The 54,362-nt window shown below is 65.0% G+C and carries 62 protein-coding genes and 1 pseudogene (1 of these 63 running past the window's edge); 46 read left to right on the forward strand and 17 right to left on the reverse strand.

Going from position 1 to position 54,362, the window contains the following annotated elements; genetic code table 11:
- The 5 genes and pseudogenes from ACREBX_RS08335 to hemE form a co-directional block, all read right to left on the reverse strand.
- Positions 1-161 (reverse strand): annotated as a pseudogene (locus tag ACREBX_RS08335) (TerC family protein); the annotation flags it as partial.
- A 59-nt stretch (positions 162-220) separates the two neighbouring features.
- Complete coding sequence (locus tag ACREBX_RS08340) at positions 221-514, reverse strand: antibiotic biosynthesis monooxygenase family protein (protein WP_431561290.1); 294 nt, start codon at positions 512-514, stop codon at positions 221-223.
- 9 nt (positions 515-523) lie between these two features.
- Positions 524-1,780 (reverse strand): transcription termination factor Rho, encoded by a 1,257-nt coding sequence (gene rho, locus ACREBX_RS08345; RefSeq protein WP_058539276.1) that lies wholly within the window; start codon positions 1,778-1,780, stop codon positions 524-526.
- 195 nt (positions 1,781-1,975) lie between these two features.
- Entirely contained in the window at positions 1,976-2,422 is a 447-nt protein-coding gene (locus tag ACREBX_RS08350; protein WP_431561291.1) for a CopD family protein, read from the reverse strand.
- A gap of 3 nt (positions 2,423-2,425) precedes the next feature.
- Positions 2,426-3,454, reverse strand: a complete 1,029-nt coding sequence (gene hemE / locus ACREBX_RS08355; protein ID WP_431561292.1) for a uroporphyrinogen decarboxylase — start codon at positions 3,452-3,454, stop codon at positions 2,426-2,428.
- 349 nt (positions 3,455-3,803) lie between these two features.
- On the opposite strand from hemE, the gene ACREBX_RS08360 reads away from it, so the two are divergent.
- From ACREBX_RS08360 to ACREBX_RS08415, 12 genes are all read left to right on the forward strand, one after another.
- Positions 3,804-4,616 carry a pyruvate, water dikinase regulatory protein gene (locus ACREBX_RS08360; RefSeq protein WP_431561293.1) on the forward strand — a complete coding sequence of 271 codons (813 nt, stop codon included), beginning with the start codon at positions 3,804-3,806 and terminating at the stop codon, positions 4,614-4,616.
- Positions 4,613-5,209 carry a Maf family protein gene (locus ACREBX_RS08365; RefSeq protein WP_431561294.1) on the forward strand — a complete coding sequence of 199 codons (597 nt, stop codon included), beginning with the start codon at positions 4,613-4,615 and terminating at the stop codon, positions 5,207-5,209. Before ACREBX_RS08360 ends, ACREBX_RS08365 begins: the two co-directional genes overlap by 4 nt.
- An 11-nt stretch (positions 5,210-5,220) precedes the next feature.
- Entirely contained in the window at positions 5,221-6,033 is an 813-nt protein-coding gene (gene aroE / locus ACREBX_RS08370; protein WP_431561295.1) for a shikimate dehydrogenase, read from the forward strand.
- A complete protein-coding gene (gene coaE / locus ACREBX_RS08375; RefSeq protein ID WP_431561296.1) occupies positions 6,030-6,653 on the forward strand; it encodes a dephospho-CoA kinase in 624 nt (207 codons plus the stop codon). The genes aroE and coaE overlap by 4 nt, the downstream gene beginning before the upstream one ends.
- A 19-nt stretch (positions 6,654-6,672) precedes the next feature.
- Entirely contained in the window at positions 6,673-7,374 is a 702-nt protein-coding gene (dnaQ, locus tag ACREBX_RS08380; RefSeq protein ID WP_431561297.1) for a DNA polymerase III subunit epsilon, read from the forward strand.
- Between the two features lie 46 nt (positions 7,375-7,420).
- Positions 7,421-7,993 (forward strand): ribosome hibernation-promoting factor, HPF/YfiA family, encoded by a 573-nt coding sequence (gene hpf, locus ACREBX_RS08385; protein ID WP_431561298.1) that lies wholly within the window; start codon positions 7,421-7,423, stop codon positions 7,991-7,993.
- 152 nt (positions 7,994-8,145) lie between these two features.
- Positions 8,146-8,610, forward strand: coding sequence for a PTS sugar transporter subunit IIA (locus ACREBX_RS08390; protein ID WP_431561299.1), 465 nt, complete (start codon positions 8,146-8,148; stop codon positions 8,608-8,610).
- Between the two features lie 24 nt (positions 8,611-8,634).
- Positions 8,635-8,970 (forward strand): DUF1491 family protein, encoded by a 336-nt coding sequence (locus ACREBX_RS08395; RefSeq protein WP_431561338.1) that lies wholly within the window; start codon positions 8,635-8,637, stop codon positions 8,968-8,970.
- 192 nt (positions 8,971-9,162) lie between these two features.
- On the forward strand, positions 9,163-9,828 hold the full coding sequence (locus ACREBX_RS08400; protein ID WP_431561300.1) for a cell wall hydrolase: 666 nt from the start codon (positions 9,163-9,165) through the stop codon (positions 9,826-9,828).
- 198 nt (positions 9,829-10,026) lie between these two features.
- Positions 10,027-10,647, forward strand: coding sequence for a DUF4136 domain-containing protein (locus ACREBX_RS08405; RefSeq protein ID WP_431561301.1), 621 nt, complete (start codon positions 10,027-10,029; stop codon positions 10,645-10,647).
- Positions 10,644-11,753, forward strand: a complete 1,110-nt coding sequence (locus ACREBX_RS08410) for a M14 family metallopeptidase (RefSeq protein WP_431561302.1) — start codon at positions 10,644-10,646, stop codon at positions 11,751-11,753. The genes ACREBX_RS08405 and ACREBX_RS08410 overlap by 4 nt, the downstream gene beginning before the upstream one ends.
- On the forward strand, positions 11,753-12,226 hold the full coding sequence (locus tag ACREBX_RS08415) for a GNAT family N-acetyltransferase (protein ID WP_431561303.1): 474 nt from the start codon (positions 11,753-11,755) through the stop codon (positions 12,224-12,226). Before ACREBX_RS08410 ends, ACREBX_RS08415 begins: the two co-directional genes overlap by 1 nt.
- Before the next feature lie 64 nt (positions 12,227-12,290).
- Here the strand turns inward: ACREBX_RS08415 and ACREBX_RS08420 are convergent, their stop codons facing one another.
- Positions 12,291-12,752: an Hsp20 family protein gene (locus ACREBX_RS08420; protein WP_431561304.1), complete on the reverse strand. Its 462-nt coding sequence runs from the start codon at positions 12,750-12,752 to the stop codon at positions 12,291-12,293.
- 187 nt (positions 12,753-12,939) lie between these two features.
- Between ACREBX_RS08420 and gpmA the strand changes: the two genes are divergently transcribed.
- Positions 12,940-13,626 carry a 2,3-diphosphoglycerate-dependent phosphoglycerate mutase gene (gpmA, locus tag ACREBX_RS08425; protein WP_431561305.1) on the forward strand — a complete coding sequence of 229 codons (687 nt, stop codon included), beginning with the start codon at positions 12,940-12,942 and terminating at the stop codon, positions 13,624-13,626.
- 159 nt (positions 13,627-13,785) lie between these two features.
- Here gpmA and ACREBX_RS08430 read toward each other — a convergent pair whose 3' ends face one another.
- The 3 genes from ACREBX_RS08430 to ACREBX_RS08440 all read right to left on the reverse strand — a co-directional run bounded on the left by ACREBX_RS08430 (position 13,786) and on the right by ACREBX_RS08440 (position 17,648).
- On the reverse strand, positions 13,786-15,873 hold the full coding sequence (locus ACREBX_RS08430) for a hypothetical protein (protein ID WP_431561306.1): 2,088 nt from the start codon (positions 15,871-15,873) through the stop codon (positions 13,786-13,788).
- A gap of 261 nt (positions 15,874-16,134) precedes the next feature.
- Positions 16,135-16,977: a 2,3,4,5-tetrahydropyridine-2,6-dicarboxylate N-succinyltransferase gene (gene dapD, locus ACREBX_RS08435; RefSeq protein WP_431561307.1), complete on the reverse strand. Its 843-nt coding sequence runs from the start codon at positions 16,975-16,977 to the stop codon at positions 16,135-16,137.
- Positions 16,974-17,648 carry a pyrimidine 5'-nucleotidase gene (locus ACREBX_RS08440; RefSeq protein WP_431561308.1) on the reverse strand — a complete coding sequence of 225 codons (675 nt, stop codon included), beginning with the start codon at positions 17,646-17,648 and terminating at the stop codon, positions 16,974-16,976. Before ACREBX_RS08440 ends, dapD begins: the two co-directional genes overlap by 4 nt.
- Positions 17,649-17,910: 262 nt before the next feature.
- Here ACREBX_RS08440 and ACREBX_RS08445 point away from each other — a divergent pair, with 262 nt between their 5' ends.
- Together ACREBX_RS08445 and ACREBX_RS08450 are read left to right on the forward strand one after the other, a co-directional pair.
- The gene (locus ACREBX_RS08445; protein ID WP_431561309.1) at positions 17,911-20,295 is read left to right on the forward strand and encodes a S8 family serine peptidase; all 2,385 of its coding nucleotides are present in this window, start codon (positions 17,911-17,913) and stop codon (positions 20,293-20,295) included.
- Positions 20,296-20,337: 42 nt separating this feature from the next.
- A complete protein-coding gene (locus ACREBX_RS08450) occupies positions 20,338-21,639 on the forward strand; it encodes an amidohydrolase family protein (protein ID WP_431561310.1) in 1,302 nt (433 codons plus the stop codon).
- A gap of 137 nt (positions 21,640-21,776) precedes the next feature.
- Here ACREBX_RS08450 and ACREBX_RS08455 read toward each other — a convergent pair whose 3' ends face one another.
- Positions 21,777-22,280 (reverse strand): DNA-deoxyinosine glycosylase, encoded by a 504-nt coding sequence (locus ACREBX_RS08455; protein WP_431561311.1) that lies wholly within the window; start codon positions 22,278-22,280, stop codon positions 21,777-21,779.
- 320 nt (positions 22,281-22,600) lie between these two features.
- Between ACREBX_RS08455 and rpsL the strand changes: the two genes are divergently transcribed.
- From rpsL to ACREBX_RS08595, 28 genes are all read left to right on the forward strand, one after another.
- Positions 22,601-22,972: a 30S ribosomal protein S12 gene (gene rpsL, locus ACREBX_RS08460; protein ID WP_037515637.1), complete on the forward strand. Its 372-nt coding sequence runs from the start codon at positions 22,601-22,603 to the stop codon at positions 22,970-22,972.
- 73 nt (positions 22,973-23,045) lie between these two features.
- A complete protein-coding gene (gene rpsG / locus ACREBX_RS08465) occupies positions 23,046-23,516 on the forward strand; it encodes a 30S ribosomal protein S7 (protein WP_039578261.1) in 471 nt (156 codons plus the stop codon).
- Between the two features lie 109 nt (positions 23,517-23,625).
- Positions 23,626-25,719: an elongation factor G gene (gene fusA, locus ACREBX_RS08470; RefSeq protein ID WP_431561312.1), complete on the forward strand. Its 2,094-nt coding sequence runs from the start codon at positions 23,626-23,628 to the stop codon at positions 25,717-25,719.
- A gap of 116 nt (positions 25,720-25,835) precedes the next feature.
- Complete coding sequence (tuf, locus tag ACREBX_RS08475; protein WP_431561313.1) at positions 25,836-27,026, forward strand: elongation factor Tu; 1,191 nt, start codon at positions 25,836-25,838, stop codon at positions 27,024-27,026.
- A 148-nt stretch (positions 27,027-27,174) separates the two neighbouring features.
- Positions 27,175-27,486, forward strand: coding sequence for a 30S ribosomal protein S10 (gene rpsJ / locus ACREBX_RS08480; RefSeq protein WP_003042199.1), 312 nt, complete (start codon positions 27,175-27,177; stop codon positions 27,484-27,486).
- Between the two features lie 301 nt (positions 27,487-27,787).
- Complete coding sequence (gene rplC, locus ACREBX_RS08485) at positions 27,788-28,567, forward strand: 50S ribosomal protein L3 (protein WP_431561314.1); 780 nt, start codon at positions 27,788-27,790, stop codon at positions 28,565-28,567.
- Between the two features lie 2 nt (positions 28,568-28,569).
- Positions 28,570-29,196: a 50S ribosomal protein L4 gene (gene rplD / locus ACREBX_RS08490; protein WP_039578275.1), complete on the forward strand. Its 627-nt coding sequence runs from the start codon at positions 28,570-28,572 to the stop codon at positions 29,194-29,196.
- Entirely contained in the window at positions 29,189-29,497 is a 309-nt protein-coding gene (locus ACREBX_RS08495; protein WP_037515644.1) for a 50S ribosomal protein L23, read from the forward strand. The genes rplD and ACREBX_RS08495 overlap by 8 nt, the downstream gene beginning before the upstream one ends.
- A gap of 21 nt (positions 29,498-29,518) precedes the next feature.
- A complete protein-coding gene (gene rplB / locus ACREBX_RS08500; protein ID WP_431561315.1) occupies positions 29,519-30,355 on the forward strand; it encodes a 50S ribosomal protein L2 in 837 nt (278 codons plus the stop codon).
- A gap of 3 nt (positions 30,356-30,358) precedes the next feature.
- Positions 30,359-30,634 carry a 30S ribosomal protein S19 gene (rpsS, locus tag ACREBX_RS08505; RefSeq protein WP_166945010.1) on the forward strand — a complete coding sequence of 92 codons (276 nt, stop codon included), beginning with the start codon at positions 30,359-30,361 and terminating at the stop codon, positions 30,632-30,634.
- Entirely contained in the window at positions 30,634-31,014 is a 381-nt protein-coding gene (gene rplV / locus ACREBX_RS08510; protein WP_088439838.1) for a 50S ribosomal protein L22, read from the forward strand. The genes rpsS and rplV overlap by 1 nt, the downstream gene beginning before the upstream one ends.
- Position 31,015: 1 nt before the next feature.
- Positions 31,016-31,723 carry a 30S ribosomal protein S3 gene (gene rpsC, locus ACREBX_RS08515; RefSeq protein ID WP_431561316.1) on the forward strand — a complete coding sequence of 236 codons (708 nt, stop codon included), beginning with the start codon at positions 31,016-31,018 and terminating at the stop codon, positions 31,721-31,723.
- A gap of 11 nt (positions 31,724-31,734) precedes the next feature.
- Positions 31,735-32,166: a 50S ribosomal protein L16 gene (gene rplP / locus ACREBX_RS08520; protein WP_037515653.1), complete on the forward strand. Its 432-nt coding sequence runs from the start codon at positions 31,735-31,737 to the stop codon at positions 32,164-32,166.
- A gap of 5 nt (positions 32,167-32,171) precedes the next feature.
- Complete coding sequence (rpmC, locus tag ACREBX_RS08525; protein WP_088439832.1) at positions 32,172-32,375, forward strand: 50S ribosomal protein L29; 204 nt, start codon at positions 32,172-32,174, stop codon at positions 32,373-32,375.
- 11 nt (positions 32,376-32,386) lie between these two features.
- Positions 32,387-32,680, forward strand: a complete 294-nt coding sequence (rpsQ, locus tag ACREBX_RS08530; RefSeq protein WP_431561317.1) for a 30S ribosomal protein S17 — start codon at positions 32,387-32,389, stop codon at positions 32,678-32,680.
- A gap of 58 nt (positions 32,681-32,738) precedes the next feature.
- Positions 32,739-33,107, forward strand: coding sequence for a large ribosomal subunit protein uL14 (gene rplN / locus ACREBX_RS08535; RefSeq protein ID WP_431561318.1), 369 nt, complete (start codon positions 32,739-32,741; stop codon positions 33,105-33,107).
- A 2-nt stretch (positions 33,108-33,109) separates the two neighbouring features.
- Positions 33,110-33,430 (forward strand): 50S ribosomal protein L24, encoded by a 321-nt coding sequence (rplX, locus tag ACREBX_RS08540; RefSeq protein WP_431561319.1) that lies wholly within the window; start codon positions 33,110-33,112, stop codon positions 33,428-33,430.
- Positions 33,423-34,001: a 50S ribosomal protein L5 gene (gene rplE, locus ACREBX_RS08545; protein WP_431561320.1), complete on the forward strand. Its 579-nt coding sequence runs from the start codon at positions 33,423-33,425 to the stop codon at positions 33,999-34,001. Before rplX ends, rplE begins: the two co-directional genes overlap by 8 nt.
- 50 nt (positions 34,002-34,051) lie before the next feature.
- Positions 34,052-34,357 carry a 30S ribosomal protein S14 gene (gene rpsN / locus ACREBX_RS08550; RefSeq protein WP_056373117.1) on the forward strand — a complete coding sequence of 102 codons (306 nt, stop codon included), beginning with the start codon at positions 34,052-34,054 and terminating at the stop codon, positions 34,355-34,357.
- A gap of 11 nt (positions 34,358-34,368) precedes the next feature.
- Positions 34,369-34,773 (forward strand): 30S ribosomal protein S8, encoded by a 405-nt coding sequence (rpsH, locus tag ACREBX_RS08555; protein ID WP_037515661.1) that lies wholly within the window; start codon positions 34,369-34,371, stop codon positions 34,771-34,773.
- Positions 34,773-35,306: a 50S ribosomal protein L6 gene (gene rplF / locus ACREBX_RS08560; RefSeq protein WP_431561321.1), complete on the forward strand. Its 534-nt coding sequence runs from the start codon at positions 34,773-34,775 to the stop codon at positions 35,304-35,306. Before rpsH ends, rplF begins: the two co-directional genes overlap by 1 nt.
- A gap of 3 nt (positions 35,307-35,309) precedes the next feature.
- Positions 35,310-35,663: a 50S ribosomal protein L18 gene (rplR, locus tag ACREBX_RS08565; protein ID WP_431561322.1), complete on the forward strand. Its 354-nt coding sequence runs from the start codon at positions 35,310-35,312 to the stop codon at positions 35,661-35,663.
- A 1-nt stretch (position 35,664) separates the two neighbouring features.
- The gene (rpsE, locus tag ACREBX_RS08570; protein ID WP_431561323.1) at positions 35,665-36,378 is read left to right on the forward strand and encodes a 30S ribosomal protein S5; all 714 of its coding nucleotides are present in this window, start codon (positions 35,665-35,667) and stop codon (positions 36,376-36,378) included.
- 4 nt (positions 36,379-36,382) lie between these two features.
- Positions 36,383-36,565 (forward strand): 50S ribosomal protein L30, encoded by a 183-nt coding sequence (rpmD, locus tag ACREBX_RS08575; RefSeq protein ID WP_431561324.1) that lies wholly within the window; start codon positions 36,383-36,385, stop codon positions 36,563-36,565.
- Positions 36,566-36,751: 186 nt separating this feature from the next.
- Positions 36,752-37,276, forward strand: a complete 525-nt coding sequence (gene rplO, locus ACREBX_RS08580) for a 50S ribosomal protein L15 (protein ID WP_082521560.1) — start codon at positions 36,752-36,754, stop codon at positions 37,274-37,276.
- 143 nt (positions 37,277-37,419) lie between these two features.
- Entirely contained in the window at positions 37,420-38,793 is a 1,374-nt protein-coding gene (gene secY, locus ACREBX_RS08585) for a preprotein translocase subunit SecY (RefSeq protein WP_431561325.1), read from the forward strand.
- A 62-nt stretch (positions 38,794-38,855) separates the two neighbouring features.
- Positions 38,856-39,515, forward strand: a complete 660-nt coding sequence (locus ACREBX_RS08590; protein ID WP_431561326.1) for an adenylate kinase — start codon at positions 38,856-38,858, stop codon at positions 39,513-39,515.
- Between the two features lie 47 nt (positions 39,516-39,562).
- Positions 39,563-40,258, forward strand: coding sequence for a hypothetical protein (locus ACREBX_RS08595; protein WP_431561327.1), 696 nt, complete (start codon positions 39,563-39,565; stop codon positions 40,256-40,258).
- Here the strand turns inward: ACREBX_RS08595 and ACREBX_RS08600 are convergent.
- Positions 40,255-40,782, reverse strand: a complete 528-nt coding sequence (locus ACREBX_RS08600; protein ID WP_431561328.1) for a YceD family protein — start codon at positions 40,780-40,782, stop codon at positions 40,255-40,257. The two genes, ACREBX_RS08595 and ACREBX_RS08600, sit on opposite strands and share 4 nt — an antisense overlap.
- Positions 40,779-41,309 (reverse strand): ubiquinol-cytochrome C chaperone family protein, encoded by a 531-nt coding sequence (locus ACREBX_RS08605; RefSeq protein ID WP_431561329.1) that lies wholly within the window; start codon positions 41,307-41,309, stop codon positions 40,779-40,781. Before ACREBX_RS08605 ends, ACREBX_RS08600 begins: the two co-directional genes overlap by 4 nt.
- A gap of 196 nt (positions 41,310-41,505) precedes the next feature.
- Here ACREBX_RS08605 and ACREBX_RS08610 point away from each other — a divergent pair, with 196 nt between their 5' ends.
- A complete protein-coding gene (locus ACREBX_RS08610) occupies positions 41,506-41,988 on the forward strand; it encodes an outer membrane protein assembly factor BamE (RefSeq protein WP_431561330.1) in 483 nt (160 codons plus the stop codon).
- Between the two features lie 61 nt (positions 41,989-42,049).
- On the opposite strand, the gene ACREBX_RS08615 is transcribed toward ACREBX_RS08610, so the two are convergent.
- Entirely contained in the window at positions 42,050-44,314 is a 2,265-nt protein-coding gene (locus ACREBX_RS08615; RefSeq protein ID WP_431561339.1) for an NADP-dependent malic enzyme, read from the reverse strand.
- A 130-nt stretch (positions 44,315-44,444) separates the two neighbouring features.
- Between ACREBX_RS08615 and mutS the strand changes: the two genes are divergently transcribed.
- Both mutS and ACREBX_RS08625 read left to right on the forward strand, forming a co-directional pair.
- Entirely contained in the window at positions 44,445-47,108 is a 2,664-nt protein-coding gene (mutS, locus tag ACREBX_RS08620; protein WP_431561331.1) for a DNA mismatch repair protein MutS, read from the forward strand.
- A complete protein-coding gene (locus ACREBX_RS08625) occupies positions 47,105-49,864 on the forward strand; it encodes a [protein-PII] uridylyltransferase (protein ID WP_431561332.1) in 2,760 nt (919 codons plus the stop codon). The genes mutS and ACREBX_RS08625 overlap by 4 nt, the downstream gene beginning before the upstream one ends.
- Here ACREBX_RS08625 and ACREBX_RS08630 read toward each other — a convergent pair.
- The 4 genes from ACREBX_RS08630 to pheS form a co-directional block, all read right to left on the reverse strand.
- The gene (locus tag ACREBX_RS08630) at positions 49,861-50,418 is read right to left on the reverse strand and encodes a methylated-DNA--[protein]-cysteine S-methyltransferase (protein WP_431561333.1); all 558 of its coding nucleotides are present in this window, start codon (positions 50,416-50,418) and stop codon (positions 49,861-49,863) included. The two genes, ACREBX_RS08625 and ACREBX_RS08630, sit on opposite strands and share 4 nt — an antisense overlap.
- An 80-nt stretch (positions 50,419-50,498) precedes the next feature.
- Positions 50,499-51,458 carry an alpha/beta hydrolase gene (locus ACREBX_RS08635; protein ID WP_431561334.1) on the reverse strand — a complete coding sequence of 320 codons (960 nt, stop codon included), beginning with the start codon at positions 51,456-51,458 and terminating at the stop codon, positions 50,499-50,501.
- A 38-nt stretch (positions 51,459-51,496) separates the two neighbouring features.
- A complete protein-coding gene (gene pheT, locus ACREBX_RS08640; RefSeq protein ID WP_431561335.1) occupies positions 51,497-53,884 on the reverse strand; it encodes a phenylalanine--tRNA ligase subunit beta in 2,388 nt (795 codons plus the stop codon).
- Positions 53,881-54,362, reverse strand: the final stretch of a protein-coding gene (pheS, locus tag ACREBX_RS08645; RefSeq protein WP_431561336.1) for a phenylalanine--tRNA ligase subunit alpha. Its footprint extends 619 nt past the window's final position; the window shows 482 of its 1,101 coding nt (coding positions 620-1,101); its start codon lies beyond the right edge, outside the window; it ends in the stop codon at positions 53,881-53,883. The genes pheT and pheS overlap by 4 nt, the downstream gene beginning before the upstream one ends.

A 54,362-nucleotide genomic window follows, 5' to 3' on the forward strand; every position in this document is an offset into this window, starting at 1 on the left:
ACCTTCTTGCGCTGATCGGCAGGAAGCCCAGCGGCCAACGCGCCGACAACGATCGCATTGTCGCCCGCGAGGACGAGGTCGATCATCAGCACCTGCAGGAAGGCGGCCAAAGCTGCCGGCTCGGTGATGTTCGAGAAATCCTTGACGATCGCTTCCCACATCCCCGCGGGTCCACCAAATCCGGCAGCATGCGCGCCGGCCTGGGTCAAAATTTCCAAAATCACAGCGGCTCTCCAAAATAGCTGACCTCTGGCATAGGGTCATAAAAGTGATGCAGCAACGCCCGCCATTGCTGATAGCGGTCCGATTGCCGGAAGCCGTCGCGATGATCGTCGATCGACCTCCACTTCACCAAAAGCAGATAAGCCTGTCCGGTTGCTGTCGGGCGGCGAATTTCGAGCGAAATGAAACCGGGCGATGCCTCGATCAGCGGGCGTGCCCGAGCGACGGCCGCTTCGAACTCGGCTTCGCTGCCCGAACGAACGGGAAGCAGGGCGTGCTCGATCACGGCCATCGCGGCGGCTTACTGGTTCATGCTGTCGAAGAAATCTTCGTTGGTCTTCGAATCCTTGATCTTGTCGAGCAGGAATTCCATCGCGTCGATCGTGCCCATCTGCATGAGGATGCGGCGCAGCACCCACATTTTCGACAGCTTGTCCTTCTCGACGAGCAACTCTTCCTTGCGGGTGCCCGACTTGCCGACGTCGAGCGACGGGAAGATCCGCTTGTCGGCGACCTTGCGGTCGAGCACGATTTCCGAGTTACCGGTGCCCTTGAATTCTTCGAAGATAACCTCGTCCATGCGGCTGCCAGTATCGATCAGCGCGGTGGCGATGATCGACAGCGAACCGCCTTCCTCGATGTTACGCGCGGCGCCGAAGAAGCGCTTCGGACGCTGGAGCGCATTGGCGTCGACACCGCCGGTCAGCACCTTGCCCGACGAGGGAACGACGGTGTTGTAGGCGCGGCCGAGGCGCGTGATCGAGTCGAGCAGGATGACGACATCCTTCTTGTGCTCGACCAGGCGCTTGGCCTTTTCGATCACCATTTCGGCGACCTGGACGTGGCGCGTTGCGGGTTCGTCGAAGGTCGAGGACACAACCTCGCCCTTCACGCTGCGCTGCATGTCGGTGACTTCCTCGGGACGTTCGTCGACCAGCAGGACGATCAGGTAAACCTCGGGATGGTTGTCGGTGATCGCCTTGGCGATATTCTGCAGCAGCACCGTTTTACCCGTGCGCGGCGGCGCGACGATCAGGGCGCGCTGGCCCTTGCCCTGCGGGCTGACGAGGTCGATCACGCGCGCCGACTTGTCCTTGACCGTCGGATCGACGGTGTCGAGCGACAGCTTCTGGTTCGGATAGAGCGGTGTGAGATTGTCGAAATTGACGCGGTGGCGCACGACATCGGGATCGTCGAAATTGACGCTGATCAGCTTGGTCAGGGCAAAATAGCGCTCGCCGTCGCGCGGGGCGCGGATCTCGCCTTCGACGGTGTCGCCGGTGCGCAGGCCATATTTGCGGACCTGATTCGGCGAGACATAGATGTCGTCGGGCCCGGCGAGATAATTGGCTTCGGACGAGCGCAGAAAACCGAACGAGTCGGGGAGGACCTCGATCGTCCCCGACCCGATGATTTCTTCGCCCTCTTCGGCGAGTTCTTTCAGGATCGAGAACATCAGGTCCTGCTTGCGCAGCGTCGAGGCACCCTCAACCCCCAGTTCTTCTGCCATTTCGACAAGCTGGGCGGGGGCTTTGGTCTTGAGTTCTTTAAGATGCATGGATGGATTCCAGGATAGGTTTTGGGAGAAAAATACAGTCGATTTCAGTGCACCGCCGGGGTGCCTATCCGGCCGTGGGACGACCGTTAGAGATAGTTTCGGCGCGCAAAGCGCCGCCCGCACGGAGCGGGGTTGATCGGCCCCTATAACCGGGCCGGGTTCAAGTCAATCGGGCACCGCCCGAAGGACAAGGTTTCAGGGGCGAACCACGACGAGGATGACGATGATCGCCGCGGCGATCCCGGGGACTTCATTGAGCATTCGCAGCCGCTTTTCGGTGAGCGGCCGAAGCCCGCGGGCGAGCTTTTTCGAATAGCCGATCATCCAGCCATGATAGCCCGACAGCGCGATCACGAGCAGGAATTTGGCGATGAACCAGCCCTCGTGCCAATAGTCGCCGTTAAAGGCGAGCATCAGCCCGAAGACCCAGACGATGATCAGCGCGGGATTCAAAATGATCCGCCGCAGCCGGTCCTCGCGCTCGATCCATTTCCTGTCCTCGTCGGATCCGATAGGCGTCTGATGGTGATAGACGAAAAAGCGCGGCATCATGAACAGGCCGGCCATCAGGAAAATCACGAAAATGATATGCGCCGCTTTGACCCAAAGCATCGTCGCCCCCAGAAAACCTGCCAGTTCCATATTTTATCCGCCGCGAACGCGTCTGATCAGATGTTCGACATGGGCGATCGGCGTGTCGGGCACGATCCCATGGCCGAGATTGAAGATATGGGGACGCGACGGGAAAGCTGCAAGGATGCTGTCGATCGCCGCATCGAGCGCTTCGCCGCCCGCGACGAGTGCGAGCGGATCGAGATTGCCCTGCACGGGCAGATGGGGCGGCAAGATAGCGTCCGCCCACACCGGATCGACCGTCTCGTCGAGCCCGATCGCATCGACCCCCGTCTCGTCGGCATAAGCGCGGAGTTTCCCGCCCGCACCCTTTGGAAAGCCGATGACCGGCGTATCGGGGTGCAACGCCTTCAGCCGGCGCACGATCTCGGCGTTGGGCGCAACCACCCATCGTTCAAACTGCGCCGGCGACAGGCTCCCCGCCCAGCTGTCGAACAATTGCACCGCGTCGACACCATTTTCGATCTGGCCCGAGAGATAGGTGACGGTCAGCTCGACGATCGCATCGACGATCGTTTGGAACGCCGCTGGATCGCCGAACGCGAGCCGCCTCGCCGCCGCCTGGTCTTTCGACCCCTGCCCCGCCACCATATAGGTGGCGACCGTCCACGGGCTCCCTGCAAAGCCGAGGAAGGTCGTTTCGGAGGGGAGCGAGGCCGCGACGCGCGTGACGGTCGCATAAATGGGGTCGAGCCGCTGATGCGCCGTTTCGAGCGACGCCAGCGCGCTATCGACAAGCGGCGGTGCGAGCCGCGGTCCCTCGCCCGCCTCGAACCACAAATGCTGGCCGAGCGCGTGCGGGATGACGAGAATGTCGGAAAAGAGGATCGACCCGTCGAAACCGAAGCGGCGGATTGGCTGCAACGTCACCTCGGCCGCGGCCTCGGGATCGTAGCAAAGCTCGAGGAATCCGCCCTTGGTTTCGCGCAAGGCACGATATTCGGGCAGATAGCGCCCGGCCTGACGCATCAACCAGAGGGGTCGGCGCTCCTGCCGCACCCCGCGCAGCGTTGCTAGCAGGTTCTTCGGTGACGCCTTCACGTGGGTTTCTTTCTCTTCGCAATATAATATTAAATGAAATTGTGGTGGTTTGTTGGTCGGCGGACAAGCGCGGCTTTAGGCCGGGGCGTCCTTTTTGCCAACAGCTTGACTCCACCGCCGTCGCGGCCCGCCGCAGAGTCGTTCCTCGCTTCTCCCGCTATTCACAGCCTGTGGATAAGATTCATCCCTTGTGGACAAGTGGTGGAGCGGAATCGGCAGCGCCGGGGATGAATCGATCGTCCCCATTTCCTCCCCGCGCTTCTCCAAAACTTATCCACAGGGGGCTTTTCGTCATCGCGGACCTGATCCGGGATTGCCTTTTTCTGGGGTTTCCCGGCATGGTGCCGCGATGGGCCGGCTCCACTTACATCTCATATCCGACTCCACGGGCGAGACACTCGAAAATATCGCCAAGGCGGCGATCGCGCAGTTCGACGATGTCGAGGTCGTGCGTCACTTCTGGCCGATGGTGCGATCGGAATCGCATCTCGACCGGATCATGGCCGAGGTGCAGGCAAGCCCCGGCATGATCCTCTTCACGTTGGTGAACGGCGAGTTGCGCGTCAGCCTCGAACGCCGCGCGAGCGCGCTCAACCTCCCGACCGTCGCGGCGCTCGACGCGGTCACCGATGCCCTGTCGCGGATGCTCGGACAGGAAGCGAAGGCGCGCCCCGGACGGCAACACGCACTCGACGCCGCCTATTTCGCGCGCGTCGATGCGATCCAGTTCACCGTCGCGCACGACGACGGCATCGGCTGGGAAAATTGGGAACAGGCCGACATCGTGCTCGCGGGCGTGTCGCGCACGTCGAAGACCCCGACGAGCATCTATCTCGCGAACCGCGGTTTCAAGACCGCGAACATCCCGATCGTTCCCGAATCGCCGCCGCCGAATGCGTTGTTCACCCTCAAGCGGCCGATGATTGTCGGGCTCACCACCGGACTCGACCGGCTCGTGCAGGTCCGCCGCAACCGCCTGCTGTCGCTGAACCAGGCGCCGGAAACCTCCTATGTCGACGACGAGCGCGTCAAGGCCGAGCTCGCCTATGCGCGGCGGATGTTCGCCGACAATGGCTGGCCGGTGATCGACGTCACGCGCCGCTCGATCGAGGAAACCGCCGCTGCGGTGATCAAGCTCGTCGAAGACCGCAGCGCCGCATGACCCTGCTCCTCGCCTCGCAAAGCAGCGGCCGCGCCGCGATGCTCCGCGCCGCCGGGCTCGACTTCGAAACGAGCGCGGCGCATGTCGACGAGGAGGCGCTGACCGCCTCGTTGCTCGCCGCCGGGCAGACCCCGCGCAACATTGCCGATGCCCTCGCCGAGGCGAAGGCGGTCAAAATCTCGTCGCGCCTTCCCGGCGTCACGGTGATCGGTGCCGATTCCACGCTGGCGCTCGACGACGGGTCGATGCTCGCAAAGCCCGAAAGCCCCGAAGACGCCGCCGAGCACCTCCGCCGCATGGCGGGCACGCGCCACCGCCTGTTCAGCGCCGCGGTCGCCGCGCGCGACGGCGTCCCGGTGTGGCGCGCGATCGGCGAGGCGAAACTCTGGTTGCGCCCCTTGTCCGACGCCTTCATCGCCGACTATGTCGCGCGCGAATGGGACAGCATCCGCTGGACCGTCGGCTGTTACGAAATCGAGGGGGCAGGCGTGCAATTGTTCGAACGGGTCGAGGGCGACCCCTGGACCATCATCGGCATGCCGATGCTCCCCTTGCTCGCGTGGCTGCGCACCACCGGATTGGCCCAAAAATGAATGAAAACGCCATGAGCAAACCCTATGCCGAAGTCATCGGCGATCCGATCGCCCAGTCGAAATCGCCGCTGATCCACGGCTTCTGGCTCGAAGCGCTCGGGCTGACGGGCGACTACCGCCGCGCGCATGTGAAGCCCGACGACCTCGCCGCTTATATCGCCGAGCGCCGCGCCGATCCCGACTGGCGCGGCTGCAACGTTACCATGCCGCACAAGGCGGCCGTGATGGATCTCGTCGACGATCCCGGCGACATTCGCGGCACGATCGGCGCGATGAACACGATCGTCCGGCAAAAGGACGGTTCGCTGATCGGCACCAACACCGACGCCGCAGGCTTTTATTCGCCGCTCGCCGAACTCGATCTGGAGGGCGCCCCCGTTGCGGTTGTCGGCGCCGGCGGCGCGGCACGCGCGGTGCTGTTCGCGCTCGCCCGAACGGGCGTCGGCCCGGTGACGATCCTCAACCGCAGCCCGCTGAAGGCGATGGGCCTGCTCGCGACCTTCGGCCTCAAGGGCGACGTCGTCGCGCTCGACACGCAGCTTCCGCCGGTGTCCCTGCTCGTCAATTCGAGCAGCCTTGGCATGAAGGGCCAGCCGCCGCTCGACCTCGACCTGTCGCCGCTTCCCGAAGATGCGATCGTCTACGACCTCGTCTATTCGCCGCTCCAGACCGGGTTGCTCAAGGCGGCCGAAGCGCGCGGGCTCGATACCGTCGACGGGCTCGACATGCTGATCGGCCAGGCCGCGCTCGCCTTCGAGCTGTTCTTCGGCGCCTCACCGCCCGAGGGCCGCGACGAGGAACTGCGCGCGCTCCTCACGGCATGAGCCATCGCCCGCGCTCCGGCTCGCGGCTCCGCCGTCCCTTCATTCTCGGCCTCACCGGATCCATCGGCATGGGCAAGTCGACCGCCGCGGCGATGTTCGAACGCGAAGGCGTGCCGGTGTTCGACGCCGACGCCGAGGTCCACCGGTTGCAGGGGCCCGGCGGCGCACTCGTCGGCGCGATCGAGGCGCGCTTTCCCGGCACGACGGGCGCGAACGGCGTCGACCGGCAAAAACTTGGGCTCCTGGTGCTTGGTAACACCCACGAACTCGCCGCGCTCGAAGCGATAGTTCACCCCGCCGTCGGCCGGGCGCAGAAACGCTTCCTCGCGCGCCACCGCGCGCGCGACATCGTCGTACTCGACATCCCCCTGCTCTTTGAAAAGGGGGGCTGGCGAAAGGTCGGCGCGATCGCCGTCGTCTCGGCGCCGGCATGGATGCAGCGCAAGCGCGTGATGCGCCGCCCCGGTATGACGGCCGCCAAGCTCAAGGCGATCCGCCGGCTGCAGGTTCCCGACCGCGTCAAGCGGGCGCGCGCCGATTTCATCATCGAAACGGGCCGCCCCAAAAGCGAGACACACCGCCAGATAAGATTCATCGCCTCTTGTTTCCACGCCCGATAGGGTCCAGATTAAAGCCTCGATGCGCGAGATTATTTTCGATACCGAAACCACGGGTTTCGATCCCAGGAGCGGGGACAGGCTGGTCGAAATCGGGTGCGTCGAACTGGTCGACCGCCGCGAGACCGGCGTCACCTTCCACGCCTATTTCAACCCGGAACGCGATATGCCCGCCGCCGCCGAGGCGGTGCATGGCCTGTCGATCCAGTTCCTGTCGGACAAGCCGCTGTTCGCGACTCGCGTTGACGAACTGATCGAGTTTCTGGGCGATGCGCCGCTCGTCGCGCACAATGCCACCTTCGACTTCGGTTTCGTCAACGCCGAGCTCGCGCGCGCGGGCCGCCGCGCGCTCGACATGACGCGCATGTGCTGCACCGTGCAGATGGCGCGCAAGCTCCATCCCGGCGCGAAACACAGCCTTGACGCGCTCTGCACGCGCTACGGCATCGACCGCAGCCACCGCGTCAAGCATGGCGCGCTGCTCGACGCCGAACTGCTCGCGCATCTCTATATCGAAATGACCGGCGGCCGGCAGATCGGCCTCGGTTTGGCGGCGTCGGCTGGTGCGCCGGCAACGATCACGGTTTCGACCCCTGCCGCATCGCGCGGCTCCGACCGTCCCTTTCGCGAACCCCGTCCCCATATGGCGTCGGCCGCCGAACTCGCGCGCCACGCCGAATTTGTCGCAGGGCTGAACCAGCCGCTGTGGCTCGATACGGTGTGATGACACTCCCTTAAAGTCATCGCACCGGCCAAGAAGGAGAAGAAAAATGGAAATCCGCGTCTCTGGCCACCAGATCGAAACCGGCGAAGCGCTTCAGGCGCATGTGTCGGACCGGATGAACGCGATTGCCGACAAATATTTCTCGCGCGCAATCGGGGCGCACGCGACCTTCGGAAAGGGGCCGCACGACAGTTTCCAGTGCGACATCGTCGCGCATGTGATGCAGGGACTGGTGCTGAAGGGGCATGGTCAGGCGCAGGATGCGCATGTCGCATTCGAAGGCGCCGCCGAACGCATCGAAAAGCAGCTCAGGCGCTATATGCGGCGATTGAAGGATCATAACAACGGCGTGGCGGCACCTTCGCCGACGGTCGACGAGATCGAGGACAACGCGGGTTACACCGTGTTCGACGCCGGCAGCGAAGAGGATGCGGGCGACGCACCCGCGATCATCGCCGAAACGCGCGTTGATATTCCAAGCAGCAGCGTGTCCGACGCGGTGATGATGCTCGACCTGCGCAACACCAACGCGCTGCTGTTCGTCAACAGCAAGACCGGCACACATAATATGGTCTATCGCCGCGACGACGGGACGATCGGCTGGGTCGAACCACGATAAGGCTGGATTTTCTCCGCCATCCGGCTTAAGGGCCGCGCCCAACGATGCCCGAAGCCGGGATGGCGGGGGGCCTGCCACGACAGATCCGCGATCGCCTGCCAGCAGTTAAGTGTCTGGCGGCGGCCGGCGTTTTACAAGATTTGACCAGAGCAATGAATCTTTCTTCCCTTCTCTATCCGGCGACCGTGCGCGCGCATGTGCAGCTCGATTCGAAAAAGGCGCTCTTCCCCTTCGTGGGCGATCTCGCCAGCCGTTCGCTTGGCCTCGACGCGGGCGAAGTCAGCGAGGCGCTGCTCGAGCGCGAACGCCTCGGCTCGACCGGTTTCGGGCGCGGGATCGCGCTTCCGCATGCCAAGATGGCCGATCTCGGCGGCGTGCGCGGGCTGTTCCTGCAGCTGGCGCGTCCGATCGACTTTACCGCGGTCGATGGCCTGCCGGTCGACCTGCTGTTCATCCTGCTCTCGCCGCTCGATGCCGGCGCCGACCATCTGAAAGCGCTCGCGGGCGTTTCGCGCATGCTGCGCAACGACGCGATTGCCGAACGGCTGCGCGGCGCGAAGAATGACGAAGCGCTTTATGCGATGCTCGCCGACACCGAAACGCGTGACGCGGCGTAACGCCGCTCATCGAGTCTTCCCGTGATGCGGCTGAAGAGCCGCTTTCTCGTCGACCTGCTGCTGCGCCGGACCGAATCGGCCGGCGGATTTGCCACCGTGCTCGCCAAGGGCGACGAAACTTCCGGAATCATTCTCGTCCAATGTAACGAACGCGGCCGGCCGGGCCCGCTGCTCGAACGACGCTTTTCGGCGCAGGGCCACTATATCTGGGAGGCAGTCGGCCCCGACGACTCAGATGATGGGGAAGCGCGGGCAAATTACCAGGATCGGCGGCGCAAGGCCGATCCGGACTTGTGGTTAATTGAACTGGATGTCGCAGATGCGCCACGACTCGTCGCGGAGTGGGCTGCGTTAACTTGACTCTGTTGCGCTGCACAATAAGTGGCGCCCATTCGATAACGCGTAGGTCATTCCGTGGGATCCATCACCTTGGTGATGCCCCGAGAAAACGGTTCGGACACGCAGTCGGACGATGACCGCAGGCGAAATTGGGCCATAGCCCCCGCCTGTTTTGAGAGGTTCGGTTCATCGGCCGCACTTTTGACGGACAATATGAGTCGCATTCTGAACGTAGCCGGCATGGCTGCCGTCGGCATGACTGCCGCCTCCATGCTGCTTTTGGCGGAACCGGGCTTCGCAAGCGATCTTGCGGCCGACGCCAATATCCCCGCGATCGTCCTGCCGGGCGCCGATGCGCCGGTCGTGGCTGAGAAGGCGGATCTGTCGACCGCGGCCGAAGCCCCGGTCGAAGACACCACTAAGACCGACGAGGAACCCGCCACCGAGCCGAAACCGGCCCAGGTGACCGCCGATTCGCTCGCCGAACTCGTCGCCGCAACGCCGCGGCCGACCGACATCGATCCCGAACTGCGCTGTCTCGCCGGCGCGGTCTATTTCGAATCGCGCGGCGAATCGCTTCCCGGTCAGCTCGCGGTCGCGCATGTCGTGATCAACCGCGCCCAGTCGGGCCGCTACCCCAAGAGCCTTTGCGGCGTCGTCCATCAGAAAAGCCAGTTCAGCTTCGTGCGCGGCGGCCGGATGCCCGCGGTGCGCAACGCCGCACAGTGGAACAACGCCGTGGCGATCGCGCAGATCGCCCGCGATGGCAGCTGGAAGAATCACGCTCCGGGCGCGCTCTTCTTCCACGCGCGCTACGTCTCGCCGGGCTGGCGCAAGACGCGCATCGCGCAGATCGACAACCACATCTTCTATCGCTGATTTTTCGATCCTCCCTGTCGCGTAGCGATGGGGAGGGGGACCGCTCGCGAAGCTAGTGGTGGAGGGGGCCGCAACCTCGCGTCATTCGCCCCTCCGTCAGCCCTTCGGGCTGCCACCTCCCCATGCCTTCGGCACAGGGAGGATCCTCGATCCATCCCGTTCATTGCCAAGCCATATTTGCTGGCGCATGAAGCAGCGATGACGCGTCCCATTTCTGTCGCCCTGCTTTGCGCAGCGGCGCTCGCTCTCGGTGGCTGCGCCACCGCGGTTCCTCCGGTCGAGGTCACGCGCTTCCACGCCAGCGCCCCCGCGGGCTGGGCGCCGGGTACGCGCTATACGGTCGACACCGCGCCGCTCGGCAACGCCGGGGCGATGGTCGACGCGCCCTCGCTCGAATGGAACAGCTACCGCACCGCGGTCGAACAGCAATTGCAACGACATGGACTCGTCGCGGCGCCCGACGGCGCACGCGCGCCTTTGAAGGTGCGGATCGGTTTCGAGCGCATGAACCGCGAAGGCGTCGGCAGGCGTTCGCCCGTCTCGGTCGGCGTCGGCGGTTCGACGGGCAGTTATGGATCGGGCGTCGGACTCGGTATCGGCCTCAATCTCGGCGGCGGTCCCAAACGGATGGCCGACCTGCAGCTCGCGGTGCGCATCGACGATGCCGCGAGCGGCCAGGCCGTTTGGGAAGGCCGCGCCGTGACCGCGGTTCCGGTGAAGGCACCCGCCAGCCAGCCCAGCCTCGCGGCGGCGAAATTGGCCGACGCGCTATTCAAGGACTTCCCCGGCGAATCGGGACGCACTATCAGCGTCAAATGACCATCAGCATCAACGCCGCTTTCGACAGTGGCAATATCGTCGTGGAAAATGTCGACGGCACGTCGGCGCGCCTTTCGATTCGCAAGGACCGCGAATCGGACTTTTTCCAGTGGTTCCATTTCCGCGTGGCGTGCGCGGTCGGCGACGCGCTCGACCTCGCAATCACCGGGCTTGCCACATCGGCCTATCCCGATGGCTGGCCGGGCTATGCGGCCTGCGCCAGCACCGATCGCGAAACCTGGTTCCGCCTCGATACAGCTTATGAAGCCGGCACGCTGACGATCCAGCACACCGCCGAAAGCCCGATCCTCTATATCGCCTATTTCGCGCCCTATTCGATGGAACGTCACCACGACCTCGTCGCCAGCGTCGCCGAATGCGAAGGCGTCACTTACCGCTGCCTCGGCACCAGCCTCGAAGGCCAGCCGATCGACTGCCTCGAAATCGGCACCGGCGAGACACAGGTCTGGCTCTATGCGCGCCAGCACCCGGGCGAGAGCATGGCCGAATGGTGGATGGAAGGCGCGCTCGAAAAACTCGTCGATCCCGCCGATCCGCATGCGCGTTCGCTGCGGAACAAGTGCCGCTTCCATATCGTCCCGAACATGAATCCCGACGGCTCGTGCCGCGGCCATCTGCGCACCAATTTCGCCGGGGTGAACCTCAACCGCGAATGGGACAATCCGACCGCGGAGCGCAGCCCCGAAGTGCTCGCCGTGCGTAATGCGATGGACGCGACCGGCGTCGACTGGGCGATGGACATCCACGGCGACGAAGCGATCCCTGCGGTCTTCCTCGCGGGCTTCGAAGGCATTCCCTCGCTCAAGCCCGAACAGACCGAAAAATACAAGGCGTTCGAAACCGCGCTTGCCGCCAACACCCCCGATTTCCAGGTCGACCTCGGCTATGCCGAAACCGCCCCGGGGCAGGCGAATCTCTCGATGTCGACGACGCAGGTCGCGGAGCGTTTCGGCGCGGTGTCGATGACGCTCGAAATGCCGTTCAAGGACAATCGCGACCTCCCCGACCCGGTCGCCGGCTGGTCGCCCGAACGCTCGAAGCTGCTCGCGCACGCCTGCCTCGCGACGCTGAATCAGCTGCTTTGATGCCCAAGGCGGGCACCTGGCGGATCGTCGAGGATGATCTGTCGGGCGCCGCCATCCGCGCGCTGCTCGAACAGCATTTCGCGGGCATGCTCGCGAATTCGCCGGCCGAAAGCTGCCACTTCCTCGATTTCGACGGGCTGCGCGCCGACGGCGTGACCTTCTGGTCGATCCATCGCGGCGACGAGCTTGCGGGCTGCGGGGCGCTCAAGATGCTCGATGGCGCGCACGGCGAGATCAAGTCGATGCGCACCGCCGAGCCCTTTCTGCGGCAGGGCGTCGCCGCGCACATGCTCGATCATATCATCGATGCGGCGCGCAAACGCAGTCTCGAACGCCTCAGCCTCGAAACCGGATCGAGCGGGGCCTTCGAACCCGCGCTCGCGCTTTACCAGCGCTACGGCTTCACCGAGTGCGCACCCTTCGCCGACTATAAACCCGACCCGTTCAGCCGCTTCATGACGCGCGCGCTCTAGAAACGAAAACGGGGCCCGGAAGGGACTCCGGACCCCGCAAATTCGGTCAGGCAGTCGGCGCCCTTTACGCGGCCTTCTTGTCCGCGTCGAACAGCGTCGGCTGCGTACCACCGATCGCGATCTTGTGCGGCTTCATCGCCTCGGGCACTTCGCGTACCAGGTCGATCGCGAGCAGCCCGTCGGCGAGGTCGGCCTGTTCCACGCGCACGAAATCGGCGAGCTGGAAGCGGCGCTCGAACGCGCGCGTCGCGATGCCGCTATAGAGCAATTGGCGCGCCTCGCCTTCGGCCACCGGCGCCTTGCGGCCGCTGACGGTCAGCATATTCTGCTGCGCGGTGATGTCGATCTCGTCCGATTTGAAACCGGCGACCGCGACGGTGATGCGGAAATGATCGTCGGCGACCTTTTCGATGTCGAAGGGCGGATAATTTTCGGCGCCCGAACCGCCCGTTTCGAGGAAATCGAACAGGCGGTCGAAACCGACGGTCGAACGGCGATAGGGGGTCCAGTCGAAACTGTTACGCATGGATCTTTCTTCCTTTTACAAAGCGAAGTCAGGGACCGCGGCGGCCGCCGCGATCGCCACCCGGCCCCGTATCGGCGGCCGGATGCGATCAATCTGGTAGCAGGCGAAACCATTTCAAGAGGGCGGTTGGCCTTTGCCGAAAACCCGCGCTAAAGGGCGGCACATCTCTCCATTCGAAGGATCCGAAATGCCCCAGCTCATCCTCATCCGTCACGGCCAGTCGCAGTGGAATCTCGAAAACCGCTTCACCGGCTGGTGGGATGTCGATGTCACCGAAAAGGGCATCGCCGAAGCCATCGCCGCGGGCGAGCTGATGAAGGCCAAGGGCATCGCCCCCGACACCTGCTTCACTTCGGTCCAGTCGCGCGCGATCAAGACGCTCGACCTGGCGCTTGAAGCGATGGGGCGTTTGTGGCTCCCCGTCACCAAGGACTGGCGCCTCAACGAGCGTCACTATGGCGGGCTCACCGGGCTCGACAAGGCCGAGACCGCGGCGAAGCATGGCGACGATCAGGTCAAGATCTGGCGCCGCAGCTTCGACATTCCGCCGCCGCCGCTCGAAGCCGGCTCGCCGTGGGACCTGTCGACCGATCCGCGCTACGCCGGCATCGATATTCCTTCGGCCGAAAGCCTCAAGGACACGATCGAGCGCGTGCTGCCCTATTATGAAGCCGCGATCGTGCCCGAACTCGCCGCGGGCAAGACGGTGCTGATCTCGGCGCACGGCAACAGCCTGCGTGCGCTGGTCAAGCATCTCTCGGGGATTTCGGACGCCGACATCACCGGCCTCGAAATCCCGACCGGCCAGCCGATCGTCTATGAACTGAATGATGATCTGACGGCGCGCGAGCGTTACTACCTCAGCGAGCGTTGAGCGTTCTTTTCCACTAACGCGGAAAGCGGCGCCGGCCCGCTCCCCCACCGCCCGAAGACGACGCGTGGCGTCGAAGGGCCTCCTCAACGATAGTAACCTAGGGAAGCCGGATGGGGGAGTGGGCCGGCGCCGCTCTGTTTCAGCCACGCCGAAACAGACTTAAAGCGTCCCCGTCACCGTCAGCTGGAAAAACCGCCCGAACTTGCGCAGCCTTTGTTCGCTGAACGCGACCGGCCCGTCGCGCCGGTCGACGAACACCGTCCGGTTGAACCCGTCCTTCATCCCCGCAAGGTTGCGGTACGACAGCTTCACGGTGAAGCCCGCGACATCCTTATGCTCGACAAAGGCGGTGACGAACGGCCCGTCGGTATATTCCGTCTCGATCGCGCCGAGCCGCAGGTTCGGGCTGTAGCGTTCGTCGAAATAGCCGCCGCCCCACGCCAGGTTCGTCCCCGGCACATCGTGGCGCAGGCTCAAATCGACGATATATTCCTCCCCCTCGCTCTGGTCGCGCCACAGCCCGGTGAGCGGATCGCGCACGCGGTTGCGGCGCCATGTGACATCGCTGTTGATCCGCGCGCCTTTCCACCCCAGCCGGTCGAGCAGCAAGGTCGCCTTCGAACTGATGCGATAGAGATGCGACGGCGGCAAATTGCCGCGCCCTTCGGTCGTCGGCGACAGCGGCACCTGATCGACCAGATTCTCGGCATAGGCATAGGCGAAGGCGACCGACGCATTGCCCCACGCGCCCATGTCCTGCACGAACTCCAGCTCGCTGCGGTTGACGATCGGCGGCACGAGCAATCCGTTGCCGCCATTGCCCTGCCCGTTCGCGACGTCGACCGAGCTCGCGAAATCGAAAAAGTCGAGCTGGTCGACGCGGCGCTGCACGAACCAGTTGATCGTCGTCTTGGGCGCAACCTTCCACGCCAGCGCGACCTTGCCCTTCGGCCGGACGAAGCGGCGCGTCAGTCCGCCGGGCCCCGACGAGGTCAGCTCGCTATATTCGGCGCCAAGGTTGATCTGCGCGGTGAGGTTCGACGCCAGCGAGCGCCCCCAGGTCAGCGATGCCTCGCCGCGCTTTTCCTCGACCTTGGTCCGCTCGCCGCCGAAGATGACGGGCAGGAAGCTGCCGTCCGCCTGCAGCACCGCAAATTCGGAATCGACATCGAGCCTATTGTACGCGCCCTCGAGCGCGACCTGCCAGTCGGTGCCGCCGCCGGTGCGCCAGCTATATTCGCCGCGCACGATCGACTCGCCCTCATCGGCGGTCTGCTCGAAGCGCTCGCCCGTCCGGCCGCCAATCTCGCGATCGACGATGAAGCTGTCGACAAACGGGCTATGCTCGAACCGGTACAGCCCGATCAGCTTCAGCCGTCCCTTGCCCAGCCCCAGCTCATAATCGCCGCCGATGTCGAAATTATACTCGTCCTCGGTAAAGCGGAATGCCTCGCGGACGGTCCCGGCGCCGGGCTGGTCCGAAATCCCGCTGACCCGGTCGTCGAGGTTGACCAGCTGGCCGCCAAGGTTGAAATTCCATTTGTTGCCGTTCGCCGTCGTCCGTGCGAGCGCCGCCGACAGGCGCGGCTGGTCGGCGTTGTAGCGGCCGAATTCGTCGCGCACGAACAACAGCTCGCCATTGCCGTCGAACCGCCGCTCGGGTCCCCAATGGCCCTGGCGTCGTGCTTCGTTCTTCAGGCTCAGCGTCACATTGGCGCCGCCGAGCTTGCCCGTCGTCGAAATCTCGCCGTTCAGCCAGTTCTTCTCGAGCCGCGGGCGCCATTCGGGCTGCCAGCGGATCGTCGTCTTGAACCCGCCGCTCCCTGCGCCCGCGACGAGCACGACATTCGCGACCTGCCCGGTCAGCCCCGGAACGTTCAGCCCGGCGCCGTCGACGATGTCGATATAGGCGATCTCGGCGGCGGCGATACGCGCCAGTGCGGTGCGCGCGTCGGTCGACTTGTTCGCGATGCGCTCGCCGTTGATCAGCACATTCTCGGTCGCCGCGCCCAGCCCGCGCTCGCCGCCGTTGGTGCCGGTGACGATCAGGAAGCCCGGCACCTTTTCGACCATGTCGAGCGCGGTGCGCGGCGCGAAGCGCGTAAAGTCGGCGGGGGTATAGCGCTCGGCGCCATTCACCGGCACCGGGATCGCGGGCGGCGCGTCGCCGGTCGTTTCCTGCGCTGCGGCGGGCGCGACGGCGGTCAGGGCGGCGCACGCCACCAGCGAAATCTTCCCGAACGGCACCTGTACAACTCCCCCGCCCGGCCACCTCCCCGTGGCCGCTTCATGCGAATAGTTCGCAATAATTACTTTGGGTTATATTGTCTACCAACGCCCTGCGTCGTTCGACGAGTGCGCGCAAACGATCCTCCCTGCCGCGAAGCGATGGGGAGGTGGCAGTCGCGTAGCGACTGACGGAGGGGCTGATAGCGCCACGTCGCTGCCCCTCCACCATCCTGCGGATGGTCCCCCTTCCCGTGCCTGCGGCACAGGGAGGATCAATGGTCAGTCGCGCAGCAGCTCGTTGATTCCGGTCTTGGCGCGCGTCTTCGCGTCGACGCGCTTGACGATCACCGCGCAGTATAGCGACGGCCCCGGCGTCCCGTCGGGCAGCGGCTTGCCCGGCATCGCGCCCGGCACGACGACCGAGTAAGCGGGCACTTCGCCGATGAAGACTTCGCCCGTCGCGCGGTCGACGATCTTGGTCGATGCGCCGAGGTAGACGCCCATCGACAGCACCGCGCCCTCGCGCACGATCACGCCCTCGGCGACCTCGGCACGCGCGCCGATGAACGCACCGTCCTCGATCACCACTGGTCCCGCCTGCAGCGGTTCGAGCACGCCGCCGATCCCGGCGCCGCCCGACAGATGGACGTTGGCGCCGATCTGCGCGCAGCTGCCGACGGTGGCCCAGGCATCAACCATCGACCCTTCGCCGACATAGGCGCCAATGTTGACGAAGCTCGGCATCAGCACCGCGCCCTTGCTGATATAGGCGCCGCGGCGGACGATCGAGCCGGGCACCGCACGGAAACCCGCGTCGCGGAAACGATTCTCGCCCCAGCCGGCGAATTTCGACGGCACCTTGTCCCACCAGCGCGCGCCGCCGGGACCGCCCTCGATAAGCTCCATATCGTTGAGGCGGAAGGACAGCAGCACCGCCTTCTTCAGCCACTGGTTGACCTGCCACGTCCCGTCGGCGTCGCGCTCGGCGACGCGATAGCTGCCGTCGTCGAGCCCGGCGAGCGCGGTCTCGACCGCCTCACGCACCGCACCCGTCGTCGTCGGCCCCAGCGTGTCGCGTGCGTCCCATGCGGCTTCGATCGTCGATTGCAGGTCGGTGGTCATGAAATTCCCCATGGTAAAGGCAATGAATCGAGCCAGTCGGCGATGTCGGTCGCGTGGAAATCGACATGCTCCGGCAGGTGGTCGCGATGGCCGCTTTCGCTGCCATTGTCCAGCCAGACGGTGGTCATGCCGAGCGCTTTGGCGGGCGTCAGGTTGCGCGCCATATCCTCGACAAACAGGCTATTTTTCGGATCGATGCCAAGGTGGGCGATCATTGCGGCATAGGCTGCGGGGTCGGGCTTGGGCGTGTAACCGGTGATGCGGATGTCGCAGATGCCGTCGAACAGGTCGGACAATCCGCGCGCTTCGAGCACGCGCGCCGAATAGTCGGCGTCGGCGTTGGTAAAGATCAGCTTGCGTCCGGGCAGGCGTTCGAGCCCGGCGCGCAGCCGCGCGTCGACCGTCAGCCGGTCGAGCGCGATGTCGTGGACGTCGACCAGAAAATCTTCGGGATCGACGCCGTGGTGGCGCATCAACCCCGCCATCGTCGTGCCATGGTCGTGGAAATATTGCTTCTGCACGCGCCGCGCCTCGACCGCGTCGACGTTCAGCAGCCGCATGATGAAGGCGCCCATGCGCGCGTCGATCAGGTCGAACAGCTTCGCCGACGGCGCATAGAGCGTGTTGTCGAGATCGAAGATCCAGCTGTCGATATGGTCGAGTGCGGGCATGGCGCGGCGCATAACGGCTGGCGACTGCTGCGGCAAGGCACCCCCAAAATCCTCCCTGTGCCGCAGGCATGGGGAGGTGGCAGCGCGCAGCGCTGACGGAGGGGCGATGGCGCTGACGTCGCCGCCCTTCCACCATCCTGTGGATGGTCCCATCCCCAGGGCTCCGCCGCAGGGAGGGTCAGAACTCTCGATTAACCGCATGATGCTACCCCTCCCCCCTCCGCCGCGCTAAAAGGCGGGTATCAGCCAAAGGGGAACGGCGATGGCCGACGCGAACCGACGCAGCAGCATCCGGCGGGGCACCGGGCGGCCTTTGCCCCTTTTGCTCGGCATCGCCGCGCTTTCGCTGGCAGGATGCGGCGGTGGTGGCGGCACGCCCCGCCCCTCCCCGACTCCCGCGCCGCCGTCCGCGCCTACACCGACGCCAACTCCGACGCCCACACCTACCCCGACCCCGCCGCCACCAGGCAATTTCAACACCGCCGAAACGCGCATGTCCGACGGGGTCAATTTCCACGGCGCGATCACCGCCTATCAGGCGGGGGTGACGGGGCAGAATATCCTCGCGGGGGTGATCGACGACGGGATCGATCAGGACAGCCCCGAATTCGCCGGTCGCATCTCGTCGCAGTCGGCCGACGTCGCGGGATCGCGCGGAATCAATGGCGAGGGGACGCACGGCACCAACGTCGCGCAGGTGCTGCTCGGCGGAAAGAATGACGCCGGCACCTTCGGTATCGCCTTCAACGCCAGCCTGCTCGTGCTGCGCGCCGACCGGCCGGGCAGCTGCGCGACCGAGGACCCGACGAACGACGAAAGCGGCTGCCGCTTCCCCGAAACCGCGATCGCGGCCGGGCTCGACCGCGCGGTCGGCGCGGGCGCGCGCGTCGTCAACATCTCGCTCGGCGGCGAAGACCCGCCCGGTGCGACGCTGCGCGCCGCCGTCTCGCGCGCGACCGCGGCGGGAATCATCGTCATCGTCTCGGCGGGGAATGAGGGCGATACGACCGCGAATGGCAACGATCCGAACAACCCCGATTTCTTCGCGCGCGGGCTGCGCGACGCCGGCGGCGGGCTTGTCGTCATCGCCGGATCGGTCAACGAAAATGGTGCGATTTCGGGGTTCAGCAACCGCGCCGGCGGTTATGCTGGCTCCTATTTGACCGCGCTCGGTGAGGGTGTGTGCTGCGCCTATGAAAATGGCGTGCTCAAGACGCAGGGCAATTTCGTCTTCGTGCTCAACGGCACCAGCTTCGCGGCGCCGCAGGTCGCGGGCGCGGTCGCGCTGATCGCGCAAGCCTTTCCGAACCTGTCGAGCCAGCAGATCGTCTCGCTTCTCTATCAATCGGCGCGCGACGCGGGCGCGGCGGGCGACGATGCCGTGTACGGACAGGGCATCCTCGACATTGCGCGCGCCTTTCAGCCAATGGGCGCCACATCGCTCGCGGGCACCTCGACCGCGGTCGCACTCGATGCGCCGCTGGGCGTCCTCGGCGGCCCGATGGGCGATGCGGGCGGGGCCGGCACCATGGGCCTCGTCACCGACGGGTTCGGCCGCGCCTTCAACGTCGATTTCGGCGGTGCGCTCGGTCCGCACCGCCCCGACTTCAAACTGTCGGGCGCGATCGGCGGCCTCGTCCGCCAGCAGAGCGCCGTCGGCCAGTCGCTCTCGCTCTCGCTCGTCACTGCGCCGGGCACGGGCGGCACCGACGCGCTCGCGGGCCTCTCCTTCCACGACGCGCAGCGGGCACGCACCCTCGCCGCCTCGGTGATGACGCGCCTCGACGCGCGCACGCGCGTCGGCTTTACGGCCGGCCGCGGCACCGGCGGCCTGCTCGCGGGCGAGCGTGGCGACAGCGGCCATGCGATGCTGATCGGCGACGCCGCGCACGAGGGCCTCGGCTTCGCCGCCAGTCCCGGAATCGGTGCGATAATTCGTCATAATATCATTAATAATCAATATGTTAATATCATATTGGAAAATGGCTTTGTATCGGGATCGCGCTGGCAGGATGACCCCCTCCTCCGCACCCGATCGGGCCATGACAGCCGCTACCAGCGCATCGGCGCCGCGTGGGACGGTCGCATCGGCCCCGTCCGCACCGCGCTCGGCGCCAGCTGGCTGCGCGAATCGGACAGCCTCCTCGGCGCCCGCCTCGGTCCCGTCTTTGGCGCCGGCGGCGCGACCAGCCTCGTGGGCGATGCGGCCCTCGGCGCCGATCTCGCCGACGGGTGGAGCCTGTCGGGTGCTTGGCGGCAAATGTGGACGCGCCCCGACCGGCACGGCCTGATCGCGGGCGGCGCGCTCTGGTCCACCACCTTCTCCTTCGACATCGCCAAGGCCGGGCTGTTCCATTCGGATGATCGCGCGGCGCTTCGTTTCGCCCAGCCCTTGCGCGTTGCGCGCGGCGGTATCCACCTCCTGCTCCCCGTCGCGCACGATTATGCGACCGGCCGCACCGACTTCGGCCGCCGCACCTATAATCTGGCCCCCACCGGCCGCGAGCTGATCGTCGAGGCGAGCTATGCGCTGTCGCTGTTCGGCGGCGAGCTGATCGCGAATAGCTGGTGGCGCCGCGATCCCGGGCATATCGCCGCGATGCCCGATGACCAGGGCGCGGCGCTCCGCTTTACGATGGGCTTCTGATCGGCTTTAACGCTCCCCAAATTCAAAACAGGGGATGCCAATATGAAGCCGATTTACGTCCTTCCGCTCGCGCTGCTCGGCGCGGCGCTTGCCTCGCCGATCGCTGCGCAGGCGCCCGCGCGCACAATCATCCACGCCGGCCAACTGCTCGCCGAACCCGGCAAGCCGGTCCGCGGCGCCTCGACGATCATCGTCGAAAACGGCCGGATCGTGAGCATCGCCGACGGTTATCAGCCCGCCGACCCCGGTGCGACGCTGATCGACCTCAAGGACAAATATGTCCTCCCCGGCCTGATCGACAGCCACGTCCATCTGACGAGCGATGCGGGCGGCATCGCCGGCCAGCTTGAGGAAGTCACGCTCAGCCCTGCGGCGCAGGCGTTCAACGCCGAGGCGAACGGGATGAAGACGCTGCGCGCGGGCTTTACCACGGTGCGCAACCTCGGTGACGGCGACGGCGCGACACTGGCGCTGCGCGACGCGATCCTCGCGGGCAAGGTGCAGGGGCCGCGCATCGTCGATGCGGGCAACAGCATTTCGGGCAGCGCGGGTCATATGGACGGCTCGCTCGGCTATCGCGACGAGCTCCGGCCCTTCTTCGCGGGCGCGGGGAACACTTGCAACGGCGCCGACGATTGCCGCCGCGCGGTGCGGCTCCAGATCGGACGCGGCGCTGATGTGATCAAATTCGCCTCGACCGGCGGGGTCAACAGCCGCATCGGCGCCGGGCTCGGCAAGCAGATGTTCGACGACGAGGCGCAGGCGATCGTCGACACCGCGCATCTGTTCGGGAAAAAGGTCGCGGTCCACGCGCACGGCGCCGACGGCATCCGCCTCGCCATCGATGCCGGCGCCGATTCGATCGAGCATGGCACGATCCTTGATGAGACGACGATCGCGGCCTGGGCGAAGTCAAAGACTTATTATGTCCCGACCTTGTCGACGGTGAACGGCTATAAGGAACGCATCGCGGCGAACGCCAACGCCTATGAACCCGACGTGCTCGCCAAGATCCAGTGGCGCATTTCGATCACCGGCAAGAGCCTCGAGCAGCTCGTCCCGCGCGGTGTGCGCATCGCGTTCGGCACCGATGCCGGCGTGTCGAAGCATGGCCGGGGCGGCGACGAGTTCGAACTGATGGTCCAGCACGGGATGAAGCCGGTCGAGGCGCTGAAGGCCGCAACGGTCAATGCCGCCGACCTGCTTGGGCTGTCGAACGAGATCGGCACGATCGCGCCGGGCAAGAGCGCCGACATCATCGCCGTCGCGAGCGACCCGGTCGCCGATGTGCGCGTGCTGAAGAAGATCGATTTCGTGATGGCGCGCGGGGAAGTGATCGACTGACGAATGATCCTCCCTGTGCCGCAGGCATGGGGAGGTGGCAGCGCGACGCGCGGACGGAGGGGCCTTTTGCGCGACGTCGCTGCCCCTCCGCCATCCTTTGGATGGTCCCCCTTCCCACGGCATTGCCGCAGGGAGGATCATGAGTCGGCCAACGCTTTGCGTAGCGTCAGCCACCACTCCAGCTTCGCTGCATAGCCGCTCGTATTTGCCGCGCTGCTCGACGGCAAATCGATCACGACCACGTCCGTCAGTGCCGGCAACTGCTTTCGCCCGATCACCGCGGCCTTGCCGCCGTTGAAGGCGATCATGCGCAGGTCGGGAAGATCGGCGATCAGCGCCGCGAGGTCATGTGCCTCGGCTTCGCGGATCAGCGAGTCGCTGCTCATGTGCCGCTCGGCGCTGCGGATCACGTCCCACAGCCCGACCTTTGCCGCGCGGAGTAGGACCAGCTTCTCGGCATAGGGCAGATCCGCGAGTGGCCGGCCGACGACCTCGCCGAGCAGGCGCCAGAACTGGTTGGTTGGATGCGCATAATATTGCTGTTCGGCGAGCGAGCGGACGCCGGGCAGGCTTCCCAGAACCAGCAATCGCGTGTCGGGTGCGATGTGGGGCGCAAAGCTGGCGTGGCGAACGGCGGGCATGGGCGACCGATAGCCCGCCCCGACCGGCGCAACAATATTGCCCGCCCTTTGACCCGCGCCCCTTGACCATGGGGGGAATCGGGTCTAGGGGCGCGCTCGACCGAAAAGGGCAGTTTGCTGCCTCTTTCAGTTGCAACAGCGCTTGAACATTGCTGGCGCGGATGGAGCCTCCGGAAGATCTTAGCGATCCGCCGGGGTCTTTTGCTGTTATCAGGTCGGCCGTTTTTCGCCATTTTTGGCGGGTCAGCGGCCGGAGCTTCGTCCACCGCAGTACAGTAACCGTTCGCTTTGATGGGCGGACATTTAAAGGTGAAGCATTCATGCCCACGATCAACCAGCTGGTCCGCAAGGGCCGGACTCCCCAGAAGGTGAAGTCCAAGGTCCCGGCGATGGACGCAAACCCGCAAAAGCGCGGCGTTTGCACCCGTGTCTACACGACGACCCCGAAAAAGCCGAACTCGGCGCTCCGTAAGGTTGCGAAGGTCCGCCTGACCAACCAGCGCGAAGTCATCACCTACATCCCGGGCGAAGGCCACAACCTCCAGGAACACAGCGTTGTGCTGATCCGCGGCGGTCGTGTCCGCGATCTTCCCGGTGTGCGTTATCACGTCCTGCGCGGCGTGCTCGATACGCAGGGCGTGAAGGACCGCAAGCAGAGCCGTTCGAAGTACGGCGCGAAGCGTCCGAAGTAAGGACCGCTTTTTCGGCTATTTGATCATCCCTGGCTGCCTTGGCGCCGGGATGCTGTTGTAAAAGGAATTACCTATGGCTCGTCGTCGTCGTCCTGAACGCCGCGAAATCCTGCCCGATCCCCGTTTCGGTGATACGGTGCTGTCGAAATTCATGAACAGCGTCATGCTGGACGGGAAAAAGTCGGTCGCCGAAAGCATCGTTTACGGTGCGCTTGAATCGGTCGAAGCCCGTGCCAAGAAGGAACCCATCGGCGTGTTCCACGAAGCGCTGGCGAACATCCGCCCGAACATCGAAGTCCGCAGCCGCCGTGTCGGCGGTGCGACCTATCAGGTTCCGGTCGAAGTCCGTCCGGAACGTGCGCAGGCGCTCGCGATCCGCTGGCTGATCACCGCTGCGCGCAACCGCAGCGAAACCACGATGGCCGCGCGCCTGTCGGGCGAACTGCTCGACGCGTCGAACAACCGTGGCAATGCCGTGAAGAAGCGTGAAGACACGCATCGCATGGCCGAAGCCAACCGCGCTTTCAGCCACTACCGCTGGTAAGCGCTCGCGGGACGGCCGGTTCTCGCAATCTGGCGTCTCGCAATCGTAACAATCATTCCTATATCGGGGGCGGCCCCAAAGGCCGTCCCCCACATCCAAGGAAAAGACCATGGCACGCAGCCATCCGCTCGAAAATTATCGCAACTTTGGGATCATGGCGCACATCGACGCCGGCAAGACCACGACGACCGAGCGTATCCTTTACTACACCGGCAAGTCCTACAAGATCGGCGAAGTCCATGACGGCGCCGCAACGATGGACTGGATGGAGCAGGAACAGGAACGCGGCATCACGATCACGTCGGCTGCGACGACCTGCCTGTGGAAGGCCGAAGAAGGTCAGGGCCCCGAGCATCGCCTGAACATCATCGACACCCCCGGCCACGTCGACTTCACGATCGAAGTCGAACGTTCGCTGCGCGTGCTCGACGGCGCGATCACCGCGTTCGACGGCGTTGCCGGCGTCGAGCCGCAGTCGGAGACCGTGTGGCGCCAGGCCGACAAGTATAAAGTGCCGCGCATGTGCTTCGTCAACAAGCTCGACCGCACCGGCGCCGATTTCTATTATTGCGTCCAGACGATCGTCGATCGCCTCGGTGCGGTTCCGGCGGTGCTGTACCTGCCGATCGGTGCCGAAGGCGATTTCAAGGGCCTCGTCGACCTCGTCAACGAGCGCGCGATCATCTGGAAGGACGAAAGCCTCGGCGCCGAATTCTTCTATGAGGAAATCCCCGCCGATCTCGTCGACAAGGCCGCCGAATATCGCGAAAAGCTCGTCGAGCTTGCCGTCGAACAGGACGACGACGCGATGGAAGCCTATCTCGAAGGCACGCTCCCCGAAGTTCCCCAGCTCAAGGCGCTGATCCGCAAGGGCACGCTGGCGCAGGCGTTCGTTCCGGTCCTCTGCGGCTCGGCGTTCAAGAACAAGGGTGTCCAGACGCTGCTCGACGCGGTCGTCGACTATCTGCCGAGCCCGCTCGACATTCCCGACGTCCAGGGCCTCAAGCTCGACGGCGTGACCCCCGATTCGCGTCCGGCCACCGATGAGGCGCCGCTCTCGCTTCTGGCCTTCAAGATCATGAACGATCCGTTCGTCGGTTCGCTCACCTTTGCCCGCATCTATTCGGGTACTCTGAACAAGGGCACGTACCTGAACTCGGTGAAGGACAAGAAGGAAAAGGTCGGCCGTATGCTGCTGATGCATGCGAACAGCCGCGAAGACATCGAGGAAGCCTTTGCGGGCGACATCGTTGCGCTTGCCGGCCTCAAGGAAACCACCACCGGGGACACGCTCTGCGCGACCAACGCGCCGATCATCCTCGAGCGGATGGAATTCCCCGAGCCGGTCATCGAGCTGTCGGTGGAACCGAAGACCAAGGCCGACCAGGAACGCATGGGCATCGCGCTCAACCGTCTGGCCGCCGAGGATCCCTCGTTCCGCGTCTCGACCGACCATGAATCGGGCCAGACGATCATCAAGGGCATGGGCGAGCTTCACCTCGACATCCTCGTCGATCGCATGAAGCGCGAGTTCAAGGTCGAAGCGAACGTCGGCGCGCCGCAGGTGGCGTACCGCGAGTCGCTCGCGAAGTCGGTCGATGTCGATTACACCCACAAGAAGCAGTCGGGTGGCTCGGGCCAGTTCGGCCGCGTCAAGGTAACCGTCGTTCCCGGCGAGCGCGGTTCGGGTATCGTTTTCAGCGACGAGATCAAGGGCGGCAACATTCCGCGCGAATATATCCCGTCGGTCGAAAAGGGCATGCGCGAGTCGGCCGAAAATGGTCACATGATCGGCTTCCCGATCATCGACTTCGAAATCAAGCTCACCGACGGCGCGTACCACGACGTCGACTCGTCGGCGCTGGCGTTCGAAATCGCGGGCCGTGCGGCGATGCGCGAAGTGGCGGCAAAGGCCGGCATCAAGCTGCTCGAACCGGTGATGAAGGTCGAAGTCGTTACCCCTGAGGATTTCATGGGCGACGTGATCGGCGATCTCAACAGCCGCCGTGGGCAGATCCAGGGCACCGACAGCCGGGGCATCGCCCAGGTCGTCGAGGCGATCGTTCCGCTGGCGAACATGTTCGGCTATGTGAACCAGCTGCGCAGCTTCAGCCAGGGTCGCGCCAGCTACTCGATGCAATTCTCGCACTACGAAGAAGTGCCGACGAGCGTCGCCGAAGAAGTGAAGGCCAAGATGGCCTGATGGGTCAAAGCCGCGCGGACTTGCGCCGCGCGGCAAAGCCCTCTAAGGGCGGCGCCTGATTCAGCGGGTCCGTCCAAACTGATCAACCGAAACATCGAACAAGAAGGTTCAAACACATGGCCAAGGCTAAATTTGAGCGGAACAAGCCGCACTGCAACATCGGCACCATCGGTCACGTCGACCATGGCAAGACCTCGCTCACCGCAGCGATCACCAAGGTGCTGGCCGAAACGACCGGCGGCGTCGCCGTCGACTTCGCAAACATCGACAAGGCGCCCGAAGAGCGCGAGCGCGGCATCACCATTTCGACCGCTCACGTCGAATATGAAACCGGCGCCCGCCACTATGCGCACGTCGATTGCCCGGGCCACGCCGACTATGTGAAGAACATGATCACCGGCGCTGCCCAGATGGACGGCGCGATCCTCGTCGTGTCGGCCGCTGACGGCCCGATGCCGCAGACCAAGGAGCACATCCTGCTCGCCAAGCAGGTCGGCGTTCCGACCATGGTCGTCTTCCTCAACAAGGTCGACCAGCTGGACGATCCCGAGCTGCTCGAGCTCGTCGAGATGGAAATCCGCGAAGAACTTTCGAAGCGTGGCTTCGACGGCGACAACATTCCCATCGTGACGGGTTCGGCGCTTGCCGCGCTGGAAAGCCGCGACGACAACATCGGCAAGGACGCGATCCTGAAGCTGATGGAAGCCGTCGATAGCTGGATCCCGCAGCCCGACCGTCCGCTCGACAAGCCCTTCCTGATGCCGATCGAAGACGTGTTCTCGATCTCGGGTCGCGGTACCGTCGTCACCGGCCGTATCGAAACCGGCATCGTCAAGGTTGGTGAAGAAGTCGAAATCGTCGGCATCAAGGACACCAAGAAGACCGTCGTGACCGGCGTCGAAATGTTCCGCAAGCTGCTCGACCAGGGCCAGGCTGGCGACAACGTCGGTGCGCTGATCCGCGGCGTCGGCCGTGAAGAAGTCGAGCGTGGCCAGGTTCTCTGCAAGCCCGGCTCGATCAAGCCGCACACCGAGTTCACCTCGGAAGTGTACGTCCTGTCGAAGGACGAAGGCGGCCGTCACACGCCGTTCTTTGCGAACTATCGTCCGCAGTTCTACTTCCGCACCACGGACGTCACCGGCGAGGTTATCCTCCCCGAGGGCACCGAGATGGTCATGCCGGGCGACAACGTCCAGCTGGCAGTCAAGCTGATCGCTCCGATCGCCATGGACCCGGGCCTGCGCTTCGCAATTCGCGAAGGTGGCCGCACCGTCGGTGCAGGGGTTGTCGCGACGATCACAAAGTAATATAGGGCCGCGAGCCGCCTGATTCGGAAGTGATTCGGGCGGCTCGTAGCTTAAAGAATTTTGATGGCCAAACCGGCTTCCCTGCGGAAGTCGGAGCAGGCCATTTCGGCTCTTTCGCATCGTTAGACGGGATTCGACTGGAATAGTCATGGAAACGCAGAATATTCGCATTCGCCTGAAGGCATTTGATCACCGCGTGCTCGATCAGGCCACCACCGACATTGCCGATACGGCACGTCGTACCGGAGCGCTTATTCGCGGCCCGATCCCGCTTCCGACGCGTATTGAAAAATTCACCGTGAACCGCGGCCCGCATGTCGACAAAAAGTCGCGCGAGCAGTTCGAGGTGCGTACCCACAAGCGGCTGCTCGACATCGTGCAGCCCACCCCGCAGACGGTCGACGCGCTGATGAAGCTCGACCTCGCCGCGGGCGTAAACGTAGAAATCAAGCTGGCTTAAGGCCAGCGACGCCCCGGTGAAAACCGGGGTCTCTATCGGCAGGACACTTCGGTGACTGCATTGTCCGGCGAGATCCGGACCGACGATAGGGTGGATACCGCCGGATCTCTTCCTTGCGAAGAAATATGGTCCGGGCTGCGTCCCCCGTCTCGCCGCTCTCCCACGGGAAGGCGGCACCTCAGCCCGGACGGGGCGATGCATCGAAATTTTGGGCTGGGAGGGTTCTCGTCGGGGTTCGCCTTGATGGGGTCCCACACGCCGTGCGGAATGGTCCGCCCGGCCTCTGTTGAGGAGTATGATCATGCGGACTGGCGTGATCGCGAAGAAAATGGGGATGACCCGCCTGTTTCAGGACGACGGCCGCCACGTGCCCGTCACCGTCCTGAGCCTCGAAGGCTGTCAGGTCATTTCTGTGCGCGAACAAGAACGCGACGGCTATGTGGCCGTTCAACTCGGTGCCGGCTCGGCGAAGGCGAAGAATGTTGCGAAGCCGCAGCGTGGCGCTTTCGGCAAGGCCGAAGTCGAACCCAAGGCGAAGATCGTCGAATTCCGCGTCGCCGACGACGCGACGCTCGACGTCGGCGCGGAGCTGTCGGCCGACCATTTCGTCGCCGGCCAGATCGTGGACATCCAGGGTGTGACCCAGGGTAAGGGCTTTGCCGGTGCGATGAAGCGCTGGGGTTTCGGCGGTATGCGCGCAACCCACGGTGTTTCGATCAGCCACCGCGCGCATGGTTCGACCGGTAACCGCCAGGATCCGGGCCGCGTCTTCAAGAACAAGAAGATGGCCGGCCACATGGGCGCCCGCAACCGCACCCAGCAGAATCTCGAAATCGTCCGCACCGACGTCGAGCGCGGCCTTCTCTTCGTCAAGGGCTCGGTCCCTGGCTCGAAGGGCGGCTGGCTGATGGTCCGCGATGCGGTCAAGCTGCCGCGCCACCCCGAAGCCCCCTATCCGGCGGGCATCAAGAGCGCGGCGAACGCCAACCAGGAAGCCCCGGCGGATGCACCGGTAGAGACCCCGACGGAAGAAACCGTCGTCGTCGATACCGCCACCACCGACGGCGCACAGGAGTCCTGATCATGAAGGTCAAGGTTCACACCATCGACGGCAAGGCCGGCGCGGACATCGATCTTAACGACGATGTGTTCGGCGTCGACCCGCGTGCCGACATCCTTCACCGTGTCGTCAGCTGGCAGCTCGAAAAGCGCCGTGGTCCGGCTCGCGCCGCCCGCGAACGCAGCGACGTGTCGCGTACCGGCAAGAAGTTCGGTCGCCAGAAGGGCGGCGGCACGGCTCGTCACGGCGATCGCGCAGCTCCGATCTTCATCGGCGGCGGCAAGGCGCACGGTCCCCGGGCCCGCACCTTCGGTCACTCGCTGAACAAGAAGATCCGCACGCTCGGCCTGAAAATGGCGCTGAGCGACAAGGCGAAGGGCGGCAAGATTCTCGTTCTCGACACGCTCGAGCTCAAGGACGCCAAGACCAAGGCGCTCGCCGGCCAGCTCGGCAAGCTCGAACTCGGCAATCGCGCACTGTTCATCGATGGCGATGCAGTGCACGAAAGCTTCGCCATGGCGTCGGCCAACCTCATCGGCATCGACGCGATGCCGGCGATGGGTGCCAACGTCTATGACATTTTGCGCGCCGATACGCTGGTTCTGACCCGCGCCGGCCTCGAAAAGCTGGAGGCACGCTTCAATGGCTAAGGCAAAAACAGTCGACGCGCGTCACTATGACGTGATCCTCGCTCCGGTGATCACCGAAAAATCGACGCTGCTCAGCGAAAATGACGCCGTGGTGTTCAAGGTTGCGAACGACGCAACCAAGCCCGCGATCAAGGCCGCCGTCGAGGCGCTGTTCGATGTCAAGGTGCTCAGCGTCAACACGCTGATCACCAAGGGCAAGACCAAGCGCTGGAAGGGCAAGCCCTACACCCGCAGCGACGTGAAGAAGGCGATCGTTCGCCTGGCCGAAGGCCAGACGATCGACGTCACGACCGGCGTCTGATTGTAGGAAGAGGCAGAGAAAATGGCACTTAAATCCTATAATCCGACCAGCCCCGCGCAGCGCGGCCTGATCCTCGTCGACAAGTCGTCGCTGTGGAAGGGCAAGCCCGTCAAGGCGCTGACCGAAGGCAAGAGCAAGACCGGTGGCCGCAACAACAAGGGTCATGTGACCTCGCGCGGTATCGCTGGCGGCCACAAGCAGAAGTACCGCTTCATCGACTTCAAGCGTCGCAAGTGGGACATGCCGGCCACCGTCGAACGGCTCGAGTACGATCCGAACCGCACGGCCTTCATCGCGCTCATCAAATATGAGGACGGCGAGCAGACCTATATCCTGGCGCCGCAGCGTCTGGCGGTCGGCGACACGGTTGTCGCGGGCAAGAAGACCGACGTGAAGCCGGGCAATGCGATGGAATTGTCGCAGATGCCGGTCGGCACGATCGTCCACAATATCGAGATGAAGCCGTCCAAGGGCGGACAGATTGCCCGCTCGGCCGGCACCTATGCCCAGGTCGTCGGTCGTGACCGCGGTCTTGTCATCGTGCGTCTCGGTTCGGGCGAACAGCGGTATATCCGCGGCGAGTGCATGGGCACGGTTGGTGCGGTGTCGAACCCCGACAACCAGAACACCAACCTGGGCAAGGCCGGCCGTAATCGCTGGCTCGGCAAGCGCCCGCTGACGCGCGGTGTTGCAAAGAACCCGGTCGATCACCCGCATGGCGGCGGCGAAGGCCGCACCTCGGGCGGCCGTCACCCGGTTACCCCGTGGGGCAAGCCGACCAAGGGTGCACGCACCCGTTCGAACAAGTCGACCGACAAGATGATCATCCGGTCGCGTCACGCGAAGAAGAAGAGGTAAGCCATGGCTCGCTCGGTCTGGAAGGGTCCTTTTGTGGACCTCCATCTGCTCAAGAAAGCCGAAACGGCCCAGGAAGGCAGCAGCAGTGCGCCTATCAAAACCTGGTCGCGTCGGTCCACCATCCTGCCGCAGTTCGTGGGGCTGACCTTCAACGTCTACAACGGCCGCAAGTTCGTGCCGGTGTCGGTGAATGAAGACATGGTCGGCATGAAGCTGGGTGAGTTTGCGCCGACGCGCTTCTTCCCCGGTCACGCTGCCGACAAGAAGGGCAAACGCTAATGGGCAAGGAAAAGTCCCCCCGCCGCGTTGCGGATAACGAGGCGCTCTCGGTCGGCACGCAGATTCGCGGTTCGGCACAGAAGCTGAACCTCGTTGCCGCGCTGATCCGCGGTCGCAAGGTCGAAGACGCGATGAACATCCTCACCTTCTCGAAGAAGGCGATGGCTGTCGACGTGCGCAAGGTTCTCGCCAGCGCCGTCGCCAACGCGGAAAACAACCACAACCTCGATGTTGATGCCCTGGTCATCCAGGAAGCCAGCGTCGGCAAGTCGATCTCGATGAAGCGCTGGCACGCACGTGGCCGCGGCAAGTCGACCCGGATCGTCAAGCCGTTCAGCCGCATCCGCATCGTCGTCCGCGAACAGGAAGAAGAGGCGTAAGATGGGCCAGAAGAGCAATCCGATCGGCCTGCGCCTGCAGGTCAACCGCACCTGGGACAGCCGCTGGTTCGCCGAAGGCCAGGACTATGGCCGCATGCTGGTCGAGGATCTGAAGATCCGCCAGTATGTGTTCAAGAACCTGCCGCAGGCCGCGATCTCGAAGGTCGTGATCGAACGTCCGGCCAAGCTGTGCCGCGTTTCGATCTATGCCGCCCGTCCGGGCGTCATCATCGGCAAGAAGGGCGCGGACATCGAAAAGCTTCGCAAGAAGCTCGGTGAACTGACGAACAGCGACGTGTCGCTGAACATCGTCGAAATCCGCAAGCCCGAAGTCGACGCCAAGCTCGTCGGCCAGGGTATTGCCGACCAGCTCGAACGCCGCGTCGCGTTCCGTCGTGCCATGAAGCGCGCGGTTCAGTCGGCGATGCGTCTGGGCGCCGAAGGCATCCGCATCAACTGCGCTGGCCGTCTTGGCGGCGCGGAAATCGCGCGTACCGAATGGTATCGCGAAGGCCGGGTGCCGCTGCACACGCTGCGCGCCAACGTCGACTATGCCGAATCGACCGCCCACACCGCTTACGGCGTGTGCGGTATCAAGGTGTGGATCTTCAAGGGCGAGATTCTCGGCCACGACCCGATGGCGACCGACCGTCTGATGCTCGATGCACAGACGACCGGCGTCCGTCCGGCTCGTGACGATCGCCGCTAAGGACTGCTGACATGCTGCAACCGAAAAAAACCAAGTTCCGCAAGGCTTTCAAGGGCCGCATCCATGGCAATGCCAAGGGCGGAACCAGCCTGAACTTCGGCTCCTACGGGCTGAAGGCGATGGAACCCGAGCGCATCACCGCACGCCAGATCGAAGCGGCGCGCCGTGCGATCAGCCGCGCGATCAAGCGTCAGGGCCGTTTGTGGATCCGCATCTTCCCCGACGTCCCCGTGTCGTCGAAGCCTGCCGAAGTCCGTATGGGTAAGGGCAAGGGTTCGCCGGAATTCTGGGCCGCTCGCGTGAAGCCGGGTCGCATCCTGTTCGAACTCGACGGCGTTCCCGGCCCCGTCGCCGCGCTGGCGTTCGAACGTGCGGCGATGAAGCTGCCGATCAAGACGAAGGTGATCGCCCGTCTCGGCGACACCTCGCATCTGGAGGGTTAAGGGCCATGTCCAAGACCGAAGATTTCAAGGCCAAGACCGACGATCAGCTGTCGGAACAGCTTGGTGAACTGAAGCGCGAGGCGTTCAACCTCCGCTTCCAGGCGGCCACTGGCCAGCTTGAAAAAGCATCGCGCGTCAAGGAAGTGCGGCGCTCGATCGCCCGCATCAAGACGCAGCAGACCGAGCGCACGCGCTCGGCCGCGAAGTAAGGAGACTATCGATGCCGAAGCGCATTCTGACCGGTACGGTGGTGTCCGACAAGGGCGACAAGACCGTCGTGGTGAAGGTCGAACGGAAGGTGAAGCACCCTCTGTACGGCAAGATCATCCGGCGTTCGAAGAAGTATCACGCCCACGATGAGGACAACGCTATCAAGGCCGGCGAAACCGTCCGCATCGAGGAAACGAAGCCGATTTCGAAGCTGAAGACCTGGAAGGTGCTCGACAAGGTCGACACCCACAGCAAGCCGAAGGGCTCGGCAGCACCCGCTGCTCCCGCCGCAGCCGAAGGCTGACACAGTTCACGGAACCGCCGGGGTTGCCCGGTAGGCCAAAAGAGAAGGAAATGCATCGATGATCCAGATGCAGTCACAATTGGAAGTCGCTGACAACAGCGGTGCCAAGCGCGTCCAGTGCATCAAGGTGCTGGGCGGGTCGAAGCGCCGCGTTGCCGGCGTCGGCGACGTGATCGTCGTGTCGATCAAGGAAGCCCAGCCGCGCGGCAAGGTGAAGAAGGGCGACGTCCATCGCGCCGTCATCGTTCGCACCCGCAAGGATGTGCGCCGCGCCGATGGCTCGGTGATCCGTTTCGACAGCAACGCCGCCGTGCTCGTCAACAAGAACGAGGAGCCGATCGGCACCCGTATCTTCGGCCCCGTCGTCCGCGAACTGCGCGGCCGTGGCTATATGAAGATCATCAGCCTGGCGCCGGAGGTGCTCTGACCATGAGTATGGCGAAGATCAAGAAGGGCGACACGGTTGTCATCCTGTCCGGCAAGGACAAGGGCAAGACCGGCGAAGTGACGCAGAGCCTGCCGAAAGACGGCAAGGTTGTGGTCGCGGGCGTCAACATCATCACGCGGCACCGCAAGCCGAGCCAGACCAACCCGCAGGGTGGTCTGGAACGCAAGGAAGCGCCGCTGCACGCGAGCAAGGTCGCGGTTGCCGATCCCAAGACCGGTAAGCCGACGCGTGTTCGTTTTGAAACCAAGGACGGCAAGAAGGTCCGCGTGGCCGTGAAGTCCGGGGAGACGATCAGTGGCTGACAATTACACCCCGCGCATGCGCACTCGCTACGACGAAGTGATCGTCAAGGCGATGACCGAGAAATTCGGTTACAAGAACGCGATGGAAGTGCCGAAGATCGAAAAGATCGTGCTCAACATGGGCGTCGGCGAAGCCACGCAGGACAAGAAGAAGGTCGAATCGGCGGCTGCCGAGATGGAACTCATCGCCGGCCAGAAGCCTGTCGTGACCAAGGCGAAGAAGTCGATCGCACAGTTCAAGCTGCGCGAAGGCATGCCGATCGGCTGCAAGGTAACCCTGCGCCGCGAACGCATGTATGAATTCCTCGACCGGCTGATCACGATCGCAATGCCGCGCATCCGCGATTTTCGCGGCGTGTCGGCGACGAGCTTCGACGGCCGTGGCAACTATGCCATGGGCCTGAAAGAGCAGATCATCTTCCCCGAGATCAACTATGACCGCATCGACCAGGTGCGCGGCATGGACGTGATCGTCACCACCACCGCCCGTACGGACGATGAAGCCCGCGAACTGCTCAAGCTGTTCGGCTTCCCCTTCCCGATCGAAGCGCAGGAAAAGGAAGCCGCCTGATCCCTTTGGGACCAGGCAGGCTCTTTCAAGAAGGAAAGAGAACTTAAGTCATGGCGAAACTGAGTTCGGTAAACAAGAACGAGCGTCGCAAGCAGCTGGTGAAGAAATACGCCGGCCGTTATGCGAAGCTGAAGGCGGTTGCAGCGGACACGTCGCTCGACGATGGCGAGCGTCTGATCGCGCGCCTCAAGATGGCGGAAATCCCGCGCAATGGTAACCCGACCCGCATCCGTAACCGGTGCGAGCTGACCGGGCGCCCGCGCGCTTATTATCGCAAATTCCGGCTGTGCCGTATCCAGCTCCGCGATCTGGCCAACAAGGGCCTGATCCCCGGTGTTGTGAAGTCGAGCTGGTAAGGGACTAGAAGATGGCAATGACCGATCCCCTGGGTGATATGCTCACCCGCATCCGCAACGGCCAGACGGCGAAGAAGGACAGCGTCCTGACGCCGGCTTCGACGCTGCGCGTCCGTGTTCTCGATGTTCTTCAGCGCGAAGGCTATATCCGCGGCTACAGCGAAGAAGCGCTGGGTGCCAAGGGCCAGCACAAGGGCATCCGCATCGAACTGAAATATTTCGAAGGGCAGCCGGCGATCCGCCATGTGGCTCGCGTTTCGAAGCCGGGTCGCCGCGTGTATTCGGGTTCGAAAGAACTTCCGATCATTCGCAACGGCCTGGGTATCACCATCGTGTCGACCCCGCGCGGCGTTCTCTCGGACGCCGAAGCACGCGAACATAATGTCGGCGGCGAAGTGCTGGCGGAGGTGTTCTGATGTCGCGCATTGGTAAAAAGGCAGTACCGATCCCGGGCGGCGTCACCGCCGCGATCGATGGCGGTCAGCTGTCGGTCAAGGGCCCGAAGGGCACGCTCGCGATGCCGCTTTCCGACCTCATCAACTATGAAGTCGGCGAAGGCAGCATCTCGGTCCAGCCCGCGAACACGACCCGCGAAGCGCGCGCTTTCTGGGGCATGCAGCGGACGCTGGTGCAGAACCTGATCACAGGTGTGACCGAAGGCTTCACCAAGGTCCTCGAGATCACCGGTGTCGGCTATCGCGCCAACTCGCAGGGCAAGATGTTGAAGCTGCAGCTCGGCTACAGCCACGATGTCGACTTCGCGATCCCCGAGGGTATCGAGATCAAGACGCCGGATAACACGACGATCGAGATCAACGGCATCGACAAGCAGCAGGTCGGCCAGGTCGCGGCGGAAATCCGCCGTTGGCGTAAGCCCGAACCCTATAAGGGCAAGGGCATCAAATATCGCGGCGAGTACATCTTCCGCAAAGAAGGCAAGAAGAAGTAAGCCATGGCACATCTTACCCAATTCGAAAAACGCCGCCAGCGCGTTCGTACCGCCCTCCGCAAGCGGGCCGGTGGGCGCGCGCGCCTGTCGGTGCACCGTTCGGGCCGTCACATCTATGCACAGCTCATCGATGACGCTGGCGGGCAAACGCTCGCTGCGGCTTCGACGCTCGACAAGGATGTCCGCGGCAAGACCGGCGCGACCACTGCGGCGGCTGCCGACGTTGGCAAGCGCCTCGCCGCTGCCGCCAAGAAGGCGGGCGTGACGCAGGTTGTGTTCGACCGCGGCGGTTTCCTGTTCCACGGGCGCATCAAGGCGCTGGCCGACGCGGCTCGCGAAGGCGGATTGGAGTTCTAATATGGCTGACGAAGTACAGAACGTCGAAGGCGCTCCCGAAGCAGCCCCCGCACCCACCGAAGGCCAGGCTCCGCGCCGCGGCCGTGGTGGTGGCGCCGGCGGCCGCGATGGTGGCCGTGGTGGTCGCGACGGTGGCCGTGGCCGCCGCGACGATCGCCGCCCGCGCGACGATGATGGCGGCGAAGAGCTGATCGAAAAGCTCGTCCACATCAACCGCGTCTCGAAGACGGTGAAGGGCGGCAAGCGCTTCGGTTTCGCTGCGCTCGTCGTCGTTGGCGACGGCAAGGGCCGCGCCGGTTTCGGTCATGGCAAGGCACGCGAAGTGCCCGAAGCCATTTCGAAGGCGACCGCTGCTGCGAAAAAGTCGATGATCCGCGTTCCGCTGCGCGACGGTCGCACGCTGCACCATGATGGTCTTGGCCATTTCGGCGCCGGCATGGTGACGCTGCGTTCGGCACCCGCAGGGACCGGCATTATCGCCGGTGGCCCGATGCGCGCCGTGTTCGAAAGCCTGGGCGTCGCCGATGTGGTGACCAAGTCGAACGGCACTTCGAACCCCTACAACATGATCCGTGCGACTTTCGAGGCGCTTGGCGAACAGACCAGCCCGAAGTCGGTCGCGCAGCGTCGCGGCAAGAAGGTTTCGGACCTGATCAAGCGTGGCGGTGCATCCGACCGCGCAGCCGAGGCGGAAGCCGCGGCGGTGACGGAGTAAGACGATGGCTGACAAGAAGATCAAGATCCGCCAGATCGGCTCGCCGATCCGTCGTCCCAAGAGCCAGCGTGCGATCCTGACCGGCCTCGGCCTGGGCAAGATGCACCGCGAGGTCGAACTGGTCGACACCCCGGAAGTGCGCGGCATGATCCGCAAGCTGCCGCACATGGTCGAAGTCGTCGACTAACGAATATCCCCTCCCGCAAGCGGGAGGGGCGGCGAGAGTTGCGAACTTGTTCGCTACTCGCAGCGGGGTGGGCAGAAGCGCGATGTCGCTGGCCCACACCAAGTTCGACTAGGGCCTGACGGCCCAAGTCTCCCTATCTTCTCCCGCCTGCGGGAGAGGAGCGCGATAAAAGCGAAAGCGAGTGCAATGACGATCAAACTTAACGAACTTCGTGACAATGATGGCGCCCGCAAGGGCCGTATGCGCGTCGGACGCGGCATCGGTTCGGGCAAGGGCAAGACCGCCGGCCGCGGCCAGAAGGGCCAGAAGGCTCGCAGCGGCGTCGCGATCAACGGCTTCGAAGGCGGCCAGATGCCGCTCCACATGCGGATCCCGAAGCGCGGCTTCAACAACATCTTTGGCAAGGATTTCGCGATCGTGAATCTGGGCATGATCCAGAAGCTGGTCGACGAGAAGAAGCTCGACGCCAAGGCTGTCATCGATCACGCCGCGCTCAAGGCCGCTGGCGTTGCCCGCGGCGGCAAGGACGGCGTCCGCCTTCTTGCCAAGGGTGAAATCACCGCGAAGCTGAACTTCGCCGTTGCCGGTGCGTCGAAAGGCGCGATCGAAGCGGTCGAAAAGGCTGGCGGCAAGGTCGAACTGCCCGAACCCAAGGCCGAAGGCGAAGGCAAGAAAGCCAAGCGCAAGGCCGAAGCGGCCGCCAAGAACTAATGCACTTTGGGGGCGGGTCGGCGATAGGTCGATCCGCCCCCGTCGCATCTGAATTCGGGCCTTTGCCCTTGCGCTTCGTGACTGGCGAACGCACATAGGCGCCGGGTCGCGGGGGCGCGGTCCGCCACTCGAGGAAAGATCATATGGCCTCTCGCGCCGACCAGCTTGCTTCCAACCTGAACTTTTCGAAGTTCGGCCAGGCGACCGAACTCAAGAACCGCATCTGGTTCACGATCGGCGCGCTGATCGTCTTCCGTTTCCTGTCGTTCGTGCCGCTGCCGGGGGTCGACCCCGTTGCGCTGGCGTCGCTCTACAGCCAGGCCGCATCGGGCGGCGTCCTCGACATCTTCAATACCTTCTCGGGCGGCAGCCTGGAGCGCATGAGCATCATCGCACTCGGCGTCATGCCCTATATCACGGCGTCGATCGTCGTGCAGCTGGCCTCGGCGCTGTCGCCGAGCCTCGCGGCGCTCAAGAAAGAGGGCGAAAGCGGGCGCAAGAAACTCAACCAATATACGCGCTATGGCACGGTTTTCCTGACCGCGATCCAGGGCTATTTCATCGCCGTCGGCCTCGAATCGCTTGGCGCGAGCAACGGTATCGCCGCGGTCGTCGACCCCGGCATGATGTTCCGTATCGGTGCCGTCATCAGCATCGTCGGCGGTACGCTCTTCCTGATGTGGCTTGGCGAACAGATCACCAGCCGCGGCATCGGCAACGGCGTGTCGCTGATCATCATGGCGGGCATCCTCGCCCAGCTTCCGCGCAGCTTTGCACAGATGTTCACGCAGGTTCGCGAGGGCTCGATGGGCGGCGGCACGATCATCGCGGTCATTGGCGGCGCGATCGTGATCATCGCCTTTATCAGTTTCATGGAACGCGCGCAGCGCCGCGTGCTTGTCCAGTATCCGAAGCGTGCGACGCAGCGCGGCGGAATGCAGGCTGATCGCAGCCATCTGCCGCTCAAGGTCAACACCGCGGGCGTCATCCCGCCGATCTTCGCTTCGTCGCTGTTGCTGATGCCGCTGACGATCACGCAGATGATGGGACAGAACGTCCAGGGCGACACCGCGACCGGCAACTTCCTGATCTCGCTCAACCAGTATCTCGCGCACGGCCAGCCGCTCTATATGCTGCTCTACGCCGCGGGCATCATCTTCTTCTGCTTCTTCTATGTCGCCGTCGTCTTCAATCCCGAGGAAACCGCCGACAATCTGAAGCGCCAGAACGGGTTCATCCCCGGCATCCGCCCGGGCAAGAACACCGCCGCCTATCTCGACCATGTGCTGACGCGCATCACCGTGCTTGGTGCGGCCTATCTGGCGGCGATCTGTCTGATCCCCGAATATTTCATCGCCGGATCGGGCCTGCCGTTCCAGCTCGGCGGCACCAGCCTGCTGATCATCGTCAACGTCACGATCGACACGATCAGCCAGATCCAGAGCCACATGCTCGCGCATCAATATGGCGACCTCATCAAGAAGGCCAAATTGAAGGGGGGCGTTGCGCGGCGCTAAAGCGCCCGCTACGTCCATCCGCGCCAGAGGAATAGGGCAACGGGCAGGAAACAGGGGCCTCCATGACGCTGAATATCATTTTGCTGGGTCCGCCGGGGGCGGGCAAGGGAACGCAGGCGGTGCGCCTGGAAGAAGAGCATGGCATGGTCCAGCTTTCGACCGGCGACATGCTCCGCGCCGCGGTCAAGGCAGGAACGCCGATTGGCGTTCAGGCGAAGGCCGTGATGGATGCGGGCGAACTCGTCTCGGACGAAATCGTCTCGGGCCTGATCGGCGAGCGGCTCGACCAGCTCGGCAACGACGTTTCGGTGATCTTTGACGGCTACCCGCGCACGGCGGCACAGGCCGAGGCGCTCGACGGCATTCTGTCGGCGCGTGGTCGCAAGCTCGACCATGTGATCGAGCTGCAGGTCGAGGAAGATGCGCTCGTTGACCGCATCACCGGCCGCTTCAGCTGCGCCAAATGCGGCGCCGGCTATCATGATCGCTACAAGCTGCCCAAGGTGGACAATGTTTGCGACGTTTGCGGCAGCCACGAATTCAAGCGCCGGCCCGACGACAATGAGGAAACGGTGCGCACGCGCATGGCCGAATATCGCGCCAAGACCGCGCCGATCCTGCCGATCTACGAAGCGCGCGGGATCGTGACGCATGTCGACGGTATGGCGCCGATCGACGAGGTCAACGACGCGATCGAAACGATCCTCGCGACTGCTGGCTAGCCAGTCCCCCCGGCGCCGGTTATTGAGGCGCAAAGGGGGACGGGCTGATGGCAATTTCCGGATATTTCGCAGGTGCGGCGATGATCGCGGCGCTTTCTTTCGCGCCGGCCACAAACGCCAAGGTCGTCGACCAGAGTGACGCCGGCTTCGCGGTCGCGCATACGGCGCAGGTCGCCGCGACCCCTGCCGACGTGTGGAAAATGCTCCGCATGCCGCAAAGCTGGTGGTCGAAGGATCATAGCTGGTCGGGCGACGCCGCGAACTTCTGGCTCGATCAGCAGGCAGGCGGCTGTTTCTGCGAAAAATTGCCCGACACCGGGTCGGGGGTGGGTAGTGTCCAGCACGCGCGCATCCTCTTTTCGAAACCGAACCAGATGCTGCGCCTCTCGGGCGCGTTCGGGCCGCTGCAGGGTGAGGCGCTGACCGGCACGCTGACAATCCAGATCAAGGAAACCCCGACGGGCAGCGCGCTGCGCTTCGACTATGTCGTCGGCGGCTATATGCGCTTCAAGGTCGCCGATATCGCGCCCGCGGTCGACAAGGTGATCGGCGAGCAGCTACTCGGCCTCGCCAACGCGCTCGGCGGCGCGCTGCCGCCGACGCGCGATGAAAAGGCCGCGGGCGAGGGGACGGAGAAGCCGAAGGCCGAAACGCCGCCCGCGAAGGAAGAGCCGGGGCTGGGCGCAGCCGTTGCCGATCTGGTCGGGGAAGAGCCGAAGGCTGCTCCCGACGAGCGCCCTTAAGCGTCGGGTTTTCCGCGCAGCTTCGCGAGCGCGGCAAACGGTCCGACCGCCTCTTCGCTGAGCACGCCCTTCTCGACAAGGATGCGTGTCGCGTCGGGGTGACGCGGGAACGGGTCGAGCGCGAGCGAGAGGGTCTGGACTGCCGCATCCCCGAGGTCGACCCGGTCGCCCTCGAGCGGGAGAAGATCCAGATCCTCGCTGCCGATTTCGATCTCTTCGTCTTCACCCACGGGCGCATCGACATCGCGCAGGAAGCGGAGATCGAAAGGTTCGGCGATCGTTGCAGGGACGGGTAGGTCGGTCGCGGCGCAAGCCTGCACCACCAGCGCCTGTACCTCGCCCTTGGCGCCGATTCCGCCCGCGATCGCGCGGACTTCGGCGGTGACGGTGAAGCGATCGAGCCCAACCAGATTCAGTCGCTTGGCAATTCTCGCACGGGTTTCGGTATCGGCCTCGACCGAAAGGGCGCGGCCATGCGCGGCATCGGCCAGCGTGACGATCAGCGAGAATTCGGGGGCGCTCAACGCGGCGCTCCACCCAAGTGATCGGCGACGACGAGATCGACCACCGGCGTGGCCGCCAGTGCTGCGCGCAGCGCCGCGACCTCGGCCACCACATGCGCGAGCCCCGCTTTGCCGGGTTCATTGCCGCGCCACAGATTGCGGACAAGTGCGGCGCGCAATTCGTCCGATCCGTCGACGGCGCGATAAACGCCGAGCCGCCCGCCGAGCGCGCTCATCATCCGCCCGACCTGCTTGCCGACGACCATGTCGCCAAAACCGATCTGGCGCATCTGCCCGTCCATGTCGTTCACGAACAATTCGGTCAGCTGAACGCCTGCGATGCCCTGTGCAGGGTCGTCGTCGATCCGGTGCAGCACCAGCGCCATCACCAGGCTGATCATGTCGAACCGGCCGTCGAGGGTATCGGGAACGGTGCCTTGCGCGTACCAGTGCGGTGCGCGCGCGGTCGCGACAACGGCGTCCCATAGCGGGCGACGCGCCTCGCGCGGGTCGGGCTGGGAGCGGAACAATTTGCTGAGTGAGATCATGCCATCCGCTTAGGCGCATTCGCGCCATCGGAAAAGGGGAGCCAAACTCTTGCCCCGCGCCGCACTCCGGTCAGCTTGTGGCAAGCTTTGCCGCGGCACAAGCAGCTTGTGCGCGCTCACCGCTTGCGGTTAAGAGGCGCGAGAGCCAGCGCCGACCGCCGGGATTAGCGGCGGACGGGCGCAACGGAGATATTTGATGCCGAATTCGATCCTTTCGCTTCCTGCCCCGCGCGCGCGCCTCGTCGTGCTCGGCCTCGCCGTCGCACTCGCCACCAGCGGCTGCGCGCAACTGAAGGGGCGGCAGGGCTATGTCGTCGATCCGCTGCTGACCGAAGCGATCACGCCGGGCGTCGACAACCGCGAATCGGTCGAAAAGACGCTCGGCCGTCCGACCTTCGTCGGCCAGTTCAGCGACAATGAATATTATTATGTGTCGCGCGAAACGCGGCAGCTCGCCTTCGCCAAGCCGCGTCCGGTCGATCAGCAGGTGCTGCGCGTCCGCTTCGACACCGCGGGCAACGTCGCCGCGGTCGATCGTACCGGCCTCGAACTGGTGAGCAAGATCAGCCCCGAAGGCGACAAGACGCCGACGCTCGGCCGTCATCGCAGCTTCTTCGAGGATATCTTCGGTAACATCGGCGCCGTGGGCGCGCCGGGTGCGGGGGCTCCGGGGCAGTAAAGGCCGAAGACACCGGCAACGGATAGGAAAGCGGCGGCGCGTTGGGCACCGCCGCTTTTTCTTATTGCGCGATCCCGCCCGCCGCGAGCACCGCGAGGGTGACGAGGTCCGACGCGGTCGATGCCATCGTCGCGACCTGCACCGGTTTCTCCATGCCGACGAGCATCGGGCCGATTACCGCACCACCGCCGAGCTCGCGCAGCAGCTTCGCCGACAGGTTCGCCGATTGCAGCCCCGGCATGATCAGGACGTTCGCGGGGCCCGACAGGCGGCAGAAGGGATAATTCTTCATCACCTTCTCGTTGAGCGCGACGTCGGGCGCCATTTCGCCTTCATATTCGAAGCCGGGCTTGCGCCCATCGAGGATCGACACCGCCTCGCGGATGCTTTCGAGCCAGCTTCCCTCGGGATTGCCGAAGGTCGAATAGGAGAGGAAGGCGACGCGCGGTTCGTGACCCATGCGCCGCGCGACCTGCGCGGTGCGCTCGGCGATGTCGGCGAGCATCTCGGCGGTCGGCCGCTCGTTGACCGTCGTGTCGGACATGAAGATGGTGTGGTGCTGATCGACGAGAATGTGGATGCCGAACGGTGTCTTGCCCTCGGCATGGTCGATCACGCGCCGGATTTCGCGCATCGACTGCGAGTAGGTGCGCGTCGTGCCCGTGATCATCGCATCGCCGAGGCCCATTTTGAGCAGTAGCGAGCCGAAGATGTTGCGGTCGCGATTGACCATGCGTTCGACGTCGCGGCGGAGGTATCCGCGGCGCTGCAGCCGTTCGTAGAGCATGTCGACCATCTGCGGCACGTGCGGCGAATTGACGCTGTTGTGGACCTCGAAGCTTTCGGCGTCGGCGACACCCATCGCGCGCAGCTTGTCGTGCAGCCCCTCGCGTCCGACGAGCACCGGAATCCCGTAACCGCCATCGCGGAACTGGATCGCGGCGCGCAGCACGACTTCCTCTTCGCCCTCGGCAAAGACGACGCGCTTCGGATTGTTGCGCGCGGCTTCATAAGCGAGCGTGAGGACCGAGGTCGTCGGGTTGAGCCGGGCGCGGAGCTGGGTGCGATATTCGTCGAGATTCGCGATCGGCCGCTGCGCGACACCGCTCTTCATCGCCGCTTCGGCGACCGCCGCGGGCACGATTTCCATCAGGCGCGGATCGAAGGGCGAGGGGATGATATATTCGGGACCGAAGCTCGATGCGCGCCCGCCATAGGCCGCGGCGACTTCCTCGGGCACCTGCTGGCGCGCAAGGTCGGCGATCGCATAGGCCGCTGCGATCTTCATCTCTTCGTTGATCGCGGTCGCATGGACGTCGAGCGCGCCGCGGAAGATGAAGGGGAAGCACAGCACATTGTTGACCTGGTTCGGATAGTCCGACCGCCCCGTCGCGATGATTGCGTCGGGTCGCGCCGCGCGCGCATCGGGCGGCGAGATTTCGGGATCGGGGTTCGCCATCGCGAAGATGATCGGCGCGGGCGCCATATCCTTCACCATCTCGGGCTTCAGCGCGCCCGCGGCCGAGAGGCCGAGGAACACGTCGGCGCCGACGAGCGCTTCGGTCAGGTTGCGCGCTTCGGTCGGCACCGCATGCGCCGACTTCCACTGGTCCATGCTTTCGGTGCGGCCCTGATAGATGGTGCCCTTGCGGTCGCACATGATGACATTTTCGTGCCGCACGCCCATCGCCTTGATCAGCGCGGTGCACGCGATCGCCGCTGCGCCGGCGCCGTTGACGACGATCTTCACCGTCGCAAGGTCGCGTCCCGTCAGATAACAGGCGTTGATCAGGCCCGCGGCGGTGATGATCGCGGTGCCGTGCTGGTCGTCATGGAACACCGGGATGTTCATGCGTTCCTTCAGCGCCGCTTCGATGATGAAGCAGTTGGGCGCGGCAATATCTTCGAGGTTGATGCCGCCGAAGCTCGGCGCGAGCAGCTCGACCGCCTCGATGAAGCGCTGGGGATCTTCGGTGTCGACCTCGAGGTCGATCGAATCGACGTCGGCGAAGCGCTTGAACAGCACCGCCTTGCCTTCCATCACCGGCTTCGATGCGAGCGCGCCGAGGTTGCCGAGCCCGAGGATCGCGGTGCCGTTCGAGATCACCGCGACCAGATTGCCCTTGATCGTATAATCATAGGCTTTCGCCGGATCCTCGGCGATCGCGAGCACCGGCACGGCGACGCCGGGCGAATAGGCAAGGCTGAGGTCGCGCTGCGTCGCCATCGGTTTCGACGCGACGATCTCGATTTTCCCGGGTCGGCCATATTCATGGTAAAGCAGGGCCTCGCGGTCCGAAAATTGCACCTTGCTGCCGCTGTCCATCATTTATCCTCTCAACTGATCCACAAGGCGCGCGCCCGAGCCCATTCCCTAGCGTCGCCAAGCGGAAATGGAACCCGCGAATCGCGCGCGCGTCTTGCCACGGACCTATATCCGTCCCTAAGCATGTCGCATGCCTGTCACCGCCCGCTCCGCTGCCAATTCGAATAGTCCCGCGCCCGCCGTAACGCCGATGATGGCGCAATATTGGTCGCTGAAGGACAAGGCGGGCGATTGCCTGCTCTTCTATCGCATGGGCGATTTTTTCGAGCTTTTCTTCGACGATGCGAAGGCGGCCGCCTCAACGCTCGACATCGCGCTCACGTCGCGCGGCGAGTATGACGGACAGCCGGTGGCGATGTGCGGGGTGCCGGTGCACGCGGCCGAATCCTATCTTGCGCGGCTGATCCGGGCCGGGCACCGTGTCGCGATCGCCGAGCAGATCGAGACGCCGGCCGAGGCGAAGGCGCGCGGCGGGTCGAAAGCACTCGTCGCGCGCGACATCGTGCGCTTCGTCACCGCGGGCACGCTGACCGAGGAGAGCCTGCTCGAAGGGCGCAGCGCGAACCGCCTCGCCGCGCTCGCGCAGATTGGCAGCGACGGCGAGGTGGCGATTGCCGCCGCCGACATTTCGACCGGGCGCTTCGAGGTCGTCGCCGTTTCTGCGCAAGCGGTCGACGCCGAACTCGCGCGGCTCGCGCCTTCGGAGCTTCTGCTCAGCGAGTCGGCCGAGGAGCTGCCGATCTCGTCGGCGCGGCAGATTGTGCGCCGCCCGCCCGCGGACTTTTCCAGCACGAGTGCGCAAAAGCGCCTCGAAAGCTTCTTCGGCGTTCAAACGCTCGACGGCTTCGGCCAGTTCGGGCGCGGCGAAATCGCGGCAATGGGCGCGCTCGTCGCCTATCTCGACCATGTCGGCACCGGTGGACCGACCTTCCTCCAGCCGCCGCTGCGGCACCTCGCGTCGGGGCGGATGGCGATCGACGCCGCGACGCGCGAGAGCCTCGAACTCGTCCGCACGATGGCGGGCGCCCGCGAGGGCAGCCTGCTCGGCACGATCGACCGCACCGTCACCGCGGCGGGCGCGCGGCTGCTTGCCGACGATCTCGCGAGCCCGCTCACCGACAAGGATGCAATCCTCGACCGGGTCGATCTCGTCGACGGGCTCGCGCGCGATGCACTGTGGCGCGGTGAACTGCGCGCGGCACTCCGGGCGCTTCCCGATGCCGGGCGGGCGCTCGGGCGCCTCGTCGCGGGGCGCGGCGGACCGCGCGATCTGGCGCAGCTGCGCGACGCGCTCGGCGGCGCACGGCTATTGCGTGAACGGCTCACGCGCCGTCCCGACCTGCCGCCCTTGCTCACGCGCCTGCTTCCCGGGCTCGACGGGCATGGCACGCTCGTCGACGAACTCAGCCGCGCGCTGATCGAAACCCCGCCGGTCGACGCCGCGCAGGGCGGCTATATCGCCGAGGGCTATGACCATGCGCTCGACGCGCTGCGCGAAACCGCGCGCGATGGGCGCAAGGCGATCGCCGCGCTCGAAGCCGACTATCGCGACCGCACCGGTATCGCCTCGCTCAAGATCCGCCACAATGGCGTGCTCGGCTATCATGTCGAGGTGCCCGCAAAGCATGCCGATGCATTGATGACGCCCGAATCGGGCTTCACCCACCGCCAGACGCTCGCGGGCGTCGTGCGCTTCAACTCGTCGGACCTCCACGAAGCCGCGAGCCGGGTGACGCAGGCGGGTGTTCATGCGATCGCTGCCGAGGCCGCGCATCTCGAATCGCTCACCGACGCAGCGATCGTGCGGCGCGGGGCGATCGCCGCGAGCTGCGACGTGCTCGCGCGCATCGATGTCGCCGCGGCGCTCGCCGATCATGCGATGAGCCATAACTGGTGCCGCCCAGACCTCGCCGACGACCCCTGCCTCGACGTAAGCGGCGGACGCCATCCGGTGGTCGAGGCGGCGCTCGCGAAATCGGGCGAGCGCTTCGTGCCCAATGACGTCTCGCTGTCGCAGCGCGACCGGCTCTGGCTGGTCACCGGCCCGAATATGGGCGGCAAGTCGACCTTCCTCCGCCAGAATGCGCTGATCGTCGTGCTCGCGCAGGCGGGCGGTTTTGTCCCTGCGGCATCGGCCAAGCTCGGCCTAGTCGACCGGCTGTTCAGCCGCGTCGGCGCCAGCGACAATCTCGCGCGCGGGCGTTCGACCTTCATGGTCGAGATGGTCGAAACCGCGGCGATCCTCGCGCAGGCGACCTCGCAAAGCTTCGTCATCCTCGACGAGGTCGGGCGCGGCACCTCGACCTACGACGGGCTCGCTCTCGCTTGGTCGGTGGTCGAGGCGGTGCACGAGGTGAACAAGTGCCGCTGCCTATTCGCGACGCATTATCACGAGCTGACGCGGCTTGCCGAAACGCTGAACGCGCTGTCGCTCCACCATGTCCGCGCGCGCGAATGGCAGGGCGATCTGGTGCTGCTCCACGAACTAGCCGAGGGGCCTGCCGACCGCAGTTACGGCCTCGCGGTCGCGCGCCTCGCGGGCGTTCCGGCAGGGGTGGTCAGGCGCGCCGAAGCCGTGCTGGCGAAACTCGAGGCGGGGCGCGAGAAGACCGGCGGGCTCGCCGCGGGGCTCGACGACCTGCCGCTGTTCGCCGCGACGCTCACCGAGGCACCCGCGGCGGTGCGTGACGCGTTGCGCGAGGCGCTGGCGGACATCGATCCCGACGCGCTCGCGCCGCGCGAGGCGCTCGACGCGCTCTATACGCTCAAGCGGCTGATGGCCGACGCGCCATGAGCGACCTGTTCGACAATCTCGACCAGCGCCGCGCGATCATCGACCGGCGCGATCTCGCGGCGCAGCTCGACGCGATCGCCGCCGAAAGCGGCGATTCGGGGAGGCGCCGCCGCGCGATGGTGGCACTGCTCAAGACGGCGCTCGATGACGGGCGTGCCGAAATCGAACGCCGGCTGCTCGAACGGCCTTCCTCGGGTCGCGTCGCGGCGAATGCGATGGTGTTCCTGATCGATCAGATCATCCGCCTCAGCCATGATTTCACCGTCGGCTATCTTTATCCGTCGGCGAATCGGTCGGCGGGCGAACGCATTACGCTGATCGCGGTCGGCGGTTACGGCCGCGGCGAAATGGCGCCGCACAGCGACATCGACATCGGCTTTTTGACGCCGTTCAAGCAGACGAGTTGGACCGAACAGGTAATCGAGGCGCAGCTTTACACGCTGTGGGATCTCGGGCTGAAGGTCGGTCATTCGAGCCGCTCGCTCGACGAGATGGTGCGCGCCGCGAAGGAGGATCTGACGATCCGCACCGCGTTGCTCGAAGGGCGCTTCATCTGGGGTGACCGTGCGCTTTACGATCAGGCGTCGGCGCGCTTCGATGCCGAGGTTGTCGCGGGCAATGCGCGGGCTTTCGTCGCCGAAAAGCTGGCCGAACGCGACGAGCGCCATAAGCGCATGGGCGATTCGCGCTATGTCGTCGAACCCAATGTGAAGGAAGGGAAGGGGGGGCTGCGCGACCTCCATACGCTCTTCTGGATCGGCAAGTTCATCCACCGCGTCCGCACCGTCCCCGAGCTTGTCGACGCGGGGCTGTTATCGGGCCGCGAGCTTCGCCAGTTCGAACGCGCCGAGAATTTCCTGCTCGCCGTGCGCTGTCACCTTCATACGCTCGCGGGGCGCGCCGAGGACCGGCTGACCTTCGACTTCCAGCGCGAGATTGCGGCGCGCATGAAATTCGCCGACCGCCCGGGAAAGAGCGCGGTCGAACGCTTCATGCAGCTCTATTTTCTCCACGCCAAAAGCGTCGGCGACGTCACCGGCACCTTCCTCGCGCATCTCGACGACCAGATGGCGACGCGCGGGCGGCGTTTCCTGCCGACGATCCGGCGGCGGCCGGGCAAGCTCCACGGCTTCGTGCTCGACCGCGGCCGGCTTGCGTTGCCGAGCGACGATTTCTTTCAGGCAGACCCGGTGCGGCTGGTCGAGATTTTCGCGCTCGCCGACAAGCATGGCCTCGAAATCCATCCGCAGGCGATGCGCCAGGCGCGGCACGACGCGAAGCTGATCGACGCGCGCGGCGTGCGGCGCATCGCGCGCGCGAACGAGCTGTTCCTCGACGTACTGACGTCCCCGCGCGATCCCGAAACGGTGCTGCGCTGGATGAACGAGGCGGGGGTGTTCGGCCGTTTCGTTCCCGATTTCGGCCGCGTCGTCGCGCAGATGCAGTTCGACATGTATCATCACTATACCGTCGACGAGCATACGATCCGTGCGATCGGCCTCCTTGCCGACATCGAGCAGAACAGGCTCAAGGAAGACCATCCGCTGTCGACCGCGATCATGGACCAGATCCATTCGCGGCGCGTCATCTACCTCGCGGTGCTGCTCCACGACATCGCTAAGGGGCGCGGCGGCGACCATAGCGTCCTCGGCGCCGAACTCGCGCTGCGCGTCTGCCCGCGTCTCGGGCTGAACGAAGCCGAGACCGAGACGGTGTCGTGGCTCGTACGCTATCACCTCCTCATGTCGGCGACCGCGTTCAAGCGTGATCTTGCCGATTTCAAGACGATCCTCGATTTTGCGCAGGTGGTGCAATCGGCAGAGCGCCTGCGTCTGTTGCTCGTGCTCACCGTCGTCGATATTCGCGCCGTCGGTCCGGGCGTATGGAACGGCTGGAAGCGTCAGCTGCTCACCGAGCTATACGACGCCGCCGAAGAAGTCCTGCGCCTCGGTCACAAACAGCGCGGCCGCGAAGCGCGAATCGAAAGCAAGAAAGAAGCGGTTGCTGCGCAGTTCGGTTTCGACCGGAAAACTTTCGACAAGGTCGCAAAGCGCCTTCCCGAAAGCTACTGGATCGCCGAACCGGTCGAGGTCATTGCCGCCAACCTGGTCCATATCCGGCAGGCGGGCGAAGCGCCGCTGCACATCGCCGCGGTGCCTGACGACGATCGCGGCGCGACGCTGGTGATGGTGCTCGCCGCCGACCATCCGGGCCTTTTCTATCGCATCGCTGGCGGCATCCACCTCGCCGGCGGCAACATCATCGATGCGCGCATCCACACGACGCGCGACGGGCTCGCGCTCGACAATTTCCTCGTCCAGGATCCGCTCGGGCGGCCGTTCGCCGAGGCGGGGCAGATCGGCCGGCTGACCCGCGCGATCGAGGATGCGCTCGCCAACCGACACAAATTGCTGCCGAAACTCGAAGCGCGCGCGCTGCCGCGCACGCGTGCCGAGGCGTTCCGTGTCGCGCCAAACGTCTTTGTCGACAACAAGGCGTCGAACCGCTTCACGGTGATCGAGGTCAATGCGCAGGATCGTCCCGCGCTGCTCAACCAGCTCGCCTATGCGCTGTTCCAGTCGAAGGTCACGGTGCACTCGGCGCATGTCGCGACCTATGGCGAGCGCGCGGTCGACACTTTTTACGTGACCGACCTGATCGGCGACAAGATCGACAGCGCGGCGCGGGTGAAGAGCCTCGAGAAACGCCTGCTCGAAGCGGCGACGAGCCACAGCGAGGATGCGGTCGCGGCCTAGAAATCAAACCCGTGCTGAACCGGCGCGACGGTAACCGGCACGCCTTCGAGTTCGAGCATCCGGGCTTTGGACGTTGAACCGCCGGGCGCAGAGAAACCCCCGATCTTGCCGCCCGCGGCCAAGACGCGGTGGCAGGGGACGATCAGCGGGACGGGATTCGTCGCCATCGCCTGTCCGACGGCGCGGGCATGTTCGGGACCCGCGTCCAGCGCCCGCGCGACGGCGCCATAAGTGGTCGTTTCGCCCCAGCCGAGCTTGCGTACCAGAGCATAGACTTGTGCGAAGAAGGCAGGCTGTTCGCCCAGATCGATGGGTACATCGAAAAACTCGATCCGCTCTCCTTTGAAATAACGGATTGCCGCGTCGATGACCGTCCCTATTTCGGCTGGGGGCTCGGTACGCATCGCGTCGGGCAGGCGGCGCAAAACGGCGCGCTCGGCTTCGGCTGCGGTCGCCGCAGGCAGGCGAAAGCTCATAATGCCGGCGCTCGTCCAGCCGATAGCGGCGACACCGGCCGCGGTTTCGAAAAGCTGATAGTGGCTATGGCCGGGCATGTCCGTCCCTCATCTTCGGTCCGATATAGGGCAATATTTCGCCAAAACCATACGCCGACGATGTTTGCCCTGCCGTCCCTTCAGCTGTTTGCCGGCCCCGCCATGGCCGCCGCCGCCGCCAGCAGCCCGCCGTTGAAACGCTGCGACAGCGCGGCGTCGGGGATCGCATTGAAGGCATGGATCGCGCCGGCATAGCTGTGCAGATCGACAGGCACGCCGGCCGCAACGAGCCGGCGCGCATAGTCGAGATTTTCATCGAAGAAGAGATCGAGGCTGCCTGTCGCGATATAGGCGGGCGGCAGGTTCGATAGATCGTCGGCGAGGCTCGGCGAGAACCAGCCGCGCCGTTCGTCGTCGGCCTCGTAATCGCCCTGCAGCGCGCGCCAGCCGAAGCGGTTACTCGCGCGCGTCCAGATGAATTCGCCGGTCATGGGGTTCTTGTACGGACAATCGTCGCTGCCGGTACGATGATCGAGCATCGGATAGGTCAGGAGCTGGCCCGCGATCGCCGGGCCGCCGAGATCGCGCGCCATGATCGCGAGTGCGGCGGCAAGTCCACCGCCCGCGCTCTCACCCGCGACAATGATCCGGCCCGCGTCGAACCCGAGCGCATCGGCGTGGCTTGCGAGCCACGCCAGCGCCGAATGGCAATCTTCCTGCGGCGCGGGAAAGGGATGTTCGGGCGCGAGGCGATATTCGACCGATGCGACCGGAACGCCGGCGGCAGCGGCCAGCGCCGCGGGTCCGGCCTGCATTTGCTCGACCGATCCCATCACCATGCCGCCGCCGTGGATGTGGAGGATCGCGCCACCACCCGGACGCGTTGTGGCCGGGCGATAGAGAAAGACTGTTATGTCGGGTCCGCCATGGATCGACGGCACGACCAGCCTCTCGGGCGCGATGACCGGCGGCGGCAGGATCGAATAAGTCTCCGCCGCCTTGGCACGAATTTGGGCGATCGGCGCCGAATCGAGATCGACGCGTGGAAACAGGTCGATGATCGGCGCGATCTCGCGGTCGACGAGGTGGCGGGTGTCCATGACGAAACTCTCCCTTTCTTCTCTCGCCGAAGCGAAGATCAGCCGCGCAGCGTTGCCCCGGCCTTCGCCGCGGCGGCGACCACCTTGTCAGCGATCGCCTTCAGCTCGGCGTCGGTGAAGCTCTTCTCCAGCGGCTGCAGCTCGACCTCGACCGCGAGGCTCACCTGACCCTCGGGCACGCCCTGACCGCTGAAACGGTCGAACAGGCGGGCGTCGACGATGCTCGCCTTGTCGGCGCCGCGGATTGCGCGCACCAGATCGGCGGCGGTCAGGCTCGTCGGCGCGAGGAAGGCGAAGTCGCGGCGTACCGATTGCAGCGCCGGCGGCGTGAAGGCGGCGCGCGCGGGGCCGCTTGCACGCTTCGCGGGGATCGCATCGAGGAAGATCTGCACCGCCATCACCGGGCCGTCGACGTCGAAGGCGCGCGTCAACAGCGGGTGGAGCGCGCCGAATTCGGCGAGCACGGCCTTGGGGCCAAGGCGCAACGTCGCCGACTGACCGGGGTGCCATATGCTGCCGGTCGTGACGGCCTCCATGACCTGCAACCGGTCGGCGGGCGCGCCCGCGGCTTCGAGAAGCGATAGCGTCGCCGCCTTGGCGTCGAACGCATCGAACGGTGCGGCCTTGCCCGCCTGCCAACCGCGCGCGCGCTTGTCGCCGGCCATGAGGATCGCGAGCGTCGGATGTTCGGCGTCGGACAGATAGCGGCGACCGATCTCGAACAGGCGGATGCTGTCGGCGCCGCGATTCTGGTTGCGCTGTGCCGCGGCGAGCAGGCCGGGGAGCAGCGACGGCCGCATGACTTTCAGGTCTTCGCTGATCGGATTGGCGAGCGACCACGTGCCGCCACCGAACGGCACGGCGTCGCTTTCGCTGATGAACGACCAGGTGACGGCCTCGTCGAAGCCTGCCGCGGCCGCGGCGCGGCGCAGGCGGCGCTCGAGCAGCTGTTCGGCGGTCGCGGTCGGTTTCGCGACGCCGTCGGTGCGCGGCAGCGGAACCGATGCCACGGCGTCGAAGCCGATGATGCGCGTGACTTCCTCGACTATGTCGGGGGCGCCGTCGACATCGCGGCGCCAGCTCGGCACAGCGACCTGCCAGCGGCCACCATTGTCGATCACCGAAAAACCGAGCGCGACGAGAATTTCTTTCTGCCGCTCGGGGTCAATCGCGATGCCGCCGAGTGTTGCCGACAGCGACGGATCGTAATCGACCGTCTTCACATCGGCGGGCGGCGCGCCCGCGCGCGTCACGGCAGAGGGTGTGCCGCCGCAGATCGCGAGCACATGCGCGGTGACGATCGCGGTCGCGTCGTCGAGGAACGCCGGATCGACCCCGCGCTCGAAGCGGCTGCGCGCATCACTGGTCAGCGCGAGCGCCTGACCGGTCAGCGCGATGCGTTCGGGAGTGAAATAGGCGATTTCGATCAGCACGTCGGTCGTCGTCTCGCTGCACCCGCTATGCTCGCCGCCCATGATGCCGGCGATGTCGTGGACGCCGCTATCGTCGGCGATCACCGTCATCGTGCCGGCGAGCACATAGTCCTTGCCGTTGAGCGCGGTCGCCGTCTCGCCATCCCTGGCGCGCCGCGCGACGAGCGCGCCGGTCAGCTGGGCGCGGTCATAGATATGGCTCGGGCGGCCGAGGTCGAACATCACATAATTGCTGATGTCGACGAGCGCCGAGATCGAGCGCTGGCCGACCGCTTCCAGACGGCGGCGCATCCATTCGGGCGCGGTGCCGTTGGTGACGCCGCTGATCGTGCGGCCATAGAAAGCGGGGCAGCCTTCGGGATCGTCGGTGCGGATTTCGGTCGCGGACCGACCTTCGCCTACGATCGTCGGGACGTCGAGCGGCTTCAGCGTACCGAGCCCGGCGGCGGCGAGGTCGCGCGCGATGCCGCGCACGCCCATGCAATCCTGCCGGTTCGGAGTGATCGAAATGTCGATTACCGGATCGCCCGCGCCGCTATAGTCGGCGAAGCTGGTGCCGATCGGAGCGTCGGCGGGCAGTTCGATGATCCCGTCATGATCGTCGCCGAGCTCGAGTTCGCGCGTCGAACACATCATGCCGTTCGATTCGATCCCGCGCACCGCCGCGATCTTCAACTCCATGCCGTTCGCCGGCACGATCGCGCCGGGCAGGCCGAGTACGCCGACCAGGCCGGCGCGCGCGTTGGGTGCGCCGCACACGACGGTCAGCGGCGCGCCGCCGTCGCCGGTATCAACGGTGAGCACCTGCAGCTTGTCGGCCTGCGGGTGGCGTTCGGCGGTCAGCACCTTCGCGACGCGAAAGCCCGCGAGCCTTTCGGCGGGATTCTCGACGCCTTCAACCTCATGGCCGATGCGGTTGAGCGTGGCGACGACGTCATCGACGCTCGCGCTCGTGTCGAGATGCTCCTTGAGCCAGTCGAGCGTGATCTTCATGCCGAAACTCCCCCGCTGAGCGTCGGGACCGACAGCGCGCCGAACCCGTAATGCGACAGCCAGCGAAGATCGCCGTCGAAGAAGGCGCGCAGATCGTCCATGCCATATTTGAGCATCGCGAGCCGGTCGACGCCGACCCCGAAGGCAAAGCCTTGCCACTCGTCGGGGTCGAGCCCGCAATTCGCGATGACGCGGCGGTTGACCATGCCGCTGCCGAGGAGTTCCATCCAGGCATGGCCTTCTTCGTCGCCATTGCCGCCTACGATGCGGCGACCCTTTTCCTGCTTATAGCCGACATCGACCTCGGCCGACGGTTCGGTGAAGGGGAAATAGCTGGGGCGCAGGCGCAGCACGATGTCGTCGCGCTCGAAATAGGCTTTGAGGAAGGTTTCGAGGGTCCATTTGAGGTGGCCCATATGGATACCGCGGTCGATGACGAGGCCCTCGACCTGATGGAACATCGGGGTGTGCGTCGCGT

It is taken from the genome of Sphingopyxis sp. (assembly GCF_050725655.1).
In the GTDB taxonomy this organism is placed as follows: domain Bacteria; phylum Pseudomonadota; class Alphaproteobacteria; order Sphingomonadales; family Sphingomonadaceae; genus Sphingopyxis.

Bases quoted from the DNA above. Each gene is read 5' to 3' on its own strand.
- ACREBX_RS08340 (WP_431561290.1), bottom strand. From the start codon at position 514: ATGGCCGTGATCGAGCACGCCCTGCTTCCCGTTCGTTCGGGCAGCGAA.
- rho (WP_058539276.1), bottom strand. From the start codon at position 1,780: ATGCATCTTAAAGAACTCAAGACCAAAGCCCCCGCCCAGCTTGTCGAA.
- ACREBX_RS08350 (WP_431561291.1), bottom strand. From the start codon at position 2,422: ATGGAACTGGCAGGTTTTCTGGGGGCGACGATGCTTTGGGTCAAAGCG.
- ACREBX_RS08360 (WP_431561293.1), top strand. From the start codon at position 3,804: ATGGGCCGGCTCCACTTACATCTCATATCCGACTCCACGGGCGAGACA.
- ACREBX_RS08365 (WP_431561294.1), top strand. From the start codon at position 4,613: ATGACCCTGCTCCTCGCCTCGCAAAGCAGCGGCCGCGCCGCGATGCTC.
- aroE (WP_431561295.1), top strand. From the start codon at position 5,221: ATGAGCAAACCCTATGCCGAAGTCATCGGCGATCCGATCGCCCAGTCG.
- coaE (WP_431561296.1), top strand. From the start codon at position 6,030: ATGAGCCATCGCCCGCGCTCCGGCTCGCGGCTCCGCCGTCCCTTCATT.
- dnaQ (WP_431561297.1), top strand. From the start codon at position 6,673: ATGCGCGAGATTATTTTCGATACCGAAACCACGGGTTTCGATCCCAGG.
- hpf (WP_431561298.1), top strand. From the start codon at position 7,421: ATGGAAATCCGCGTCTCTGGCCACCAGATCGAAACCGGCGAAGCGCTT.
- ACREBX_RS08390 (WP_431561299.1), top strand. From the start codon at position 8,146: ATGAATCTTTCTTCCCTTCTCTATCCGGCGACCGTGCGCGCGCATGTG.
- ACREBX_RS08395 (WP_431561338.1), top strand. From the start codon at position 8,635: ATGCGGCTGAAGAGCCGCTTTCTCGTCGACCTGCTGCTGCGCCGGACC.
- ACREBX_RS08400 (WP_431561300.1), top strand. From the start codon at position 9,163: ATGAGTCGCATTCTGAACGTAGCCGGCATGGCTGCCGTCGGCATGACT.
- ACREBX_RS08405 (WP_431561301.1), top strand. From the start codon at position 10,027: ATGACGCGTCCCATTTCTGTCGCCCTGCTTTGCGCAGCGGCGCTCGCT.
- ACREBX_RS08410 (WP_431561302.1), top strand. From the start codon at position 10,644: ATGACCATCAGCATCAACGCCGCTTTCGACAGTGGCAATATCGTCGTG.
- ACREBX_RS08415 (WP_431561303.1), top strand. From the start codon at position 11,753: ATGCCCAAGGCGGGCACCTGGCGGATCGTCGAGGATGATCTGTCGGGC.
- ACREBX_RS08420 (WP_431561304.1), bottom strand. From the start codon at position 12,752: ATGCGTAACAGTTTCGACTGGACCCCCTATCGCCGTTCGACCGTCGGT.
- gpmA (WP_431561305.1), top strand. From the start codon at position 12,940: ATGCCCCAGCTCATCCTCATCCGTCACGGCCAGTCGCAGTGGAATCTC.
- dapD (WP_431561307.1), bottom strand. From the start codon at position 16,977: ATGACCACCGACCTGCAATCGACGATCGAAGCCGCATGGGACGCACGC.
- ACREBX_RS08440 (WP_431561308.1), bottom strand. From the start codon at position 17,648: ATGCCCGCACTCGACCATATCGACAGCTGGATCTTCGATCTCGACAAC.
- ACREBX_RS08445 (WP_431561309.1), top strand. From the start codon at position 17,911: ATGGCCGACGCGAACCGACGCAGCAGCATCCGGCGGGGCACCGGGCGG.
- ACREBX_RS08450 (WP_431561310.1), top strand. From the start codon at position 20,338: ATGAAGCCGATTTACGTCCTTCCGCTCGCGCTGCTCGGCGCGGCGCTT.
- ACREBX_RS08455 (WP_431561311.1), bottom strand. From the start codon at position 22,280: ATGCCCGCCGTTCGCCACGCCAGCTTTGCGCCCCACATCGCACCCGAC.
- rpsL (WP_037515637.1), top strand. From the start codon at position 22,601: ATGCCCACGATCAACCAGCTGGTCCGCAAGGGCCGGACTCCCCAGAAG.
- rpsG (WP_039578261.1), top strand. From the start codon at position 23,046: ATGGCTCGTCGTCGTCGTCCTGAACGCCGCGAAATCCTGCCCGATCCC.
- fusA (WP_431561312.1), top strand. From the start codon at position 23,626: ATGGCACGCAGCCATCCGCTCGAAAATTATCGCAACTTTGGGATCATG.
- tuf (WP_431561313.1), top strand. From the start codon at position 25,836: ATGGCCAAGGCTAAATTTGAGCGGAACAAGCCGCACTGCAACATCGGC.
- rpsJ (WP_003042199.1), top strand. From the start codon at position 27,175: ATGGAAACGCAGAATATTCGCATTCGCCTGAAGGCATTTGATCACCGC.
- rplC (WP_431561314.1), top strand. From the start codon at position 27,788: ATGCGGACTGGCGTGATCGCGAAGAAAATGGGGATGACCCGCCTGTTT.
- rplD (WP_039578275.1), top strand. From the start codon at position 28,570: ATGAAGGTCAAGGTTCACACCATCGACGGCAAGGCCGGCGCGGACATC.
- ACREBX_RS08495 (WP_037515644.1), top strand. From the start codon at position 29,189: ATGGCTAAGGCAAAAACAGTCGACGCGCGTCACTATGACGTGATCCTC.
- rplB (WP_431561315.1), top strand. From the start codon at position 29,519: ATGGCACTTAAATCCTATAATCCGACCAGCCCCGCGCAGCGCGGCCTG.
- rpsS (WP_166945010.1), top strand. From the start codon at position 30,359: ATGGCTCGCTCGGTCTGGAAGGGTCCTTTTGTGGACCTCCATCTGCTC.
- rplV (WP_088439838.1), top strand. From the start codon at position 30,634: ATGGGCAAGGAAAAGTCCCCCCGCCGCGTTGCGGATAACGAGGCGCTC.
- rpsC (WP_431561316.1), top strand. From the start codon at position 31,016: ATGGGCCAGAAGAGCAATCCGATCGGCCTGCGCCTGCAGGTCAACCGC.
- rplP (WP_037515653.1), top strand. From the start codon at position 31,735: ATGCTGCAACCGAAAAAAACCAAGTTCCGCAAGGCTTTCAAGGGCCGC.
- rpmC (WP_088439832.1), top strand. From the start codon at position 32,172: ATGTCCAAGACCGAAGATTTCAAGGCCAAGACCGACGATCAGCTGTCG.
- rpsQ (WP_431561317.1), top strand. From the start codon at position 32,387: ATGCCGAAGCGCATTCTGACCGGTACGGTGGTGTCCGACAAGGGCGAC.
- rplN (WP_431561318.1), top strand. From the start codon at position 32,739: ATGATCCAGATGCAGTCACAATTGGAAGTCGCTGACAACAGCGGTGCC.
- rplX (WP_431561319.1), top strand. From the start codon at position 33,110: ATGAGTATGGCGAAGATCAAGAAGGGCGACACGGTTGTCATCCTGTCC.
- rpsN (WP_056373117.1), top strand. From the start codon at position 34,052: ATGGCGAAACTGAGTTCGGTAAACAAGAACGAGCGTCGCAAGCAGCTG.
- rpsH (WP_037515661.1), top strand. From the start codon at position 34,369: ATGGCAATGACCGATCCCCTGGGTGATATGCTCACCCGCATCCGCAAC.
- rplF (WP_431561321.1), top strand. From the start codon at position 34,773: ATGTCGCGCATTGGTAAAAAGGCAGTACCGATCCCGGGCGGCGTCACC.
- rplR (WP_431561322.1), top strand. From the start codon at position 35,310: ATGGCACATCTTACCCAATTCGAAAAACGCCGCCAGCGCGTTCGTACC.
- rpsE (WP_431561323.1), top strand. From the start codon at position 35,665: ATGGCTGACGAAGTACAGAACGTCGAAGGCGCTCCCGAAGCAGCCCCC.
- rpmD (WP_431561324.1), top strand. From the start codon at position 36,383: ATGGCTGACAAGAAGATCAAGATCCGCCAGATCGGCTCGCCGATCCGT.
- rplO (WP_082521560.1), top strand. From the start codon at position 36,752: ATGACGATCAAACTTAACGAACTTCGTGACAATGATGGCGCCCGCAAG.
- secY (WP_431561325.1), top strand. From the start codon at position 37,420: ATGGCCTCTCGCGCCGACCAGCTTGCTTCCAACCTGAACTTTTCGAAG.
- ACREBX_RS08590 (WP_431561326.1), top strand. From the start codon at position 38,856: ATGACGCTGAATATCATTTTGCTGGGTCCGCCGGGGGCGGGCAAGGGA.
- ACREBX_RS08595 (WP_431561327.1), top strand. From the start codon at position 39,563: ATGGCAATTTCCGGATATTTCGCAGGTGCGGCGATGATCGCGGCGCTT.
- ACREBX_RS08605 (WP_431561329.1), bottom strand. From the start codon at position 41,309: ATGATCTCACTCAGCAAATTGTTCCGCTCCCAGCCCGACCCGCGCGAG.
- ACREBX_RS08610 (WP_431561330.1), top strand. From the start codon at position 41,506: ATGCCGAATTCGATCCTTTCGCTTCCTGCCCCGCGCGCGCGCCTCGTC.
- ACREBX_RS08615 (WP_431561339.1), bottom strand. From the start codon at position 44,314: ATGGACAGCGGCAGCAAGGTGCAATTTTCGGACCGCGAGGCCCTGCTT.
- mutS (WP_431561331.1), top strand. From the start codon at position 44,445: ATGCCTGTCACCGCCCGCTCCGCTGCCAATTCGAATAGTCCCGCGCCC.
- ACREBX_RS08625 (WP_431561332.1), top strand. From the start codon at position 47,105: ATGAGCGACCTGTTCGACAATCTCGACCAGCGCCGCGCGATCATCGAC.
- ACREBX_RS08630 (WP_431561333.1), bottom strand. From the start codon at position 50,418: ATGCCCGGCCATAGCCACTATCAGCTTTTCGAAACCGCGGCCGGTGTC.
- ACREBX_RS08635 (WP_431561334.1), bottom strand. From the start codon at position 51,458: ATGGACACCCGCCACCTCGTCGACCGCGAGATCGCGCCGATCATCGAC.
- pheT (WP_431561335.1), bottom strand. From the start codon at position 53,884: ATGAAGATCACGCTCGACTGGCTCAAGGAGCATCTCGACACGAGCGCG.